Raw genomic sequence first — 49181 nt, 5'->3', positions numbered from 1 at the left:
CGGTACGCGTGACGTGGCCAAGGCGGTCTCGATGGGCTTCCAGTCCAGCGAGGACGTCGAGAGCAACTACGAGCGGATGAAGGTCAAGGTCAACGACGAGCTCAAGCAGCACTTCCGCCCGGAGTTCCTCAACCGCATCGACGACACGATCGTGTTCCACCAGCTCACCGAGCCGGAGATCCTCAGCATCGTGGATCTGATGATCTCCCGGATCGAGACCCAGCTCCGCAACAAGGACATGGGTCTGGAGCTGACCGACAACTCGAAGCGGTTCCTGGCCAAGAAGGGCTACGACCCGGTGCTGGGCGCCCGGCCGCTGCGCCGGACGATCCAGCGCGAGATCGAGGACAACCTGTCCGAGCGGATCCTGTTCAACGAGCTGCGCCCCGGCCAGATCGTCGTGGTCGACTGCGAAGGCGACCCGACCGACGTCGAGCACGCCCGGCTGGTGTTCCGCGGTGCGGACAAGCCGGCTCTGGTGCCCGACGCCGTCCCGGCCGACCTGGGTGGCGCCGCCAGCGGCGACGAGTAGGTCGTTAGGTCGTAACAGGCAAACAGCACGAAAGGAGCGGGCGGTCGCTACGGCGGCCGCCCGCTCCTTTGCGTCCGAGCCGCGGTGTTGGCGCCGCTGTCTGTCGGTGCGGTGCCGTGTCAGACCAGCGCGTTAGCCCCAAGATCTAGGCGGCGCCGCGCCGGGCCGGCGGTGCCGCGGCGGGCCGGGACGGCGGCGCAGCCCGGGCCGGGGCGCAGCCCGGGACGGAACCGCGCGGGCCGGAGACTAGGGGATGTAGTTCTCCAGCAGCGCCGGGGTCAGGCCGGCATCGTGGATGGCCTGGAGGGCGGCGAGGAAGTCGGCGGCGAACGCCGGCCGGAAGTGCATCAGGATGATGTCGCCGGGCTGCACCGTGTGCCCTTCCTGGAAGTGGACCACGCCCTTGTCGACCGTCTCCTTCCAGAAGAACGCCGCCTTCATGCCGCACTGGTGGGTCACCAGAAGCGTCGTCAGATCCTTGTCGCCGAAGGGTGGGCGGAACAGCACCGGGCGCCGGCCGTACAGAGCGCCCAACTGGTCGGCCGAGCCGCAGATCTCGTGTTGCTGGAAGGCGAGCGGCTTGCCCTTCAGTTCGGGATGCGTGAGCGTGTGGGCTTCGATCACCGCCCCACCCGCTTCGAGCCGCTTGAAGTACCCGGGATTGTTCCGGATCGCGTCGATCGTCAGGAACAACGTGACCGGGACGTGTGCCGCCTGGACGAGCTGGATCGCCTCCGGCTGCTTGACCCAACCGTCGTCGATCGTCAGGAAGGCGACCTTCTGGGAGGTGGGGATGTGAGTCAGCCAGGCCGCGGCCGGCCCCACAGGCAGCGTGATCTTCTCCGCTGGTGGAGCGGGTGGGAACGTGGGGATCCGCGAGAGAAGGTCGGCCCCGGCCGCCCCGGGAGACGACGGTGCGTCCGGTGGAGCGGACACCGACGACGAGCCGGGCGGGTGCGGTGGCAGCTGACCGGATGGGGGCAGACCGTCGTCAGTGACGGCCAGTGGGCCCCGCGGCGGCGACGATCGCGCGACCGGGCGGCCGTGGTCGCCCACCCACCGGTTGGATGCGTCGGCACCTCCAGCGCACGCGCTGAACGCGACCAATGTGGACACGAGGATCCCGACTGCCGCGCGTGCGGAGAGCCGGCCGCGGGGCAACGAGATATTGAGATGGGGCGCGAGGGGACGCACCATGCGAGAGTAGCCACCGGGGTCAAGACACAGGGTCCGCCTGTCGGCCCTAACCGGGCAGGCTGAATCGGTCGGATCCCACTTCGCGGACCAGTCCGTCGGCCACCAGCCCGGTCAGCGCCCGGTGGCGCTGGTCGGCGTCGGGCCACACCACGTCGATCGCGGTCCGGGGTACCGGGCCGGTCGACGTGCGCAGGACCGCCAGGATCAGACCGCGGACCTGCCGGTCGGTTCCGGCGTAACGCTGCGGTCGCCGTGTCGGACCCGCCGGTAGGGCGGCGCCGGACCGGCGGAACTCGCACACGGCGACGAGCGGGCAGTCCGTACAGCGCGGGCTGCGCGCCGTGCACACGAGAGCGCCCAGCTCCATGAACGCCACGGAGGTGCGCGCGGCGAGCTCCGGCTCGGTGGGCAGCAGGTCGGCGACGGCCACCAGATCGCGCGCGGTCGTGGTCGGCCCCGCGTCCGGTAGGCCGGCGACCGCGCGGGCCACCAGGCGGCGTACGTTCGTGTCGACCACGGGATGGCGCTGGCGGTACGCGAACGCGGCGACCGCGCGGGCGGTGTACGCGCCGATTCCGGGCAGGCGCAGCAGCTCGTCCACGTCCGCGGGTACCTCGCCGCCGTGGGAGGCGACGATGGCGACCGCGCACTCGTGCAGGCGCAGCGCCCGGCGCGGGTAGCCCAGCCGCCCCCAGGCCCGGATCGCCTCTCCCGGCGCGTCTGCCGCCAGGTCGGACGGGGTGGGCCAGCGCGCCATCCAGTCCAGCCACGCCGGCAGTACCCGGGACACCGGGGTCTGTTGAAGCATCACCTCGCTCACGAGGACGCCCCAGGGCGTCGCGTCCGGGGAGCGCCAGGGCAGGTCGCGGGCGTTCGCGTCGTACCAGGCGACGGCGGGGGTAGCCAGATCGTGGACGGCCATCGGCCCCATCCTGCCACGGCGGCCCGGATGCACGATGATGCGAGGGTGGACGAGCTCGCGATCACCGTTATCGGGCATGACCGGCCGGGAATCATCGCCGACGTGGCTGAGGTCCTGGCGGGGTTGGGGATGAACCTGACCGACTCCACGATGACCCGGCTGCGCGGGCACTTCGCGATGACGCTGATCTGCGGCGGCCCGGGCGCGGAGGCGGGTACGCCGGCGATCGAGGACGTGGAGGCCGCGCTCGCGCCACTCACCGCCGACGGAACGCTTGCGACCACGGTCCGCAAGGTGGGCCCGGAGGGTACGCCCGAGCCACCCGGCGGGCACTACGTGCTGTCAGTGCACGGCGCCGACCGGCTGGGGATCGTCGCCTCGGTGGCCCGTGGGCTGGCCGAGTTCGGTGGCAACATCACCGACCTGACCACCCGGCTGTCCGGCGACCTGTACGTGCTGGTGGCGGAGTTGGACCTGCCGGCCGGCGCCGATGTGGACGCCATCGGTGAGCGCCTGGAAGCCGTCTCGCGCGCCCTGGGTGTCGAGGTCGCGCTGCGTCCGGCCGAGACGGACGTGCTGTGACCGGCGTCGTGGACTGGTCAGTGGAGGATCTGGGCCGCCAGGGCGTCGTACGCCCGGTGGTCCGCGCCCCGGCGGCCGTCCTCTCCATGGCCGGCGAGGTGGTCGACCCGGACGATCCCGCCGTCCTTCAACTGGCGGCGGATCTCGTGGCCACCATGCGGGTGTCGCCCGGCTGCGTCGGCCTTGCCGCGCCCCAGGTAGGAGTGTCGGCGCAGGTCTTCGCCGTCGACGTGACCGGGCACCCGAAGGTCCGCACGGTCCACGGCACCTTCGTGCTGTGCAACGCCCGCCTGGTCGAGGCGAGCCAGTGGCAGAAGGGGCGGGAGGGCTGCATGTCGGTGCCCGACCTGACCGGCGATGTCAAGCGCGCCGGCCGCGTGGTCGTGGCGGGTGAGCTGCCGGGCGGAGGTGAGATCGAGATCACCACAAACGCCTTCGAGGCCCGCGCGTTACAACATGAGATCGACCACTGCGCTGGCCTGCTGTTCCTCGACCGGGTTGCGGGCGCGCACGCGATACACACAAGAAAGGTGTACCTGTAAGGCGGCGCGCCGACCCCTCGATATGGCGGGCCGGCGATAACGTGTGTCCATCATGAAGCTGACGGTTGGCCCGTTGCCCCCGGCCGTCTATTGGCGACGCCGGGCGGCGGTTGCGGGCACCCTGCTTCTGGCCATGTTCGCGCTGCTCTACTCGTGCACCGGCACGGCCAACGTGTCGCGGCGCACCGGTGCGCAGTCGCCGGCCGGGCGGGACTCGTCCAGTCCGACACCGACGCCGTCCGCTTCGGTGTCGCCGTCGGCGCCGGTGTTCACCTCGGGCGGCGGCATCGACATCCCGGCTGGCGACGGTGATTCACAGTCGGCGTCTGCCTCGCCGTCGCTCGTACCCGCGGCGCAGCCGTCACCGGCACCGTCCGGGCCGTGCACCGACGGTGAGATAGCCGTGACCGCCGCCGCGGCCTCGACCTCGGTCGCGCAGGGCAGCACGGTGCGCTTCTACCTGCGCGTCAAGAACATCGCCGGCCGGTCCTGCACCCGGGACGTGGGGGCCGACGCGCAGGAGCTGTATCTGCAGAACGCGGCGAAGGCGAAGGTCTGGTCGTCCGACAGCTGCGATGCGCAGCACGGCACGGACGTCCGGATGTTCGGTCCGAACATCGAGGCCGAGTTTTACCTGGACTGGCACGGCAACGCCACCGACAACGGCTGCCCCGGCGGCAAGGTGGCGCCCGGAAAGTACGAGCTGGTGGCCCGGCTCGCCACCAAGCTGAGCGATCCGGTCGTCGTCGAGGTGAAGTAGGGCGGCTACACGTACCGCTCGAGGATCGACGCCTCGGCCAGGCGGGACAGGCCCTCCCGGATGCTGCGGGCGCGGGCGTCACCGACGCCCTCGACGGCCTGCAGATCCTCCACGGTGGCGCCGAGCAGCCGCTGCAGGCTGCCGAAGTGGTCGACGAGCCGGTCGAGGACCGCACCGGGCAGGCGCGGCACCTTCGCCAGCAGGCGGAACCCGCGGGGCGACACCGCTGCCTCCAGCGCGTCGCTCGCGCCCGGGTACCCGAGGGCCTTGGCGACCGCGACGAGGTCGATCAGGTCGGTGGCCGACAGCCGGTCGAGCTCGTCGAGCGCGTCCTCGGCGTTGTCGAACCCGTGCCCGTCCGGCAGGTAGTCGCGGATCACCAGCGTGCGGTCGGCCTCCACGCCCGCCATCAACTCTTCGAGCTGCAACGCCAGGAGCCGGCCGTCGGTGCCGAGCTCCACCACGTATCCGGCGATCTCGTCGGCGATCCGGCGCACCATCTCCAGCCGCTGGACCACCGCGACGGCGTCGCGGACGGTGACGAGGTCCTCTATCTCCAGCGCCGACAGGGTGCCGCTGACCTCGTCGAGGCGCAGCTTGTAGCGTTCGAGGGTGGCGAGCGCCTGGTTGGCCCGGGACAGGATGGCGGCCGAGTCGTCGAGGACGTGGCGCTGCCCGTTGACGTACAGCCCGATGATGCGCATCGACTGGCTGACGGAGATGACCGGGAATCCGGTCTGCTTGGCGACCCGCTCGGCCGTGCGGTGACGGGTTCCCGACTCTTCGGACGGGATCGCGGGGTCGGGCATCAGGTGCACGGCCGCCCGTACGATCCGGGTGCCGTCGCTGGACAGCACGACCGCGCCGTCCATCTTGCACAGTTCGCGGAGTCGGGTGGCGGAGAACTCGACGTCGAGCGGGAAACCGCCCGTGCACAACGTCTCGACCGTCTGGTCGTAGCCCAGCACGATCAGCGCGCCGGTCCGGCCGCGCAGGATGCGCTCCAGGCCGTCGCGCAGCGCGGTGCCCGGCGCCATGAGCGCCAGTGTCGCGCGTAGCGGGTCATCGCGGTCGATCGGCACCCGCATAGTCTACGGACCGCCACGCCAGCAGTGCGGTTGCGGTACGTCGGAAACCCGTAAGACGGTGCCGGAAGTGGTATCCGGGCGCGGCGCGAGACGGCCATCTCCCGGGTCAGTCGCCTGATCCACCGGTTAACGCGCCTCGCTGCGCTCGCCGGCCTGCACCGCGAAGTGCAGGGCGGCGCGGACGTCGCCGACCTCGAGCACCCGCATGCCCGGCGGAGTCGAGCCGGTGGCCGCCGGTCCGCAGCCCGGCGGCACCAGCGCGAACCGGAAGCCCAGCCGGGCCGCCTCGGCGAGCCGCCGGGGGACCGCGCCGACGCGGCGCACCTCGCCGGTCAGGCCGACCTCGCCCAGCGCGACGAGGTCGGGGGCCATTGGAAGCTCGGTGGCGGCAGAGGCCACCGCGAGCGCGACGCCCAGGTCGGCGGCGGGCTCGATGACCCGGACGCCGCCCACGGTCGCCGCGAACACCTCCCGGTCGTGGAGCTGCAGCTTGGAGCGGCGCTGGAGCACGGCCAGCACCATCGCCAGCCGGGCGCTGTCCAGCCCGCTCACGGTCCGCCGGGGAGAACCGGGGACGGGCGCCCCGATCAGCGCCTGCACCTCGGTCACGAGTGCGCGGCGCCCCTCCATCGCGACGGTGACGCAGGTGCCGGGGACGGCGTCGGCGTAGCGCGTCAGGAACAGCCCGGACGGGTCGGGCAGGCTCGCGATGCCCCCCTCGTGCATCTCGAAGCAGCCCACCTCGTCGGCGGCGCCGAACCGGTTCTTCAGCCCGCGCACCATCCGCAACGAGGAGTGCTTGTCGCCCTCGAAGTTGAGCACGACGTCGACCAGGTGCTCCAGGACCCGGGGGCCCGCGACCTGGCCGTCCTTGGTGACGTGCCCCACGAGCACGGTCGCGATGCCGCGCTCCTTGGCCACCGCGACGATCGCCGCCGTCACCCCGCGCACCTGTGTGACACCGCCGGGGACCCCGTCCGCGCCGGGAGCCGAGATCGTCTGCACCGAGTCGAGCACGAGCAGGCCCGGCTGGACCGCGTCCAGGTGGCCGAGGACGGCGGCCAGGTCGGTCTCGGCGGCGAGGTAGAGGCGCTCGTGCAGCGCGCCGATCCGCTCGGCGCGCAGGCGGACCTGGCTCACCGACTCCTCACCGCTGATCACCAGGGCCGTCGTGTCGGCGGTGGCGGCCCACTGCTGCGCGACCTCGAGCAGCAGGGTCGACTTGCCGACCCCCGGCTCGCCGGCGAGGAGCACCACCCCGCCGGGGACCAGGCCACCGCCGAGGACCCGGTCGAACTCCGGCACGTTGGTGGGCCGGGCCTTCGCGGGCGCCGCGCTGATCGTGGCGATCGGCCGGGCGGGCTCCGACGGCCTGCGGGCGGTGACGGCGCGCAGCGCGGCCGGCGTACTGGACGCCGCCTCGACGATCGACCCCCACTCGCCGCACTCCGGGCAGCGGCCGACCCACTTGGGTGGCCGGTGCCCGCAGGCGTCGCACTCATAGGTGGCCCGGGAGCCCGAGGCCTTGGTCGACGAGCGGGATGGGGTGGCGCGTCCAGTCACGCCGAAAACCTACCGAACGGGTACGACGAAAACCGTTATTCCGCCGCGGCGTCCGACGGCGCACCCGTCCGCGGCGCGGGCGACAGCGGGACGGCGAACGACACCGGCACCTGGAGCGGGTCCTCGCCCTCGAACGTGAACGTCACGAGCACCGACGAGCCGGGCCGAAGCGACGTGGTGAGGTTCGTGATGGCCAGGTAGGCCCCGCTGTCGGGATCGAGTCGCGCGTACCCGCTCGCCGGGATCGTCACCGACGCCGCCGACGGGCTGGGCGACGGCGCCTCGGAGGGGCTCTCCGAGGCGCTCTCCGACGGGCTCTCCGAGGCGGAGGGGTTGGCGGAGGCCGCCGCCCGGCGGGACGGCGATGCCGACGCCCGGTGGGACGGGCCCGCCGACGGGCCGCCGGCGCCCTCGGTGGCGGCGGGCTCCCCGGTGGCGGAGGCCGACGGCGCGGCGCCGGTGCCCACGCTCGGGGTACCGCCGGTGAGCACCACGGTGCCGATCGGCGCGCCGCTTGCGTCGGTGGCCGTCACGCTGCGCAGGACCAGCGGCTTGCCGGCGTCGTTGTTCGCGATGTACAGCGACAGCGGCGCGGTCTCACCGGCCGAGTAGCCCTCCGGGCTGTTGTACTTGACCTCCACGGCCCGCAGCGACGCCTGGCCGTGCGGCTTGGAGTTGACGTCCGCGCCGGCGATCGGCGCGACCATCGACGTGGTCTGGTTGACCTGCCCGGCGCCACAGCCCGACAGCAGGCAGACGGCGGCCGCGGGTGCGGCGAGCAGCGCGGCGACGCGCGACATACGACGTCGCGACGGCGTACCGGTAATGGAGCGCGGCACTTCGGTCCTCCTCGGCGACAACCCGAAACAAGCCGGAGTACAGCGTAGTTGTCCGCTCTGAGACGCCCGCGCCGACCCGCCTCACGCGTGTCCCGGGCCGCCCTCGCAAGCGTGACGGCGTGTGCCGCGTCACACCCGCACGCCGGCGGTCAGCAGCAGGACCACGTCGAGCACCGCCACGACCAGCACCGACCGGAACGCGGCGCGCGAGGCCGGCCGGCGCCCCGCCACGTACCCGCCGACGGCGAGCGTCACGGCCGCGCCGCCGAACGCCCAGGCGCTGATCCACGACGGGGACCCGGGTGGGCCGAACGTGAGCGCGGTGGTCGCCCCGAACAGCAGCGCGCCGGCGAGGGCGACGCTGGCCCGGGCGCCGACCCGGTGCGGCAGGCCGCGGACGCCGGTACGGGCGTCGTCGCCCAGATCGGGAAGGACGTTGGCGAAGTGGGCGCCGGCGCCGAGCAGGGCGCCAGCGGTGATCAGCCACCACGGCGGCCGGGAGACGGCCATCACCACGAACGCCGGCAGCGCGGCGAACGACACCGCGTAGGGCAGCACCGAGACGGCCGTGGCCTTCAGCGGCCAGTTGTAGAGCAGGGCGGCGGCGAGGCCGACCGCGGCCACCGAGCCGGCACGGGGCCCCGACGCCCACGCCAGCGGAACGGTCGCGGTCGCGGCCACCACGGCCGCGACCGCGACGGTACGCCGGGAGACCGCCCCCGAGACGATCGGCTTGTCCCGGCGCCCCACGGCCGCGTCGCGCCCCGCGTCGACGGCGTCGTTGCACCAACCCACCGCGAGCTGGCTGGCCAGGACGGTGGCGGCGACGGCGAGCGCGCCGCCGGGCCCGCGCCCGGTCGCCAGGGCGAGCAGCGTCGCCACCACGGTGACCGCCGCCGTCGGTTCCGGGTGGCAGGCCCTGAGCAGGCCCAGCGCGGTACGCATGCGGTCCAGTGTGGCCTGGCAGATCGTTTCGTGTCAGGCTGGCGTTCATGCGGACGTCTACCCGCCCTCGCAACGACGTCGGTCAGTACGACGACCTGGTGGGCGAGTGGTGGCGACCGGAGGGCCGGTTCGCGATGCTGGCCTGGATCGCGGCGGCCCGGGGGCGGCTGGTGCCGCCGACGTCGCGTCCGGACGCCGTCCTGGTCGATCTCGGGTGCGGCGGCGGGCTGCTGGCCCCGCACGTCGCCGGCAAGGGGTACCGGCACGTCGGCGTCGATCTCGTCCGGTCGGCGCTCGAACTGGCGGCCGGCCACGGCGTCACCCCGGTGCGGGCGGACGTGACGCGGCTGCCGCTCGCCGACGGCTGCGCCGACGTGGTGAGCGCCGGTGAACTGCTCGAACACGTCACCGACCTGCCGGCGACGGTGGCCGAGGTGTGCCGGATCATGCGGCCGGGCGGACTGGTGGTCATCGACACCCTTGCCGACACCGCGGTGTGCCGCTTCCTGGCCATCTCGGTAGCTGAGCGGATGCCCGGCGGTGCGCCGCCCGGCATCCACGACCCGGCCCTGTTCGTCGATCCGGACGCGCTGGTCGCGGAGTTCGCCCGGCACGGGGTCCGGCTGCGTACGCGCGGCCTGCGTCCCCAGGTACGCGGGCTGTTGCGGTGGCTGGTGACCCGTCGTGGCGCGGCGCCCATGGTGCCGACCTGGTCGAAGGCCGCGCTCTACCAGGCGATCGGCACCAAGGAGGAGACAGCGTGACGCAAGCCCTCGCCGCGGCCCGCCGGCTGGTGCCACGGTTCGCCGCCCGCGCCGCCGGGTCCGACCGCGACGGTACGTTTCCCGTGGACGACTTCGCCGACCTGCGGGAGGCGGGCCTGCTCGGGCTGATGGCGCCCGCGCACCTGGGCGGGCTGGGCGCGGGCTTCTCCGAGTACGCCGAGGTCGCTTACGAACTGGCGCGCGGTAACGGCGCGACCGCCCTGGTGTTCAACATGCACACCTCGGTCACCGGCGCGCTCGCCGGCATCCCGCAGGCGCTGATCGAGGCGCTGGGCGTGCCCGAGAGCTTCCTGCGTGCCCGGGACCGCCTGCTCGCGGCGGCGGCCCAAGGTGCCTGGTACGCGGTGGCGATGAGCGAGCGGGGCGTCGGCTCCCGGCTGTCTCAGATGTCCACGATGTACAGTGCCGAGCGGGACGGTTTCCGCATCAAGGGTTCGAAGGCGTTCGTCTCCGGCGCGGGGCACGCCGACGCCTATCTGGTCGCCGCGCGCAGTGCGGCCGATCCGTCCCTGGTGTCGCAGTTCCTGGTGCCCGCCGGCAGTGCGGGCGTCACCGTCGAGCCGACCTGGGACGCGCTCGGCATGCGCGCCACGTCATCGCATGACCTGCACCTGGACGTGGCTGTCGGGGCCGACGCGCTGCTCGGTGGCGTCGAAGGGCTCGCGCTGCTGGTGGCGCAGCTGATGCCGCACTGGATGGTGGCCAGTTACGCGGCGGTGTACGTCGGCGTGGCGCAGGCCGCGATCGACGCGGCCGTCGGCCACCTCACCGAGCGCGGGCTGGGGCAGTTGCCCGCCGTGCGGAGCCGGATCGGGCGGGCGGACGCCGCGGTCGCGGCGGCCTGGCTGGCGGTGCGTGAAGCGGCTCGCCGGGTCGACGAGGCGCCGGGCGAGCCCGCGACGAACCGGTGGGTGTGGCGGGCGAAGCTGCTGGCCGGCTCCACTGCCGCGGAGGTGGCGGCGAGCATGCTGGAGGCGGCGGGCACGAGCGCGACGCGGCGGGGCCATGCCCTGGAACGGCTGTACCGCGACGCGCGCTGCGGGGCCCTGCAACCGCCGACGTCGGACGTCTGCGCCGACTGGCTCGGCGTGGCGGCGCTCGGTGGCGATCCCGAGGCGGATGGTACGGGGCCGCGGTGGTAATCGCGCGTGGACGGCATGCCTTCCGTTACCGACGGGTAGAACGACGGGATGACTGAGCCGCGGCCCGTCATCGCCGGGGTCGGCGTGACGCATCCCCCCGCGCTGCGCCAGGACGACCTGTGGCGTGACTTCTTCGCCGGTCACTACGCGGGGCCGCAGCGTGCGCTGGCGCGACGAATCTTCGCCAACGCCGGTGTGGCCACCCGCCACAGCGTCGTCAATCCGCTGCTCGAGGACGTGTCGCGCTGGTCGACCAAGGCCAGGATGGAGCGGTATCTGGTCGAGGCGCTGCCGCTGGGCAAAGAGGCGGTGACCGGCGCGCTCGACGCGGCCGGACTCGACCCGGCGCGGCTCGGGCTGTTCGCCGTCTGCTCGTGCACCGGCTACGCGACCCCCGGCCTGGACATCCTGCTCGCCCGTGACCTCGGCATGTCGCCGCGCACGCAGCGGCTGTTCATCGGCCACATGGGCTGCTACGCGGCGCTTCCGGGCCTCGGCACGGTCACCGACTTCGTGGCCAGCCGGGGTGAGCCGGCGCTGCTGCTGTGCCTGGAACTGACCACGCTGCACCTGCAGCCGCCGACCCGCGATCCGCAGCAGATAGTCGCCCACGCGCTCTTCTCCGACGCCGCGGCCGCCGTCGTGGTGGTGCCCGGCGACGTCCACTCCGGCGGGTACACGGTGCGCGAGGTCACCGCGGTCACCGACACGGCGACGGCGGACCACATGACGTGGGACGTGACCGATCAGGGCTTCCGGATGAGGCTGTCGCCGCAGGTTCCCGACGTGCTGGCCGAACACATCGGACCGCTGGTGAGCGACCTGTTGGGCCGGCACGGCCTGGAGGTATCCGACGTCGACGGCTGGGCCGTGCACCCGGGTGGCCCGAAGATCCTCGATGTCGTACGCGACGGCCTGGGCCTGTCCGAGGAGCGGATGGCGCCGTCGCGCCAGACGCTCACTACGCACGGTAACTGTTCGTCGCCGACGGTACTGCTGATCGTGGACGCGCTGCGGCGCTCACCGGCGCCGCCCCGGACGGTGGTGGCTACCGCGTTCGGGCCCGGGCTGACGCTGTACGCCGCGCTCCTGTCAGCGGTGCAGCCGGTGGCCGGATCGGAGGTCTAGCCACCGGGCGGCGAGCCGGCCGGGTCGGGCTGGGCCGGTGTGAGCGTGCGGGGTGTCCCGGTGGCCGTCGGCGCGGGTGCGGCGGGTGCGGCGGGCGCGCTGGCTTGTGGGGACGGCCCGCCGGGGTTGTTGCCGGTGGTGCCGGCCGACGGGCTGGCGACCGCGCTCGGTCGCAGCTCGGGCCGTGGCGGCGTCCTTGGCCAGGAAATGATGAAGAGACTGGTCAGGGTCGCGATCGTCGCGATGAGAACAACCAGCAACGGCACCCCGAGGGCCGCTGCGTCCTCGGTGCGGGACCGGGGCGCGGGCAGGTGCAGCCGGCGTCTCCAGCGTAGCCGGCGGGCCTCCCAGCGCAGCTCGCGGCGCACCTTGCTTGCCTCGCGTGCCAGCTCAGCCGGGTCGTCGGGTATGACGACCGGACCCCACTCGGGAGGCAGTTCGGGTAGTTCGTCCGGCGACCAGCCGCCGCCGTTTCCACCTCTCAGCGTCCCCATCGCCGACTCCTTGTACCTGGTCTCCCACTGTCCCCCTTAACCCCGGTGAATGCCAGGGGACAGTTCGCAGATCTTGCAATGACCGATGTGAGCGTCTGCTCCGGTCCCACGAAATGCCTGCTCACAGTGGTTGGCGCAGGTACCCGGCAGGTATGTCAATGGTTCAGCGGTGAATAATCAGAAGGTTCGCCCCTCTGGGTGGCGGTTACCAAACGGTCACTGAACGCAGTCATATGCAGGTTTTGGGTCTTCTGTCAAGCGGGAGAAAGGCGCTTCACACGTGCTCTGAGCAGCACTAATGGTGAAGCTCGGGCTGGGATTACGCGCTGTCGCCGTGTTACGCTAGACACAGCGAAAGGGGTTTCGAACCTATGGTTTTCAGTGTCGGCGAGACCGTTGTCTACCCCCACCACGGGGCCGCACTCATCGAGGCAATCGAGACCCGGATCGTCAAGGGCGAGGAAAAGCAGTACCTCGTCCTGAGGGTCGCTCAGGGTGACCTGACGGTGCGGGTGCCCGCCGAGAACGCAGAGAGCGTCGGCGTGCGTGAGGTGGTCGGCGAAGAAGGTCTTACGAAGGTCTTCGATGTCCTCCGTGCTCCGCACACCGAGGAGCCGACGAACTGGTCTCGGCGTTACAAGGCGAACTTGGAGAAGCTGGCTTCCGGCAACCCGCTGAAGGTTGCGGAGGTCGTGCGTGACCTGTGGCGTCGGGAGCGTGAGCGGGGCCTGTCCGCAGGCGAGAAGCGGATGCTCGCGAAGGCGCGTGACATTCTGGTCGGCGAGGTCGCACTCGCGGAGAAGAGCACCAAGGACGAGGCTGAGGTGCTCCTCGACAAGGTGCTCACCGGAGCCTGAACCGTCGAATCGGCTATTTCGTAGATCAAGGACCGCGACGTGACCGCGCAGCACAGTGTGCGTGGTGACGTCGCGGTCCTCGTTCCGGCGGCGGGTCAGGGGGTTCGACTCGGCCCCGGAGGGCCGAAAGCGCTGCGTTCGCTGCGCGGCGAACCCCTTCTCGTGCATGCGGTACGCAGGATGACCGCCGCCCCGTCGGTGGGCTGCGTGGTCGTGGCGGCGCCCCCCGAGTCCGTGCCCGCCGTGCGGGACCTGCTTTCGCACCTCTCCGAGCGGGTCGAGGTGCTGGTCGTCCCGGGAGGCGCGTCCCGGCAGCGATCGGTGGCCGCGGCGCTCGCGGCCACGCCCGACCGGTACGACACCGTGCTCGTACATGACGCGGCCCGCGCGCTCGCCCCACCCGAACTGGTCGAACGGGTCGCCGGGGCGGTCCGGCAGGGCCATGCCGCAGTCATACCCGTGCTGCCTGTCGTTGACACCATCAAGCACGTCCAGCCGAGCGGCGAGGTGATGGCCACGCTGGATCGCTCGGCGCTGCGCGCCGTGCAGACGCCCCAGGGTTTTCGCCGGTCAGCGCTTGTCGAAGCGCACGCCGCGGCGGTGGACGACCACACCGACGACGCCGGGATGGCCGAGAAGATCGGCGTGCCGGTCTGGACGGTCCCGGGCGAGGAGTCGGCGCTCAAAATCACGCGACCGCTCGATCTGGCGATCGCCGAACTGCTGCTCGACGGCGTGAGCTAGTCGGACCGGGTACCGGTGAGCGCTCTCGTGGTCGTCTCACCGTCCCGCTCCGTGGGCTTCTCCGGCCGGTTCCGCGGTCGGCGCCGCCAGACCAGGTAAGTGCCGATCGTGCCGCCGACCCCGAGCACACCCACGGCGATCCCGGCGTAGGTCGCGCCGCTGGGGTCGCCCTTCATCGTCGCCGCTCCCAGCGCCGCGTACGCCACGGTGGCCGGCGCCGCGCCCACCAGGGTGCCGCCCAGAAACCCGAGGAAACCGATCGAGGTCGTACCGAACGCGTAGTTGGAGATCCCGAACGGGACCAACGGGATAAGGCGGGCGATGATCACCGCCATGAGGCCGCGCCGGGCCACCGCCTGCTCGACCAGGGCGAACCGGCCCCGCAGCTGCGAGGCCACGAAGGCACGCCCCAGGAACCGGCCGACCGCAAACGACAGGCACGCCCCCGCGAGCACGCCGACGATCACGTACACGGTGCCGGTCACCGCTCCGAACAGTGCCCCGCCGACGAAGGCGAGCAGCGTACGGGGGGTGAGCGCCATGACGAGCACGGCGCTGCCCACGACCGCCAGCAGCGGCGCCACGAGATGGCTGGAGTGCACGGCGGCGAGCAGGCTGCGCCGGCTGGGATGAGTGAGCACCGTGGTCAGGCCCAGACCGGCGACCAGGGCGACCAGCAGGCCGAACCGTACGGCCGCGGCCACGTGCCGGCGGGGCGGGGGATCGGCCTGACCTGCGCGGGGGGTCGGGTTGGCCGGACCCGTCGGGGCGAGGGGTGCCATCAGATCAAGGGTAAGCGCGGGCGGGCGGCGCCGCAGTGCGCCAGCACACGTCCACCCGGCCGGGCGCGTACCCTCTGGGTCGTGATCGTTCCCCTGGTCGGTGTCGGCACCGACGTCCACGCGTACGAACCGGGCCGGCCGTGCTGGGTGGCCGGGCTGCGCTGGGACGGGGTGGACGGGCTGGCCGGCCACTCCGACGGGGACGTGGTCGCACACGCCGCCTGTGACGCGCTGCTGTCCGCGGCGGGCCTCGGTGACCTCGGCGCGAACTACGGCACCAGTCGGCCGGAGTGGGCTGGCGCGTCCGGGGTGTCCCTGCTCGCCGAGACCGCCCGCCGGGTGCGGGCGGCCGGCTTCGAGATCGGCAACGTGTCCGTGCAGGTCATCGGGGTCGCGCCGAAGGTGGGCAAGCGACGTGCCGAGGCGGAGACGCTGCTCGGCGAGGCGATCGGGGCCACGGTCCGCCTGTCGGGGACCACGACCGACGGGCTCGGCTTCACCGGCCGGGGCGAGGGCCTCGCGGCGATCGCGACCGCGCTGATCTTCCCCGCCGCCCCAGCGTCCTAGCTCGGATCTTGGACACTTGGCGGGCCTATGGCACCGCCAAGTGTCCAAGATCGCGGCTCAGGGGCGCTTCGCCCAGGTCCAGGCGTACCCGGTGTCCTCGCACGCCAGTGCCGGCTCGCACAGGTCGAGCGGCCGGAACGTGTCGACCATGACCGCCAGCTCGTCGAAGTAGTCCACTCCGATGGCCCGTTCGACCGCGCCCGGCTGGGGGCCGTGCGTGAAGCCGGACGGGTGCAGCGAGATCGAGCCCTGCTCGATGCCCGAGCCGCGGCGCGCCTCGTAGTTGCCGCCCGTGTAGAAGAGCACCTCGTCGGAGTCGACGTTGTGGTGGTTGTACGGCACCGGGATCGACAGTGGGTGGTAATCGACCTTGCGCGGCACGAACGAGCAGATGACGAAGTTGGGGCCCTCGAAGGTCTGGTGTACGGGTGGCGGCTGGTGTACCCGGCCGGTGATCGGCTCGAAGTCGTGGATCGAGAAGGCCCACGGGTAGAGGCAGCCGTCCCAGCCGACCACGTCGAACGGGTGGTTGGCGTACGTGAGCTTCGTCCACCCGCGCCGGTGCTGGACGTAGACGTCCACGTCGGTGCCTTCTTCCAGCAGGGGTGAGGACGGTCCGCGCAGGTCACGCTCGCAGTACGGGGCGTGCTCCAGGAACTGGCCGCGCACCGACAGGTACCGCTTGGGTGGACCGATGTGGCCGGTCGCCTCGATGACCAGCGTGCGCAGCGGTCCGTCGAGCGGCACGATCCGGTGGATCACCGAGGTCGGGATGATCACGTAGTCGCCAGCGCCCACCTCCAGCGCGCCGAACGTCGACTCGACGCGGGCCCGGCCGGACTCCACGTACACGCACTCGTCGCCGATGGCGTTGCGGTACAGCGGCGAGGGCCGGTCGGCGACCGCGTACGAGATGCGGCAGTCGTCGTTGGCGAGCAGGTGCTGCCGGCCCAGGATCGGGTCCGCGCCGTCGCCCGGGTCGAGCTTGTGCGTACGCAGATGGCGCGGTTTGAGGGGGAGGTTCGGTTTACGCGACCAGGCCGGTGGTGAGAACGTCTGCGCCGCGACGATCGCGGTGGGCAGGTGCCGGTGGTAGAGCAGGGACGAGTCGCTGGAGAAGCCCTCCTGACCCATCAGTTCCTCGGCGTACAGGCTGCCGTCGGGCTGCCGGAACTGGGTGTGGCGCTTGTGGGGCACGTCGCCGACGCTGCGGTAGTACGGCATTCCGTCCTCCTGCTCTGGTCGCTTGACGAACCAAGGCGTCCGATAATCGAACGCTATTGTCCGCCATTCGTAGCGTCCACTAGGTTCAATTCTCGTGTCAATGCGTCCGGTACCCACGTTCCTCGTCGGCCTGCTCGACGACGCGGCGGTGTTCCCGCCGGGCAACGCACCGCTCGCCGACGCGGTCGCCGCGCACCGCGATCACCGCTCGGCCCCGTACGCGGAAATGGTCGGCCCGCTCCTGGTCCGCCCCGACGACGTGGCCGCAGTGCCCGCCGATCTGGAGATCGGAGTGGTCGGCCCGTGCGACGCGGTCGCCAAGGCCGTCGGCAGCGGGCGGTCGATCCGCCAGGTGGAGGTGCCCGTCGCCAAGCGCGGCGAGGACCCCCAGCCCGGCCTGCGCGCGCTGCTCTCGCTGGTCGCCGCGACCGGAGTCCGGGCGTACGCGGAGACCCCGCTGACCTGGGGCCTGGCGGCGGCCCTGGACACGATCGCCGAGGCTCGGGCCACCGGGCTGCCGGTCGCCCCGAAGTTCCGTACCGGCGGCCTCGCCGCCGAGCTGTTCCCCACCCCGGTCGAGCTGGCCGCCGTCATCTGCGCCTGCCGCGACCGCGCGCTGCCGTTCAAGCTGACCGCCGGCCTGCACCACGCGCGCCGGCACGCCGACCCGGAAACCGGCTTCACCCACCACGGCTTCCTGAACGTCCTGGCGGCCACGATCGCCGCGGCCGACGGGGCCGAACCGGCGGCGGTCGCGGCACTGCTCGCCGCCGCCGACACCGCCGCGCTCGTCGCCCCCGTGCGCGGCCGGCTGGAGCAGGACCGGCCACTGTGGCTGGGCTTCGGTACGTGCAGCATCGCCGAGCCAGTGGCCGACCTGCGTCAACTCGGACTCCTACCGACGACGGGAGAGGCACTCACGTGACCTGGCTGGACATCGCCGCCGACGACCCGTTCGGTGTGCACAACCTGCCGTACGGCGCGTTCGACCCCGGCGACGGGTCGTCGCGGCTCGGCGTGCGGATCGGTGACCGCGTACTCGACCTCGCGGCGCTGGAGCGGACCGGCCTGGTCGAGGCCGACGGGACCCTGCAGGCGGCCACGCTCAACCCGTTCATGGCGCTCGGGCGTACCTGCTGGAGCGCCGTCCGGGAGCGGCTGACCGAACTGCTCACCGACACGGCGTTCCGCGCCCCGGTGGAGCGGCTGCTGCTGCCGCTGGCCGAGGTGACCCCGCGGCTGCCGTTCGACGTCGGCGACTACGTGGACTTCTACTCGTCTGAAGATCACGCGACGAACCTGGGCAAGCTGTTCCGCCCGGGTTCGCCGCCATTGCTGCCCAACTGGAAGCATCTGCCGATCGGGTACCACGGCCGGGCGGGCACCGTCGTGGTGTCCGGCACGGACGTCGTACGCCCGTGCGGGCAGCGCAAGCCGCCGCAGGCGGAGGTGCCGACCTTCGGTCCGTCCCAGCGCCTCGACATCGAGGCCGAGGTGGGCTTCGTGGTGGGTGCGGCATCGAGCCTCGGTACGCCGCTGACCACCAAGGACTTCCAGGACCACGTGTTCGGCGTGGTCCTGGTCAACGACTGGTCCGCCCGTGATCTCCAGGCGTGGGAGTACCAGCCGCTCGGGCCGTTCCTGGGCAAGTCCTTCGCCACGTCGGTGTCGGCGTGGGTCGTACCCCTCGACGCGCTCGCCGCGGCCCGGGTGCCGGCGCCCGCGCAGTCACCGCCGGTCCTGCCCTACCTGGCCGACGACCGGACCGGGTACGACATCCACATCGAGGTGGTGTGGAACGGCACCGTGGTGTCCCGGCCGCCGTTCGCCAGCCTGTACTGGACCCCGGCCCAGCAACTGGCCCACCTGACCGTCAATGGCGCCTCCGTACGCCCCGGTGACCTGTACGCCTCCGGGACGGTCTCCGGGCCCGAACGCGGCCAGGTCGGCTCGTTCATCGAGCTGACCTGGGGTGGCGCCGAGCCGGTGACGTTGGCGGACGGCCGTACCCGGACCTTTCTCGAGGACGGCGACACGGTGACCCTCACCGCGACCGCCCCCGGCCCGGCCGGCACGGTCGTCGGCTTCGGCGAGGTGGTGGGGCGGATCCTGCCGCCGTCCACCTGACCGGATCTTGGACACTCAGCGGGCCTATAGCACCGCCAAGTGTCCAAGATCCGCGCGTCTCAGGAGAGCGCGGCCTCCGCGGCGGCCAGGAACGTGTCGTTCTCCTCGGGCGTGCCGACCGTGACGCGTACCCCGTCGCCGGCGAACGGCCGCACGATCACGCCGGCCCGCTCGCACGCGCCCGCGAACGCGAGCGCGCGGTCGCCGAGGGGCAGCCACACGAAGTTGGACTGGCTTTCGGGTACGTCGGGCAGCAGCTTGCGCAGCGCCGGCAGCAACCGCTCGCGTTCGGCGACGACCAGGTCGGCGCGGCGCTGCATCTCCTCCGACTGGCCCAGCGCGGCCAGCGCGGCGGCCTGCGCGGCGCTGGAGGTGGAGAACGGCGTCGCTACCTTGCGGACCGCGGCCGCCACGGCCGGAGAGGCCACCAGGAACCCGATGCGCAGGCCAGCGAGCCCCCACGCCTTCGACAGGGTCCGCAGCACCACCACGTTGGGCCGGTCACCCGCGACGGCCAGGCCGTCGGGGACCTCCGGGTCGGTGACGAACTCGCGGTACGCCTCGTCGAGGACCACGAGCACGTCCTCCGGCACCGCGTCGAGGAAGCGCTCCAGCTCCGGCCGGCGGATCGCCGTACCCGTCGGGTTGTTGGGGTTGCAGACCAGCACCAGCCGGGTCTTGTCGGTGATCGCGGCGGCCATGGCCGGCAGGTCGTGGGCGTGCTCCGCCGTGTTCGGCACCCGCACGCTGGTCGTGGCGGCGGTCGCTGCGATGATCGGGTAGGCCTCGAAGGAGCGCCACGAGTACACGATCTCGTCGCCGGGCATGCAGGTGACGCGGGCCAGGTGCTCGGCGAGCGCGACGGAGCCGCAGCCCGTGGCGATCCGGTCGGGTTCGACGCCGCACCGCTCGGCGAGCGCCGCCCGCAGCGCGACGACGCCCATGTCCGGGTACCGGTGGACCCCGGCCGCGGCCTCGGTGATCGCCTCGACCACGCCGGGCAGGGGGCCGTACGGCACCTCGTTGCTGGCCAGCTTGATCGCGCCGGGCACGTTGCGGCCCGGCACGTAGTCAGGCAGGGCGTCGAGGTCTGGCCGGGTCAGGCGGCTCATTGCGGTCCTCCGCTCTTCTCATGTTTCACATCCACGACCACGGTGGCTGCCGACTTGTCGTGGAGAGCCTGGTGCAGTGGCTGGTTGATGGCGACGAACAGGCAGTCGATGAACTGGAACACGAACCCGATGCCGCAACAGGTCCACAGGAGCGTGGCGACCCCCATCGGGTTCCAGCGGCGCCACGAGCGGCCGAAGCCGAGCGGGCCGTCCGCCTCCAGCCGCAGCACCTTCAGGCCCAGCAGCCGCTTTCCGAGCGTCTGCCCGGAGTTGGCGACCGCCGGCACCTCGTACGCGAACCACAGCGCGGCGGCGATGGCGGTGATCGTGAAGGTCAACGACGAGATGTTCTGCGGCTGCGGCACGTCCTGGTAGGGCAGGTGCTCCTGCGCCCGCTGCAGGACCGCCCGGTAGTACGGCCAGAACTCCCGCCAGAACTGGTAGATGAACCAGCCGTTGACCACCGCGTTGATCAGGATCAGGACCGCGATGTCGACCAGCCGGGCGACCAGCCGCCGCCCGATGTCGGCGATCGGGTACCCGTGCGGGCGCGGCGCCGGCGCGAAGAGCCGCGCGTACGCGGGGTGGATCGGGTACCCGGGTGGCGGCTGGGCCCCGGGCGGCACCGGTACGCCAGGCGGTGGCCAGGGCGCACCGGCCGGCGGCCAGGGCGCACCGGCCGGCGGCCAGGGCGCACCGGTCCCGGGTGGGGGCGGTGGCGGACCGGCCGGCTGCGGCCCTCGCTGGGGAGCCGGCGTCTGCGGGGCCCGCACCTCCGGACCCGGTGCCTCCGGAGCCTGCGCACCTCCCGTGTTCGCGCCTCCCGCGGTGGTACCTCCCGTGGTATCTGCCGCGGTCGGGCCCTCGGGGGCGGCCGCGGGAGGCGCGCTCGGCGGTGGTGGTCCGGGGGGCGGCGTGGCCTCGATCGGCAGCGGATCGCCGACCCAGCCCTCGCCGTCCCAGTACCGCTGGGTCGTCGGCTCGGTCGGGTCCTTGTACCAGCCCGGCTTGATCTCGCTCACGGAGTCACCTGTACCACGGGAGCTCGGCTGGGCTGCTGTCCAGCGGGTTGCGTCACCCAGACAGTGTTACAGGTTGCCCCGACGCTCCTGCTCGCGCTCGATGGCTTCGAACAGCGCCTTGAAGTTCCCCTTGCCGAAGCCCAGCGAGCCGTGGCGCTCGATCAGCTCGAAGAACACGGTCGGACGGTCCTGCACCGGCGCGGTGAAGATCTGCAGCAGGTATCCGTCCTCGTCCCGGTCGACCAGGATCTTGCGCGCCTTCAGCTCCTCGATCGGTACGCGTACCTCGCCGATGCGGGCGCGCAGCTCCGGGTCGTCGTAGTACGAGTCGGGCGTGTCCAGGAACTCCACGCCGGCCGAGCGCATCGCGTCGACGCTGGCGATGATGTCGTTGGTGGCGACGGCGATGTGCTGGGCGCCGGGGCCGCCGTAGAACTCGAGGTACTCGTCGATCTGCGACTTGCGCTGCGAGATCGCCGGCTCGTTGAGCGGGAACTTGACCTTGCGGGTGCCGTTCGCGACGACCTTGCTCATCAGCGCCGAGTAGTCGGTGGCGATGTCGTCGCCGATGAACTCGGCCATGTTGGTGAAGCCCATGACCCGCTTGTAGAAGGCGACCCACTCGTCCATTCGGCCGAGCTCGACGTTGCCGACGATGTGGTCGACGGCCTGGAAGTAGCGCTTGGGGCCGACGGGGTCGCGCCGCACGATCGGGTCCCGGGCGACGAAGCCGGGCAGGAACGGGCCGGTGTACTTCGACCGGTCGATCAGGGTGTGCCGGGTCTCGCCGTACGTCGCGATCGCGGCGACCCGGACCGTGCCGTGCTCGTCGGTCAGGTCCTGCGGCTCCTGCAGTCCGGTCGCGCCCTGGGAGATCGCGTACTGGTACGCCTTGTCCACGTCGGGCACCTCGAGGGCGATGTCGACGATGCCGTCGCCGTGCCGGGCGTAGTGCTGGGTCGCCTCGGACCGGGCGTGTACCCCGCCCACGAGCACGAACCTGGCGGAGCCGGAGATCAGCACGTACTCGGCGTGGTCGCGGTAACCCTGCTCCGGGCCGCGGTACGCGACGCAGGTCATGCCGAAGGCGGTCGAGTAGTAGTGCGCCGACTGCTTGGCGTTGCCGACGTAGAAGCGGACGTGGTCGAGCCCCTTCACCGGGAACGGGTCGCCCGCGATGTCGTGGGCGACGGCGCCGATGAGCCGGTCGACGTCGTCGGCGTGGTCTTCGGTGATCTCGGGGCGATCGATCGCCTGGGTCATCGTTGACTCCCTCCGGTGTGTGTTGGGCAACAGCGTCAACCAGGCGTCCTCGCTGGGCAACTGCAACTATTCTCGGTGGTCAGCTTGTACAGATCGTCGACCGGATCCCGTGGAGGGGTGGTCAAGTTGTCCATCGACGCACTGGACGCGCGCCTGCTTGCGCTACTGGCCGACGAGCCGCGGATCGGGGTGCTCGAGTGTTCCCGGCGGCTGCGGGTGGCGCGGGGGACCGTGCAGGCCCGGCTCGACAAGCTGGTCGAGCGCGGCGTCGTCCGCGGCTTCGGCCCGGAGATCGACGCGGCCGCGCTGGGCTACGGCGTGACGGCGTTCGTCACGCTGGAGATCAGTCAGCGTTATGGGCACGACCCGGTCGCCGCCCACCTCGCCGAGATCCCCGAGGTGCTCGAGGCGTACACGATCACCGGCTCGGGCGACCTGCTCTGCCGGATCGTCGCGCGCTCCAACAGCGACCTGCAGCGGGTGATCGACCGGGTCGTCGGCTACGAGGGGATCGTGCGGGCCTCGACGATCATCGCGCTGGCCGAACAGATCCCGTACCGCACGCTTCCGTTGGTGCGCGAGGCCGCCGCACCACCCTCCTCATGATCTGCGAAGGATTTTCCGCCTCAGGACACGGAAAATCCTTCAGGATCATGAGAGGGGGTGCCGGCGAGCAGGTGGGCGTTCATCGCGCGCGCCTCGCCCGCCAGTTCGGGGAGCTGGACGACCTCCACCCCGGCGGTGCCGAGCTCTTCGACTCCCCGCCCGTTGACGAACAGCGCCGGTTCCCGCCACGCGTACACCACCCGGGGGATGCCGGCCGCGCGGATCAGGGTGGCGCAGGGCGCCGACCGGGATCTGCGGACGCTGCACGGCTCGAGCGAGCTGTAAATGGTGGCGCCCGCCAGCCGGGGGTCGGCCGGGTCGACCTTGGCCAGGGCCGCCTCCTCGGCGTGAACGACCTCGTCGCTTTCCCGGGAGTACCCGCGTGCGATCTCGCGGCCGGCGGCGTCCACGATGACCGCGCCGACCGAGTACGCGGTCTGCGACGGCGGGCAGCGCCACGCCTCGGCGATCGCGACCCGCAGCCAGTGCCGGTCGACCGCCGCCTGCGACAGCAGGTACCGCAGGACCGTGACGCCGCCCAGGTCGGTGACGCCGGCCAGCACCGGCTGGCGGCCACCGGGAGCGCCGGTGAACCGGGGCGCGCCCGGCTCGCCGACGAGGCGGGGCGCGACCGCCAGTCGCAGCTCGTCGGCCAGGTCGCCGGCGAGCAGTTGGCGCAGGATCTCCGCACCGCCCTCCACCAGCAGCCGCTGGACGCCCCGGGCGGCCAGGTCGGCGAGGACCGCGCGCAGGCCGTCGGCGGCGACGAGGGTGGCCACGCCGGCGAGCCGGGCCGGCGGCGTCGGGGCGTAGACCAGCTTCTCGGCGTCGCCGACAGTGAAGAAGTTGCTGGCCGCATCGAGGTCGCCGCTGGTGGTGACGGCCACTTTCAGCGGGTCCGGCGGCAGTGCCCGGGCCACCCGGGCGGCGCGGCGGGCCGGGTCCCGGACGACCAGCCGCGGATTGTCCCGGCGGATCGTGTTGGCGCCGACCAGGATCGCGTCGCAGTCGGCGCGTAGTTGATCCACGGCGTCGAAGTCGGCCTCGTTGGACAGCAGCAGTCGCTGGGCGCTCGTGTCGTCGAGGTAACCGTCGATGGAGACCGCGCAGCTGAGCAGCGTGTACGGCCGGCTCATCACGCGTACCAGTCTGCCATCGCGCCGGTCGCGGTGATGCGCGGACGCCGGGTGACGGTACCCGGATCGTGGCGTCCACCCGGGCTCGAGGGAAGTTGTGGCCTTCGACACGTCCCGAGGCCACAACTTCCCGCAAGTTGTGATAAGAGGCCGGACCGACGGCGCTACGCTCGCGCTCATGCCCGAGTTCGCCTATGCGCCCCTGCTTCCTCTCGGCCCCGACACGACCGAGTACCGACTGGTCACCACCGATGGCGTCAACCTCGTCGACGGGCCCGGTGGCCGTCGGTTCCTGGAGGTCGCGCCGGAGGCGCTGACGCGCCTGACCGACGAGGCGATGCACGACATCGCGCATTTCCTGCGGCCGGCCCACCTCGCCCAGCTGCGCTCGATCATCGACGACCCGGCGGCCTCGCCCAACGACCGGTTCGTCGCGCTCGACCTGCTCCGCAACGCCAACATCGCGGCCGGCGGGGTGCTGCCGATGTGCCAGGACACCGGCACCGCGATCGTGATGGGCAAGCGCGGCAGGTTCGTGCTCACCGACGGGCGCGACGAGGAGGCCATCGCGCGTGGTGTGTACGACGCGTACACCCGGCTGAACCTCCGCTACTCGCAGCTCGCCCCACTGACCATGTGGGACGAGAAGAACACCGGCTCCAACCTGCCGGCGCAGATCGAGATCTACGCCGAAGGCGACGACGCCTACAAGTTCCTGTTCATGGCCAAGGGCGGCGGCTCGGCGAACAAGAGCTACCTGTACCAGGAGACCAAGGCGCTGCTGAACCCGAAGCGGATGATGCAGTTCCTGGAGGAGAAGCTGCGCCTGATCGGGACGGCCGCCTGCCCGCCGTACCACCTCGCGATCGTGATCGGCGGCACCAGCGCCGAGTACGCCCTCAAGACGGCGAAGTACGCGTCGGCGAAGTACCTCGACGGTCTGCCGACGAGCGGCGACATGACCGCCCACGGCTTCCGCGACCTCGAGCTCGAAGCCGAGGTCCTGGAGCTGACCCGCAACTTCGGCATCGGCGCGCAGTTCGGCGGCCGGTACTTCTGCCACGACGTACGCGTCGTCCGGCTGCCCCGCCACGGCGCGTCGTGCCCGGTGGCGATCGCGGTGTCCTGCTCGGCCGACCGGCAGGCGGTAGCCAAGATCAACGCCGAGGGTGTGTGGCTGGAGCAGCTCGAGCGGGACCCGGCGCGGTTCCTGCCAGAGGTGACCGAGGCCGACACGTCCGACGAGGTCGTCCGTATCGACCTCAACCGCCCGATGGCCGAGATCCGGGCGGAGCTCGCGAAGTACCCGGTCAAGACGCGGCTGTCGCTGACCGGCCCGCTGGTCGTCGCCCGCGACATCGCCCACGCCAAGATCGCCGAGCGGCTCGACGCGGGCGAGCCGATGCCCGACTACCTGCGCGACCACGCCGTCTACTACGCCGGCCCGGCGAAGACCCCCGACGGGTACGCCTCCGGCTCGTTCGGACCGACGACCGCCGGGCGCATGGACGCGTACGTGGAGAAGTTCCAGGCCGCCGGCGGCTCGATGGTCATGCTCGCCAAGGGCAACCGCTCCAAGCAGGTCACCGACGCCTGCCAGCGGTACGGCGGCTTCTACCTCGGCTCCATCGGCGGCCCGGCCGCGCGCCTGGCCCAGGACTGCATCAAGCACGTGGAGGTCCTGGAGTACCCGGAGCTCGGCATGGAGGCGATCTGGAAGATCGAGGTCGTCGACTTCCCCGCCTTCATCGTGGTCGACGACAAGGGCAACGACTTCTTCGCCGAGACCAGCCAGCCGGTGCTGACGATCGGCAGGCGCTGACGCCGTGGGTGGTGCCGGCCACTGGAGGGTTCGGTCGGCACCACCCACCACCTCGTGATCCGAAGCCACCGTTTCGGACCACTGCCTCGGGCGAGCGCTGGCTTCCTCCCAGGTTCGCTCACGCGCGAATCCAGCGCTCAGCTCGTCACCAGCATGCTGCCGCAGACCTCTGTCGTATCGCTCTCATCGGTCTACCGAGTTGGACCGTCGTCAATCCGTCCGCAGTAGGAAATGTGATTGATCGTGGGCGACGGAACGTGGGTACTGTCGGCCCCTCGGGATAGTGTGCGGACGCACCATCCCACGCAGGAGGTGGCATGCGGTTCGGCATCCTGGGCGCACTCCGGATCCGGGTAGGTGACACGGAGACGACCCTGGTCGCGGGCCGGGAACGCACCGTGCTCGCCATGCTGTTGCTGTACGCGGGCAAGGTCGTGCCCGTCGAGCGCCTGGCCGAGGCGGTGTGGGGCGAGACACCACCGCCCACGATGCGGGCGCAGGTGCACAGCTGCGTCTCGCGGCTGCGCCGGGCGCTGCGCCGCAGCGGTATCCACGACGAGGTCATCGTCACCGATCCGGCCGGGTACGTCGCCCGCGTCGCGGCGAGCGACCTCGACTCCCTTGTCTTCGCGCAGCTGGTGGCCGACGGGCGGCGGTCCGCGGCGGCCGGTCGGCTCGAGGAGGCACGGGTCCACCTGCGCGCCGCGCTCGCGCTGTGGCGCGGGCCGGCGGCAGCCGGCATCGGCAGCCGTCAGATCGAGATCGCCGCCGCCGGTCTGGAGGAGCAGCGTTCGGCCGTGCTCGAGGACTGCGTCGACATCGAGCTCCGGCTGGATCTGGCGCATGAACTGGTGGGTGAGCTGACCGGCCTGGTCGAGCGCTTCCCGGTCCGGGAGCGGCTGCGGGGTCAGCTCATGCTCGCGTTGTACCGGGTCGGCCGGCAGGCCGACGCCCTCGCCGTCTACCGGCAGGGGCGCGACGCCCTCGCCGACGAGCTCGGCCTCGAGCCGGGCCCGCAACTGCAGGAGCTGCACCGGCGCATCCTCAACCGCGATCCGGCCCTGCTGGTGGGCGACGGCGCCGAGCCGCCCACCGCCGCACCCCGGCCGGCCGCGCGGCACGCCCTGCCACGCGACGTCGTCGACTTCACCGGCCGGGAGGAGCAGGTCGCCCGGCTGTTGGGCTTCGTGCCGGCCGATCCGCAGGAGGGTCCCGCCACCCCCGTCATCGAGGTCATCGACGGCATGGCCGGGACCGGTAAGACCAGCCTCGCGGTGCACGTGGCGCACCTGGTCGCCGACCGGTATCCGGACGCCCAGCTGTTCATCGATCTGCATGGGCACAGCGACCGGGCCCCGGTCGTTCCGGGGCGTGCGCTGGACACGCTGCTGCGGCAGCTCGGCATCGCCGCCGACCGGATCCCCGAACGGCTCGACGAACGCGTGACGCTGTGGCGCAGCGAGTTGGCGACCCGCCGCGCGCTGGTCGTGCTCGACAACGCGGCCGACTCCGCGCAGGTGCTGCCACTGCTGCCGGGCGGCTCACGGGGGCTGACCCTGGTCACCAGCCGGCGGCGGCTGACCGGCCTCGACGGCGTGCACCACCTGTCGCTCGACGTCCTCGACGCCGCTGAGTCCGTACGGCTGCTGGCCCGCGTGGCCGGTGACCGGGTGGACACCGAGCCGGCCGCGGCGGCCGAGGTCGCACGGCTGTGCGGCTACCTGCCGCTCGCGCTGCGCCTGGCGGCGGCCCGGCTGGTGCACCGGCCATCATGGACGGTCGGTGACCTGGCCGACCGGCTGCGGGGCGCCGGGGCGCCGCTGTCCGAACTGGCCGTCGAAGGGCGCACCGTCTCCGCCGCGTTCGCCCTGTCGTACCAGCACCTCGACGAGTCGGCGCAGCGGGTGTTCCGGCTGCTCGGCGTGCATCCACCCAACGGGTTCGACGCCTACGCCGCCGCGGCGCTGGCCGACCTCGACGTCGACCGGGCCGACGACATCCTCGAAGAGCTGGTCGACGCGCACCTGCTCGAATCGCCGTCGGCGCGGCGGTACCGGCTGCACGACCTGCTCCACGAGTACGCCTGGGAGCTGGCCGTCGAGGAGGAACCGGAGGTCGAGCGGGAGGCGGCAGCCGGGCGGATGATCGACCACTACCTGCACACGGGCTTCCGGGCGACCGGCTTTCTCGAGCTCACCTACACCCGGCAGGAGCTCGAGCTGCCCGACCCGCCCCGCGGGATTCCCGACATCGCCAGCGAGGGAGAGGCGTTCGCCTGGCTCGAGCGCGAACGGTCCAACGCGATGGCGGTCGCCCGGCTCGCCGCCCGGCTGGGCCTGCACCGCCAGGTCTGTGGGCTGGCCCGCGCGTTGTGGATCTACCTCTGGCTCAACGGCTACGCCAACGAGCTGATCGAGATTCAGCAGCTGGCGCTCTCCTCGGCCGGCGCGCTCGGCGACGAGGCGGCCGTCGCCACGGCGCACAACTATCTGGCCGCCGGCCTGGTGCGGCGGGGGCACTGGACCGACGGGCTGGAACACCTGCACCGCGCGCTCGCCATCCGGCGGCGGCTGGGCGACGTGCCCGGGCAGGCGGCGACCCTCAGCAACCTCGGCATGACCTACCGCATCACCGGGCGGTATCCGGAGGCGGTCGACCACTTCCAGCAGCAGCTCGTACTCGCCCGCAGCCTGCCCTCCGACGTGCTCAGCCGGGGGCTCGCCGACCTCGGCCACGTCTATCAGTTGCTCGGGCGCTACGACGAGGCGCTCCGCCAGCACCGCAAGCATCTGGCCATGAGCCGGCAGACCGGCAACCGGTACCAGCAGGGGCTCGCGCTCAGCGAGATTGCCGCGGCCCATGTACGGATGGGGCATTACCGGGTGGCGGTGCTGCTGCTGAAGCGGGTCATGCAGTTGAAGGTCGAGGTCGGTAACCGGTACGGCATGGCCGAGTCGCTGTCCGACCTCGGCTCGGCGTACCGGGGTCTGGGCCGGTACACCGAGGCCGTCGACTGCCAGCGGCAGGCGCTCCGGCTGATGTGTGAGGTCGGCGACCCGGCCGGTGAGTGCCAGATCCTCAACGACCTCGGGATCACCCTCCGCGTCGTGGGTGAGCCCGGCGAGGCGAGTGAGATGCACAGACAGGCGCTCACCCTGGCCGAGAGGCTCGGTCTGCGGCACCACCAGGCGCGGGCGCACCGCGGGCTGGCCGAGATCTGGGAGGACACCGACCCGGCGCTGGCCCGCGAGCAATGGACGGCCGCGCTCCAGCTGTTCACCGACCTGGGGGTCCCGGAACGCCACGAGGCGGAGCGCCGCCTGGCCGACCTCGATCACGGGCCGCGCCGGCTGCGTGTGCCGCGGCAGCGCGTCGTCCGCGAGGTGCCGGCCCGCATCCTCCGGCCTCCGCACAGCGTAGGCGCCTGAGCAGGCGATTCAGGATTGGCTGACCGCCTGGTTGGGCACGAAGGAGGGCATGGTGGAGTACCGCATCGAGCGCGACACGATGGGTGAGGTCCAGGTCCCGGCCGACGCCCTGTACCGGGCCCAGACCCAGCGGGCCGTGGAGAACTTCCCGATCTCCGGCGTCCGGCTGGAGCGCCGGCACATCAAGGCGCTGGCCCACATCAAGGCCGCGGCGGCCGCGGTCAACGCGGAGCTGGGCGTGCTCGACCGGAAGGTGGCCGACGCGATCATCGCCGCCGCCGAGGAGGTGTGCGCCGGGCAGCACGACGACCAGTTCCCGGTGGACGTGTTCCAGACCGGCTCCGGCACCTCGTCGAACATGAACATGAACGAGGTGATCGCGTCGATCGCGGCCAACCGGCTGGCCATCGCGGTCCACCCCAACGACGACGTCAACGCCTCGCAGTCGTCCAACGACGTCTTCCCGTCCTCGGTGCACCTCGCCGCGACCGAGGCGATCGCGTGCGACCTGGTGCCCGCGCTCGAGCATCTGGCGACCGCGCTCGAGCGCAAGGCCGAGGAGTTCACCGGCGTCGTCAAGGCCGGCCGTACCCACCTGATGGACGCCACGCCGGTCACCCTGGGGCAGGAGTTCTCCGGGTACGCCACGCAGGTGCGCTACGGCATCGAGCGGTTGCAGACGACCCTGCCGCGGGTCGCGGAGCTCCCGCTGGGCGGCACCGCGGTCGGAACCGGCATCAACACCCCGCCCGGCTTCGCGCGCATGGTCATCGAGCTGCTCGTCTACGAGACCGGCCTGCCGCTCAGCGAAGCGCGTAACCACTTCGAGGCCCAGGGTGCCCGTGACGCGCTCGTGGAGGCCTCCGGTCAGCTGCGGACGATCGCCACCGGCCTGTACAAGATCGCGAACGACATCCGGTGGATGGGCTCAGGGCCCCGCGCCGGCCTGCGCGAGCTGGCCCTGCCCGACCTGCAGCCGGGATCGTCGATCATGCCCGGCAAGGTCAACCCGGTCGTCGCCGAGGCGGTCCGCCAGGTCTGCGCCCAGGTGTACGGCAACGACACCGCCGTCGCGTTCGCCGGTTCGCAGGGCGACTTCGAGCTCAACGTCATGGTGCCGGTGATCGCGCGCAACCTGCTGGAGTCGATCCGGCTGCTCACCAACGTCAGCAGGCTGCTCGCCGATCGGATGGTCGCCGGCCTGAGGGCGAACGAGGAGATCTGCCGGCGGTACGCGGAGAGCTCGCCGTCGATCGTCACGCCGCTCAACCGGTACGTGGGCTACGACGAGGCGGCCGCCATCGCCAAACAGGCGCTCAAGGAAGGCAAGACGATCCGCGAGGTCGTGATCGAGCGGGGTCACGTGAGGAGCGGGAAGATCAGCGAAGCGGATCTCGATCGGGTGCTGGACGTCCTCGCCATGACCCGGCCGGTGGCCGAGGAGTCCTAGGAGAGCGCCTTCGCCACCGCCGTCGCGGCCGACACCACGTGGGGGCCGACCACGTCGACGTCGAGGGCGGCGAGCGCCACCACGCCCACGCTCGCCTCCATCCCCTCGACCCCGGGTACGGCGGCGGCCACCCCGTACGCGCCGGGCTGCAGCTGGCCGGCGCTCGTCACGTACCCGTAGTCGCCGGCGCGTCCGGCGAGGATCGCCCGCCCGGCGGCGCCGAGTTCGAGCGTATGGCGGGAGCCCGACCGGTAGGCGACATGGAACTGCGTCCAGCTCGGCTCGACGACGACCAGCGCCAGCCCCTCGCCCCCCTCCGCGACCGTCAGATGGGCGGTCGCGCCGACCTGCTCCGCGAGGCGCCGCAGCGCCGGCAGCGCGGCGTCGGCGATCAGCGGCTGTGCCCGTCGCGCGAGCTGGAGAACTCCGGCGCCCAGCCGGAGCCGGCCGCCGCTGTCCCGGCGGATCATGCCGTGCTCGCCCAGCGTGGTCGCGAGCCGGTAGACGACGGCTCGGCTGACTCCGAGACGGGCCGCCGCCTCGGTCACCGTCAGCCCGGCGGACGCCTCCGCGACCAGTTGCAGTAGGCGCAGACCCCGGTCGAGAGTCTGGGCCGTCTCCATTGCCACTCGCAGAATCTACGCGCCGAGGCCGCGCTACGGGGTACCGATTTCAGTCCATATCCCGATAGGGATGCCGGGTGACCGGGCGTTGCCTACAGCGGCGGCTCCGGCGGCTACCCTGACAGTGTGACGTTGAGGCTGTACGACACCGCGACCCGCACGGTGCGGGACTTCGTCCCGCGTGTCCCCGGACAGGTGGGGCTCTACCTGTGTGGCCTCACGCTGCAGGGCGGGCCGCACATCGGTCACCTTCGCGGCGGCGTCAACTACGACGTGCTCCGGCGCTGGCTGACCCGGTCCGGATACCAGGTGCGGCTCATCCGCAACGTCACCGACATCGACGACAAGATCCTCGTGAAGTCGGTCGAAGCCGGTCAGCCGTTCTGGGCCATCGCGTACGCCAACGAGCGGCGGCTCGCCCGTGACTACGCGACCCTGGGCGTGCTGCCGCCGACCTACGAGCCGCGGGCCACCGGCCACATCCCCGAGATGATCGAGCTGATCAAGCTGCTGATCGAGAAGGGGCACGCGTACCCGGCCGAGGACGGCAGCGGCGACGTGTACTTCGACGTCCGCTCGTACCCGGCCTACGGGGCGCTGTCCGGTCAGCGCCTCGACGCGATGGAGCCGGCGGACGACGCGCCTGCGCGGGGCAAGCGCGACCCGCGCGACTTCGCTCTCTGGAAGGGCGCCAAGGCCGACGAGCCGGCCGAGGCCAACTGGCCGTCGCCCTGGGGTCCGGGCCGGCCGGGCTGGCACATCGAGTGCTCGGCCATGTCCTGGCGTTACCTCGGCGAGGAGTTCGACATCCACGGCGGCGGCCTGGACCTGACCTTCCCGCACCACGAGAACGAGATCGCGCAGTCGCGCGCGGCCGGGTTCGAGTTCGCGCGGTACTGGGTGCACGTCGCCCTGCTCAACCTCGGCGGCACCAAGATGGCCAAGTCGCTGGGGAACGTGCTCAACGTCGAGGCGCTGGTCGCCAAGGGCGTCCGGCCGGTCGAGCTGCGCTACTACATCACCGCGCCGCACTACCGCTCCGCCATCGACTACTCGGACGAGGCGCTGCAGGAGGCCGCCGCGGCCTACCGCCGGCTGGAGGGCTTCGTCCGGCGCGCTTCCGAACGGGTCGGCGCCGGCGAGGCCGGAGACCTGCCGGCCGAGTTCGTCGAGGCGATGAACGACGACCTGAACACGTCGAGGGCGCTCGCCGTGGCGCACGACACCGTCCGCGAGGGCAACGCCGCCCTGTCGGCCGGCGACGACGCGGCGGTGGCGGCGGCGCTCTCCTCGGTACGGGCGATGCTCGGCGTGCTCGGGCTCGACCCGCTCGACCCGCAGTGGACGAGCACGGCGACGTCGGGGCTGACCGGCGTGGTCGACTCGCTGGTCGCGCTGGCGCTCGAACAGCGGGCCGCGGCCCGCGCGCGTAAGGATTGGGTCGCGGCGGACGCCGTACGCGACCAGCTCAAGCAGGCCGGAATCGTCGTGGAGGACACGCCGACCGGTCCCCGTTGGACTCTTTCGGATGGTGCCTGATGGCCGGTAACTCCCAGCGTCGTGGTCGGCGCACGACGTCCCGCAAGGGGCCGACCGCCGGCTCCGGCGGCAAGAACCGGCAGGGGCTGGCCGGTCGCGGGCGCACCCTGCCCGCGTCCGAGCGGCCGTGGCACAAGGGGTACTCCGGCGACGAGCCGCTGCCCGAGCGCACCGCCTGGAAGCAGGAGAAGGAGCGGCGCAAGGCGGCGGCCGAGGGGCGTGCCCCGAAGGTCGGCACGCCCGGCCGGAAGGGCGCGCCCGCCAAGGGCGGCGGCTCGAAGGCGGGTCCCCGGGTCTCGCCGGGACGCAAGTCGACCCCGCCGAAGGACGCGCCGGAGCTACTGGTCGGCCGTAACCCCGTCCTGGAGGCGTTGCGCACGCACGTGCCGGCGACGGCGCTGTACATCGCGCAGGGCATCGACATCGACGACCGGGTCAACGAGATCGTCCGTACCGCCGCCGACCGGGGCATCCCGCTCATGGAGGTCAGCCGCGGCGAGCTCGACCGGATGACCGGTGGCGTGCTCCACCAGGGCATCGGGCTGCAGGTGCCGCCGTTCGCGTACGAGTCGTTCGACGACCTCGTCGCCGCCGCGTCCGAGAAGGTCGCGCCGCTGCTGGTGGCCCTCGACGGGGTCACCGATCCGCGGAACCTGGGCGCGATCGTCCGCTCCGCCGTCGCGTTCGGAGCGCACGGCGTGTTCTTCCCCGAACGGCGAGCCGCCGGTATGACGGCGACCGCGTGGCGCACCAGCGCCGGCGCGGCGGCCCGGATCCCGGTGTCGCAGGTGACCAATCTGACCCGGGCGCTCAAGGTGTGCCAGGACCAGGGCTACACGGTCGTCGGCCTCGACGCCGACGGCGAGGTCGAACTGTACGACCTCGAGGTGGCCGTCGAGCCGATCGTCCTCGTCGTCGGCTCCGAGGGGCGTGGACTGTCCCGGCTGGTCGGGGAGACCTGTGACCTGCGGGTGAGCATCCCGATGGCCTCCGAGATCGAGTCGCTCAACGCGTCGGTGGCCGCCGCGGTGACCCTGGCCGAGGTCGCCCGGCGCCGCGCGATCGAACCGACCGCCGTCTAGGTCCCCAGCACCGTTCCCTCTTGCGGGTGTGTCGCATCCGACGGTAATTGACCCGTTTCGCTGGTGATGAATCACGGGTACGTGAGTGCGGATGTAGACGAGATCACGCACGCGGGCTGGCCGTCGGCGAACGCTGAGGGGCCGGCCCGCGTATATCGCCGATGAGAGCCGCCCGTCGTTCTTTCGTGGGCGGCCGGGACATGGCGCGCCTGCGCCCATACGTCGGTCTTTAGGGGGTTTGAATCTGTGCGGGACATCATCTGGACCGTCGTCGCCACGGTCGCCGGAGCGGTGATCGCGTTGAGCCTGGTCGAGGTGACGCATCGGATCGTCTGCCGCCTCGGTCGGCGGTCCCGCCTGCTCGCCGCGCTGTCACGGCACTCACATCGACCGCTGCAGCTCGTGGCGACCCTCGCCGCCATCCGGATCGCGGTCCAGATAACGACCGGCCACGGGGCGGACCCGTACTGGCGGCGCGTCACCCTGCACGTCATCGCGTTGGCTCTCATCGCCGCCACCGCCTGGCTGGTCGCGTCCCTGCTGCTCGTCGTGCAGGACCGGGCGCTGACCCGGTTCCGGATGGACGTACCGAACAACCGGCAGGCGCGACGCATCCACACCCAGGTAGTCATGCTGCGCCGGGTCACCGTCGCGGTGATCTTCGTGCTGACCGTCGGAATCATGCTCATGACGTTCCCGAGCGTGCGTGGGATCGGCGCGAGCGTCCTCGCCTCGGCGGGTGTGATCGGTGCCGTCGCCGCCCTGGCCGCGCAGAGCATCCTGGGCAACGTGCTCGCCGGCCTTCAGCTGGCGTTCGGCGGTGCGGTCCGGCTCGACGACGTGGTCGTGGTCGAGGGGCAGTGGGGACGCATCGAAGAGCTCACTCTCAGCTACGTCGTCGTGCACCTCTGGGACGACCGCCGGTTGATCCTGCCCACCTCGTACTTCACGACCAAGCCGTTCGAGAACTGGACCCGGACCGGGTCGGCCGTGCTGGGCACGGTCGAGCTCGACGTCGACTGGTCGGTGCCGGTGCAGGCCGTACGCGAGGAGACGCGCCGGTTCATCGAAGGCAACGACCTGTGGGACGAGCGGGCGTGCGCCCTCCAGGTCACCGACGCGACCGGCGGCATGGTGCGGCTACGGGCCCTGGTCAGCGCGGTCAACGCGGGCAACCTGTGGGATCTGCGCTGCCAGGTCCGCGAGCACCTCGTCGCCTGGGTACGGGAACGGCAGCCGGCCGCCCTGCCACGGATGCGTGCCGAGGTGGGCGACGGCGTGTTCGCCTCCCGACGGTTCAAGCGGAACGGCCAGGAGCATGTCGACGACAGCGCGACCGGCCCGGACGACTCCCGGGTCTTCGGCGGGAGTGACGACGGCAGGGCGCGCGGGGAGACGTTCGGCAGCAGGACGGAGCCGGTCGAGGCGGCTTCGACCCGCTGACGGACACGATGAAGGCCGCCGGGGTCGGAAACCGACCCCGGCGGCCTTCGATGTCGTCGGGGGTTTACAGGCGCTGGCCGGTCGTGGCGTGGAACGCGTGGTGGTGCCCGGCGCGCGGCTTCACGTACACGGTCTCGCCCAGACGCGGCGTCTGGCGCGGGTCGGCCCGGACGACGAAACGCTCGTCCTGGCCCTCCAGGGCGACCGTGCCGTAGACGTACGCGTCGGAGCCGAGCTCCTCGACGAGGTCCACGTGGATCGGCATGCCGCCGTCGTTGGGGCCGACCAGGTCGGTGTCCTCGGGCCGGAAGCCCACCTGAACGAGGCGGTCACCGCCGTTCGCGGCCGTCTCGATCTGCTGCCGTTCCAGCGGAAGCAGCATGTCGGCGAACTTGGCGCCGCCCTCGGTCAGCGGAACCGTCTTGATGTTCATCGCCGGAGAGCCGATGAAGCCGGCGACGAAGACGTTGGCCGGCCGGTCGTAGAGCGCGCGCGGCGTGTCGACCTGCTGAAGCACGCCGTCGAGCATCACGGCCACCCGGTGGCCCATGGTCATGGCCTCGATCTGGTCGTGCGTGACGTAGACCGTCGTGATGCCCAGATCGGCCTGCAGGGTGGCGATCTGCGAACGGGTCTGCACACGGAGCTTGGCGTCCAGGTTGGACAGTGGCTCGTCCATGAGGAAGACCTGCGGTTCGCGTACGATCGCCCGGCCCATCGCCACCCGCTGCCGCTGACCACCCGACAGCGCCTTCGGCTTGCGGCTCAGGTACTCCTCGAGCTGGAGCAGGCTCGCCGCCTTCTTGACCCGCTGGTCGATCTCGGACTTCGGCGTCTTGCGCAACTTCAGGGCGAACGCCATGTTCTCGTACACCGTCATGTGCGGGTAGAGGGCGTAGTTCTGGAACACCATCGCGATGTCGCGCGCCTTGGGCGGGAGGTTGGTGACATCGCGGTCGCCGATGTAGATGGCGCCCTGGTCGACATCCTCCAGACCGGCGAGCATCCGCAGGCTCGTGGACTTGCCGCATCCGGATGGACCGACGAGAACGAGGAATTCCCCGTCGCCGATTTCGAGATCGAGACCGTCCACCGCGGGACGGTTGGTGCCCGGATAGATCCGGGTCGCCTTTTCGTACCTGACCGTAGCCATGACGTACTGCTTCCTTTCACCGGCAGGAACGTGCCGGACGATCCGAGTGAAAGAGCCTGGCGGCGCGGTGCCGACCAGGTGAACACAACGTAGATGTCTTCTGATCTCTTGCCAAGACATGACGGGTGTTCTGAGCGTTATGTCTGGATTTGGTCGGCGGTTCGCGGTGGGTAGCCCGGTCGCGCGGTGCGTCGGAGCGGGGTCGGGCCGTGCGGCCGAGATGGCCGCGTACCATCTCAGGGGTACCTCACGGGTACCTCGCCGACGTGGCGCAATTGGTAGCGCACCCGACTTGTAATCGGAAGGTTGCGGGTTCGAGTCCCGCCGTCGGCTCCACCGTACGCGGCTATGACCAGCAGCAATGCCGGTCAGCCCCGGGCCCGTTTCCGTCTCGGACGGCCCCAGTTGCAAGATCAGTTGCAGTCGGGCCAGACGCCGGCCGCCAGTCGCTCGCGCTTCTGCGCAACCTGGTGCGCGCGCAGCTCGGCCACCAGCTGCGCCGGCAGGGCGATCCGGCGGGCCGTCTTCGTCTTCGTCTTCAGCCTGGGCCGTGACCGCCGGCCCGACTTGCTCTCCGGCTCGTCGCGCATTACGCCGCCGCCTAGGTGGTCACTGATGTCGCCGAGTCGTTGGCGCAGGGTATCGAGCGCCTGGTGCTCATCAGCGGCCACGGTGGCAACTACGTGCTCGCCAACATCGCCCAGGAGGCCGCGCATGGCGGTGTTCCCAGCGGGACAGGACTGGGAAGAAGCTCGTCGGGACGCCGGCATGGAGACCAACGGCCACGAGGACATGCACGCCGGCGAACTGGAGACTTCCATCCTGCTCGCCACGTACCCAGAAGTGATCCGTCCGGGCAACGAGACAGCCGATTACCAACCTGACGACCGCCCACACCTGCTCACCCTCGGCGTGACCGGCTACACCAGGTCCGGAGTCATCGGACGCCCGTCGCTCGGTTTGGCGAGCAAGGGAAGTCAGGCACTCGGACGCCTCGTTCGATCCTTCGCGGTGCTGACCACCCGACGTTAGAGGACCACGGCACACTTGTTTCTAAGTCCGATGCGGTCGACTCTCGCAGGTTACTGCCGTTCGGCGTTTTCAAGACGTTTGCGCATGTTACGCAGCCCAGTGAGGATGCCGGTTAGGGTCACGGGATTCTCATGCGCCAGTTTCTCGGGGAACGCGAGTTTCCGCAGGTCGATCGGGACGCTGCCGTACACAAGGCGTCCGTCAGATAGTAGGTGGACTGTGTGTTCGACTTGGGACCCGTCGCCTTTGTCCACGCTGCGGGCGAGCACGAGCCACCCACCCTTCTTCACATACTTGTATCCCCGAAAGAACGAGTGTTCGCTCACTTCGACCTGCTGAACTTCGCGCTCACCATCGCGGTAGCCGTTACCTGCTAGAAGCTTCATCACGGCCGGGATTTCCGCCTGAATAGCGGCGATTTTGGCGTTCTGTTCTTCGGCGTGGCGTCGCTCATTGGCGCGGCGCTCGGAAAGTTCCTGCTGGCGTGCTTTCTCTGCGTTCGCACGGGCGATGCGATCGGCTTCGTTCACATTTGACCCCGAACTGCGTAGACCAGACCATTCGATACGGAACATTGCCGTGCCAGAGAGGGCGTGCATCGCCGACCCTCGCAGCTACCGTCACCTGGTGTCAATAAGGGCCAGTAAGTACAGCATCTCCACCCTGGGAACGAGTGGCTCGCCTCGACGTGTACCTGCGCGCCCACAAGCCCTAATGGACGTGGAGTTACACGAGGGTGGAGCGCAAGGTCCGTCGTGGCGGTAAACCTCGACAACGAAGCGGAGGCGACCGCGGTCGTCGAACGCGCTGGTGACTAGGGCGATCAGACGTTGAAGTTCACGCGAGACGCTGATCCCCGGGGCTTGGCCTGCCCCGGGGATCGCTTCCGTTAGCGAGTTTAAGCAGGACTGTCGGTTGGCGCCGGTCGCGGCTCGTGCTCATCCGCCGGCGTCGGTCGCTGATTCCGTTCGTCGTCATCCGGCTTGACTGCTTCAGCCAGATCCGGCCACTGGGGTGTGAGAACCTTCAGTACACGGTACGCAGTTCGGTGACGACGCGGGTTCGTGGTGTACATCGCCACCAGCACCAATCCGACGACCGGCAATGCGTACAGTCCCATGAAACCGACGAGCACGAACCACGGAACGCCAAGTTCCTTCGAAGCACCTGCTAGGCCGCCAGCTACGACGCTAAGCCAGCCCATCGCCTTCAGTGGCGGACCAAAGTCGGATGGTTTGTTCGACACGTTGGGGCTTCCTTCCACGTTCCCTTGATCCAGTCGAGGTGCTCGACAGCACCGGCCTCCGAGGCAGCCACCTCGGAGGCCGACCAACCGCTGCAGACCTTGACTGCTGTGGATCTTGATCCGGCCGGGGGTACCTACAGCAGCGGCCTTCGAGGCAGCCACCTCGGAGGCCGTTCAACCGCTGCGGATCTTGCAGCTCCAATCCATCCCGTCCGCAACGAGCGGGCATCGCCCGTCATCGCTTCCCGGTTTTCCAGCCCCTAAACCTCGTTGCACCTACCCATTCGACGACGTACGAAGACGACGCACGAAACAGACCCAGCGACGCCCTGGAACCCGCACGTCGTCCGGGGGTCAGCTTTCGACGACTGTTGACACCTGTCATTACGGCGTCCCTACTCTCGACCTTGGTCCGATCCGCGGAGGTGTGACCGCAGTTCGCGGTGGCGCAGTCACGGTCGAACGGCTGACGCCGGGCGCAGCCACCATTGGGACTCGGGCAGGTTTCAGCGCTAGGGCACCGGGGTACACCGAGGCCGCCGGTTCTACCCTCGTTCCCTTGATCCGGTCGGGGTATCTGGCAACAGCGGCTCCCGAGGCAGCCACCTCGGGAGCCGCTAATCGCAGCCGATCTTGTAATCTTCGATCCTTCAGGAATGGTCGCACCTACATCCAGGCGACCAAACCGGCTGCTAATCATCGTCGATGCCCGGGCACATGATCTTTGACCTGTTCCACACCCTGATACACGGCGCGGACGATGAGCGTAATCGCGTCGTGGCGCAAATGGCCGTCATCGTCGGCGTTGAGCTGGCAGCCCTCGTCCGGCCATACCACGACACGTGGCGCCAGCGCTTCATCCGATGGACAGCAGCGCAGACCGTACAGATCCTGGCAGAGCGGCTCGGCGGCTTTCCGTCACAGGCGCAGGTGGCACAGGCCGCTGCGCTCCGCAACGCACTGGTGCGGCGGCTCCTGTCCTGATGTCGTAGTCCTTGTCCTTGGTACCCGTCAACTGTCCGGTCTCGCGATTGCTGGTCATCGCTTCCTCCCGGGGGCCGCGTCTCTATCGAGCCGGAGGCCGCGTCTATATCGAGCACCGCTACCCGCATCGCGCCGGGTCATGCCGCCGACGCCAGCCAGCTGGCGGCCGTGCCGACCTCTCGGGGTCGGTCGGAGTACGCAGGGTTACGTAGCCGATCCCGGCCTGCTGCGCTCACCGGCGTACGCGAGGATCCGAGCATTGGCGATACCGGCGGCGGGTCGTTCGGAGCATGATCGGGTAGTGGCGCGGGTGGGGTGGTTGGAGCGGAGGAAGCTGGTCGGCGACGGCGTGCTGGCGCTTGTGCTCGCCGGTCTCGGACTGGCCACGTCGGTCGGGCCGTGGACGTGGCAGGGCACGGCGCACCACATCGACGCGCTTGGCGTTGCGCTTATCGTGGGCGCCGCGCTACCGCTGGCGGTGCGCCGGTCCTGGCCGCTGGCCACCCTGCTGATCGCCGCCACCGCCACCTCGGCGTACCTGATCCTCGGATACCCCTACGGCCTGATCCTGCTGTCCCTGGTGGTGGCCGTGTACACGGCTGCGGCCCACCTGACGGCCGGACGTGCGACATTCGGGGGCGTCGTGGCCCTGGTCGCGTTGCTGGCCCACGTCCTGGCACTGGCGTTCGGTCCCGCTGGCACCCGCGCGCTGACCGGATTGCTGCCGGGCTCGGCCTGGGTGGTCCTACCCTTTGCCGTGGGGCGGGTGATCCGGGTCGGCCGGGAGTCCTCGACACGGGCCCGCACCGAGGAGATCCGGCGACACTCCTATGAGGAGCGCTTGCGCGTCGCGCAGGAGGTACACGACGTGGTTGGTCATGGTCTCGCGGCGATCCACATGCAGGCCGAAATTGCGCTGCACGTGTTGCCCAAACGGCCGGAGCAGGCGGAGACGGCGCTGGCCGCGATCAGCCGGACCAGCAAAGTGGCTCTCGACGAGCTGCGCGCGACCCTCGCCGTGGTACGCCGCGAGGACCACACCACCGCGCCACGCTCACCCGAGTCCGGGCTGGCCCGCCTGGAGGACCTGGTCGCGCGGATGTCCGGTACCGGTGTCGCGGTGACGGTCACGATCACGGGGACCCGGCGGGATCTGCCGGCCGCGGTCGATCTGGCGGCCTACCGGATCGTGCAGGAGGCGCTGACGAATGTGCTGCGACATGCGAACACCGCGGCGGCCGTGGTCCTGATCGCCTACGAGCTGCGGGAGCTGATCGTGGAGGTGACCGACAACGGCCGCGGCAGAAGTTCCGGCGGCGCGGACGGTGGGCTCGGGATACCGGGAATGGCAGCGCGGGTCACCGCGCTGGGCGGCGTCTTCGAAGCCGGCCCCCGCCCCGGCAACGGATTCCGGGTCTGGGCCCGGCTGCCGGTACCGGAGGCGCAAGGATGATCCGGGTACTGCTCGCCGACGACCAGGACCTGGTCCGCCTCGGGCTGCGCGTGCTGCTGGACAGCGAGGACGACCTGGAGGTCGTCGGTGACGCGGCGGACGGGCTGCGCGCCGTGGAGCTTGCCCGGCTGCGGCGCCCGCACGTGGTGCTCATGGACGTTCGCATGCCCGGCATCGACGGGATCGAGGCGACCCGCCGGATCGTGGCCGACCCGGACCTCACCGCGACCAGGGTGATCGTGCTGACGACCTTCGAGATCGACGAGTACGTCTTCGACGCGCTGCGGGTCGGTGCCAGCGGCTTCCTCATCAAAGACACCAAACCGGCGGAACTGCTGCGCGCGGTACGGCTCGTCGCCGACGGCGAGGCCCTGTTGTCCCCGTCGGTTACCCGCCGGGTGGTCCGCGAGTTCGCCAGCCGTCCCAGCCGGGCCATGAAGCCGCATCCCCAGCTGGACACGCTCACCGACCGCGAGCGCGAGATCGTGGCGTTGGTCGCCGAAGGGTTGAGCAACGAGGAGATCGCCGCGCGTCTGACGATCAGCCCGGCGACCGCGCGTACCCACGTCAGCCGGGCCATGGTCAAACTCAGCGCACGTGATCGCGCCCAACTCGTGGTCTTCGCTTACCAGTCAGGTCTGGTCCAGTAGGCCGTACCCGCCGCTATCCCGGCGGGTACGCGCGCCGACGTATGGCCATACGTTCCCGCGCGCAGGCCAACGGCCGCGCTGCGTGGGATGGCCGGCCGTCTCCCGATGGGCAGCATGGCTCGTGGATCGATTCGAGCCCGGTTGCTTCGAAGGGAATGGTCAACGTGGTGGTTCGTACCGGCCGGCGGTGGGGATGGTGGGGCGTCCTGTTCGTGGTCGCCTTTGTCGCGAGCATTCCCGTCGGTAGCGCCCTCGTGGCGGGTAACACTCTGTACCTGCCCGGCGCGTCGGCGGCCGAGTTACGCGACTTCTACACGGTCAGCGGCACCGCGGTGTTCGTCCAGTCCGCGTTGCAGGCACTGGCGGCTTTCGCCCTGTACGAGTTCGGCTGCGGGGCCCGAGCCACAGTCGGTCGGGGCAGGTCCGTTCCGGTAATGACCGCGGGGATGGTGGCGGCGGCCGGCTTTCTGCTCGTGTCGGACATCTGCTCGATCCTGCTGGCGGTGACCGCGCAGACGACCAGTGACGGACTTGTCTCCGGACTGGGCAAGGCCACGCTGCTGTCCGGCGGCACGCTGCACCTGCTGGGGCTCGCCGTCCTCGTCACGGCGGCGTCGGGCGTGGCCCTGCGCTCCGATACGCGTACCCGGTGGGTCTTCCACTACGGCCGGGTCGTCGGTCCGCTGCTCGCGCTGTCCGTGGTCTCGACCGTCTGGCCGCCGTTTGTCAAAGCGGAAGTCTTGTGGCGGCTGCTCGCCATCGTCTGGATCGTGGGTGTGGCCGTTGCGGCCCTGCGCGGCCGGATCGGCAGCAGCCAGGCAGACCGACCGGTTCGGACAGCGGGAGTCGAGGCATGACCGAACCGGTTCGCACTCGGGGTCTGGTGAAGCGCAATGTCGACCAGACCCCGATCAAGTTCTTGAAGCTTCTATCAGCGTGGCCGCGGACGTGAGGCTGCAGGATGCAAGATCACGTTGCGTCAAATCGTTGGTCAGGACCCGGACGGCGTTGGGGGATTGTCGCTGGGGCGGGTCGCCTGAAAAGGCGCGACTATGAGTTCGCCGTGCGCGCACACCGTACCGACCTGGGCGTTAATAGTCAGTTGGCTGGTTTCATCCGGTGGGATGACTTTGATCTGGTTCACCGGCCCGCCGCAGAGCGGGTTGGTGTCTGCCTCGTCGGGCGACGGCGTGAATACCGAGACGACCAGTGCCCAGGCCGTGGCACCTGGTGCGAGGGTCACCGACCGCGAAGGCTGACTCTTGGACCGCACCACGGTCGTGGTCCGTGGCTGTCCGTCGGCGCCGATCAACTGGATGCCCGGGTAGCCGTAGATGACGCAGGTGCGGCCGCTGATGTTTGTCAGACCGAGTTCGGCATCGGATTCGGATCCGGCGTGCCCGGGCCATTCGAACTGGTGGAAGTCGCCGCGCAGGTCGCCAGTGTGGCAGCGGTCCGGAGTCGCACTCGTGGCGGTCCCCGCGTCGGCTTGGCCGCTGCCGGTCGAGGAGGGCCCAGAAGTGGGTGTCGCGCTGGGGGCAGCCGTGGCCGTGGTGTCTGGCGTAGCGGTTGGGCCGGCGGTGACGCTGGGGAGAATGGCGGGCAGGTTGTTGGCGGTGCGGTGCATCCCGAGGACGGAGCCCGTGGCTATGGTGGCGCCCACCGCGACGGCGGCCAGCGCGCCTACGGCGGCGCGCTGACGGTTACGGCGCTGATCCCCGCGCCGGCGGATCACCGACGATGCCCGCATCGGGCTGACCTCCTCGGCTGCTTTCGCGATCCCGGTGAGCATGGTTGCGAACTGGTCAGGCATTGCTGCGCGCCCCCAACCCTGAGGTACTGGTCGAGTCATCGGCGAACTCCGAGACCTTGGTGGCCAGGGCCTTGCGGGCGCGGGCCAGCCGGGTCTTGACGGTGTTGACCGGGCAGTTGGTTTCTCGGCTGATCTCGTCGAGGGACATGCCGACGTAGTAGTGCAGGACGATCACGCGGCGTTGTTCGGCGGCGATGTCCCTGAGCGCATCCACCAGGGCGACGTGATCCGGGGTGAGTCCGGGGACGTCGTCAGTCTGGCCGTGGCGGCGGTGGGCCAGTAGCCGGTTGGTCGCCTTACGCCACGTGCTGACGCTGATCCGGTACGCGGTGGTGCGTACCCACGCCTCCGGGGCGGCGTGAGTGCTGACCTTGTCCCATTGCTGCCAGGCCCGCGCGTACGCCTCGGCGACCGCGTCCTCGGCCTCGGCCCGGCCGCCCGTCATCATGAACACCTGGCCGAGTACGCGTCTCGAGGTCGATGCGTAGAACGCATCGAAGTCTGCGGTCTCCCGCATCGCTTCTCCCTCGAACACCGACGGCCCCATGCCGCCACCGTTCATACGCCTGAGAACGGCAGCGGGTTCCCCCGCGGATAGATCCGGCCCCGGCAGGCGTCTGTAAAGGTGGACAGGTTACGGGGGTGATGTGGACGACGAGGCCAGGGCGCGGTTCGGCGAATTCGTGGCAGCACGCACGCAAGCGCTGATCCGGGTTGCCTACATGCTGACAGGCGACCAGCACGCAGCGGAGGACCTCCTGCAGAGCGCGTTGACCAAGACCGCGGCGCGCTGGCGCACGTTGCGGCACGAGGACCCCGAAGGCTATGTGCGCACGGTCATGTACCGCGAACAGGTGAGCTGGTGGCGCCGGCTCGGCCGGTACCGGGAGGTGGCGGTCGACCCGCCCCCGGATCGGGTGGCCGCCGACACCAGCGGAAACACCGATCTCCGGCTCTCGGTACGGAGTGCCCTGCTGGGGCTGCCACCCGCGCAGCGGGCGGTCCTGGTGCTGCGGTATTTCGAGGATCTCACCGAGTCCCAAGCGGCCGAGGTGCTCGGCTGCTCGGTGGGCACTGTCCGCAGCCGTACCTACCGGGCGCTCACCCGGTTGCGGGGACTACTCCCGGCCGACACCGACGCGCAACTGACGGAGGTGCTCCGTTGACCGACCTCCCCGACCTGATCCGTACCGCACTCACCGACATCGCAAAGGAGGCGCAACCGGTGGATCTCACCAACCAGGCATTGCGTGGGGCACGACGACGCTCAGTGAAGATGACGGTAACCGCGGCGGCGGCCGTGCTGGCGATGGGCATCGCCACGCCGTTCGCTCTCGCCAGCAGTCGCAACCCCGTACCGCCGGCGAACTCGAATCCGGCCGGGACGTCGAGCGTTCCCGCCACGCCGAGCCCGGCCGCCACGCCGGGCGTTCCGGCCACGCCGAGCCCGGCCGTGTCGCCCCCCGCGCCCGGGGGCGATCCCGTCACGCCGAGCCCGGCTGTGTCACCCCCCGCGCGCGCGGGCGTTCCCGCCACGCCGTGCCCGACCCAGACGAACCCCGCATACCACGGGATTGCTGTCACGCCGTGCCCGGTCGCATCGCCCCCCGCGCCCGGGGGCATTCCCGCCACCCCGAGCCCGGCCCAGTCGCATTAGGACGGTGTCGAAGTCGGTTTAAGTGGAGCAGTGGCGCCAGACGGGCCTGGTCGCCAGCGGACGGCCGCGCCGAGGCTTGTAGCCGGACGGTTGATGGGTTCGAGTCTCGGCCGGCTGGACGCGCCAGGGGATGGTGGTGTGTGCCGCCACCGGCGCGCGCGCATAGGCAGAGATCTACTGGGGAAGGTCCGTCGGGCCGGAGGCGGAGGGCCGGCTGGATGGCTGGGGGGAATACGATGCTCCGCCGTGGTCGAACCTAGCTTTCTGAGCGCCACCCGGGACGCGTACGACGCGGACGCCGCCCGCTATGCCGAGTTCGTCAGTGGGCAGCTGGAGGAGCACCCGCTGGACCGGGCGATGCTCGTCGCGTTCGCCGAACTCGTCCGGGCCACCGGCGCCGGGCCGGTCGCCGATCTCGGCTGCGGACCGGGTTATGTGACCGCGTACCTGTGTTCACTGGGGCTGACCGCGTTCGGCGTCGACCTCTCTCCGGAGATGATCGCGTTGGCTCGTCAGGCTTATCCGGCCCTGCGGTTCGACGTGGGATCGATGACCGCGCTCGAGCTGGAAGATGGCGCGCTCGGCGGCGTCCTCGCCCGATACTCGATCATCCACACCCCGCCGGAGTAGCTTCCGGGGACGTTCGCCGAGCTCCACCGGGTCCTCGCGGCGGGCGGGCACCTGCTGCTCTCCTTCCAGGCCGGCGACGAGCTTCCACAGTTGGCCGAAGCGTTCGACCACACGGTGGCGCCCGCCTACCGGTGGTCACCCGACCGGGTCGCTGACCTGCTGCGCGGGACCGGGCTCGTCGAGGTGGCCCGCCTGGTGATCGCCGCGAGCGAAGACAGCAGGCGAGGTTTCCAGCAGGCCCACCTGCTGGTCCGCAAACCCGTCGGCGGTGCCACAGATCCACAAGGTGCTACAGACCAACAAGCTGTCGTCACAGATCAACGAGTTTGCGATCGCATCGGCCAGCCGTAGGACCGCGGCGAGCGGAAGTGGTAGCCGCTCGGTGGGACCAGCGCGATGCTCCTACGCTTCTCTGCTTGGGTCCAGGGCGGACCGCCGCGCCTCACCGTTCGGGGCACGGCGGTGCTCCTGCTTCTCCTCGTACAAGCGCCTGTCGGCAGCTTGTACGAGGGTATGGAGCGCGACGCCGTCCCGGGGAGCGCACGCCCAGCCGATGCTGACGTCCGTCCGCTTCCGGAGCGCTTCGCCGATCCGGTGCGCGATCGTTTCGGTAATGATCTCGTCGGTGCCGTCGAGGAGGACGACGAATTCGTCACCGCCGGTACGCGCGATCACGTCCCCCGGACGCAGCACGCGCCTGGTGGTTGTGACGGTCCATTGCAGCAGCTCGTCTCCGGCGGCATGCCCCGAACAGTCGTTGACGACCTTGAAGTTGTCGAGATCGAGGCAGACCACGGACGGGCCGATGCTGTGGTCCGTGGCGAACAGTTGCTTGGCGTACTCGGTCAATCCTCGCCTGTTCAAGGCGCCGGTGAGCGGGTCCAGTTCGGCGAGTGCGCGTAGCTGGGAGCGTTGTCGGGCCACCATTCGCGACTGGGTACCGGATACGACGGTGACGACCACCATGCTCGCCACGTGGATGTAGATGTAGCCCGGGCGCGCGGGTTGTCCGGCGGCGGCCACGACGAGGTACGTGGCGATGATGCTCGTTTCGAGCCCGATCATGAGCCCTATTCGGGCCGTGGTGCTGGCGACGAACAGTACGGGCACCATGAACCCCAGGGCGACCGGGGAGGCGGCTCCGCCGTCCCAGTACGCGCCAAGGGCCACCATGACGAGGGAGGTGACGAGCATTCCGAACGACATGCGGGTCCCCAACGACTTCGCGGGTTCGCGCTTCGCCGCCCACAGGCCGACAACTCCGACCGCCATGCCCGCGCAGTACCCGGCGAGCATCACGGGTCGATTCGCTTGGGACCAGGTCAGCAGGCAGTAGCTGGCCGCGACGCCGTGGCTGCCGATGTTCAGCAGAGCGCCGACGACCAGTTTTCGTCGTCGCGCCTTTGCTCGCTCCTCCAGCGCAGCCACATCACACCGTATCGGCGGATTCCGGCTCGGAAGAAGGGGTTCCTGTCGTCCTACCGACAACGTTTCCGTCCTGCGAACGGGTAGCCCTGAACGCCACGCAACCCGGTGAGCATTGTGGGCGCGGCGACGCGACGATGCGGCGGCAGGTCATGCCGCGGTGGTCGCCTGAACCGGCGACCCGCCACCCCGAACGGCCACCGTCACCTTGTGTACGGCCAGTATTGGTTGTGCTGAACGCTTTGATCATTCCTCAACTCGATGGATGACCAGGCCAGCGGCGGGAAGCGGGCCGTCGACGGGCTAAGAGGACGGTTGACCTGTGGAAATGCGCCAGAGGGTCCGTACCTGACGCCGTCCGGCGCGGACATTGTCGGCGGCCGAAATTGTCAGAAACGGGCAAACGGGCAGGTCGCGGCGGGTCATTGGTGACGCTAACTTGCACTCGGTAAATCGGGGGCCAGCTCAATGGTGCCCTTTCTCGTCATTGCGGAGCACCGAGGGTGGTCGCGTGCAATCTTTGTTAGGCATGTCCCGACGCGGGTTCAACGCGTTGGTCAGGTTCGTTGTCGTCTGCGTCGTCACGGCGACCGCCGCGATCACCGCGACGGTGGTGTCGTCGGCTCCCGCGTGGGCGTCCCACTTCCGGGCCGCCCAGCTGTCGTGGAGCCGGTCGGACGCCACCTCGCGGATCGTCACCATCGAGATGACCCAGACCTTCCGGCGCAGCTACTACACGCCGCTGCCGAACGTCGGGAGCGTCCTCCAAACCGGCATGACCCTGGCCTTTGGCGACGGTGCGTCGGCAAATCCGTACATGCTGGTGACGACGGTGGACGTGGCGAACGACGTGTTCACCGCCGAGGCGATCAACAACTCGTCGCCGACCTCGGGTCACCTTCTGCACACGTACCCGAGTGCGACGGGCAGCTACACCGCCATGCTGAGCGGCTGCTGCCGGCTGAGCGCGACCAGTGGCCACATCAACAACCCGGACGGGAACACACAGATCAAGAGCCTGGTGAACCTGGGTTCGGGCGCCTTGTCGAGCGTGTCGAGCAGTCTGCCGCCGATCGTGGACTGCCCGCGCAACTCCCCGTGCAACTTCACCGTCCCGACCAGCCTGCCGGCGGACGAGACCGCGTCGTACCGGCTGTCCAACTCGACGGACGCGGGTGCCTTCACGCAGCCGTCCGGGGCGGCCGTCAGCGCGAGCGGGCTGTTCACCTGGAACACAACCGGCCAGAGACTGGCCTCGGCGCCGCTGGACACGTACTACTCCGCGCAGGTGACGATCACCGCATCGGTGAACGGGCGTGCGGCGTCGTCGGTCGCCGTCGACTTCTTCCTGCGCATCACCAACCAGGCCAACAACCCGCCCGCCTGGGTGGCCCCGACCGTGGCGGACGGCACGATCATCGACGCCACGCCCGGTAAGCCCATCACCGTCAGTGTGGCGGCGTCGGACCCCGACAGTGGCAACACGGTGACGCTGGGCGTGCTCAACAAGCCGGCGGACGCGACGTTCGCCACGTCCGGCACCAATCCGGCGAGCGGGACGTTCACCTGGACACCGGCCACGGCCGCGTCCACGACGCTCAACTTCACCGCCGCGGACCAGTACGGCCTGCAGGCCATCCAGCGGTCGATCACGATCAACGCGAACAAGAAGGCCCCCACGCTGGTGTGGCCGGCGCCGGCGAGCGTCGTGTACGGCACCGCGCTGGACGACACGCAGCTGAACGCGGGCCTGTCGACGGCCGACGGCACGCTCACCCCGCCACACGCGGGG

At 70.7% G+C, this 49181-nt stretch carries 48 protein-coding genes, 1 tRNA gene and 2 pseudogenes; 29 read left to right on the top strand and 22 right to left on the bottom strand.

What is annotated here, in order from left to right; translation table 11 throughout:
• A pseudogene (locus tag HC031_RS29815) lies at window positions 1-532 on the top strand (AAA family ATPase); the annotation flags it as partial.
• 246 nt (window positions 533-778) lie between these two features.
• On the opposite strand, the gene HC031_RS29810 reads toward HC031_RS29815, so the two are convergent.
• Complete coding sequence (locus HC031_RS29810; RefSeq protein ID WP_338090899.1) at window positions 779-1468, bottom strand: polysaccharide deacetylase family protein; 690 nt, start codon at window positions 1466-1468, stop codon at window positions 779-781.
• Between the two features lie 307 nt (window positions 1469-1775).
• Window positions 1776-2651: an HhH-GPD family protein gene (locus tag HC031_RS29805; RefSeq protein WP_167928780.1), complete on the bottom strand. Its 876-nt coding sequence runs from the start codon at window positions 2649-2651 to the stop codon at window positions 1776-1778.
• Between the two features lie 45 nt (window positions 2652-2696).
• Here HC031_RS29805 and HC031_RS29800 point away from each other — a divergent pair, with 45 nt between their 5' ends.
• From HC031_RS29800 to HC031_RS29790, 3 genes are read left to right on the top strand one after another with little or no spacing between them, the layout of a single operon-like run.
• On the top strand, window positions 2697-3233 hold the full coding sequence (locus tag HC031_RS29800; protein ID WP_167928779.1) for an ACT domain-containing protein: 537 nt from the start codon (window positions 2697-2699) through the stop codon (window positions 3231-3233).
• Entirely contained in the window at window positions 3230-3775 is a 546-nt protein-coding gene (locus HC031_RS29795; RefSeq protein WP_167928778.1) for a peptide deformylase, read from the top strand. Before HC031_RS29800 ends, HC031_RS29795 begins: the two co-directional genes overlap by 4 nt.
• 52 nt (window positions 3776-3827) lie before the next feature.
• Window positions 3828-4535: an RAD23 family protein gene (locus tag HC031_RS29790; protein ID WP_167928777.1), complete on the top strand. Its 708-nt coding sequence runs from the start codon at window positions 3828-3830 to the stop codon at window positions 4533-4535.
• A gap of 5 nt (window positions 4536-4540) precedes the next feature.
• On the opposite strand, the gene disA is transcribed toward HC031_RS29790, so the two are convergent.
• From disA to HC031_RS29770, 4 genes are all read right to left on the bottom strand, one after another.
• Window positions 4541-5617 (bottom strand): DNA integrity scanning diadenylate cyclase DisA, encoded by a 1077-nt coding sequence (disA, locus tag HC031_RS29785; RefSeq protein WP_338090898.1) that lies wholly within the window; start codon window positions 5615-5617, stop codon window positions 4541-4543.
• A 132-nt stretch (window positions 5618-5749) separates the two neighbouring features.
• The gene (gene radA / locus HC031_RS29780; protein ID WP_167928775.1) at window positions 5750-7186 is read right to left on the bottom strand and encodes a DNA repair protein RadA; all 1437 of its coding nucleotides are present in this window, start codon (window positions 7184-7186) and stop codon (window positions 5750-5752) included.
• 35 nt (window positions 7187-7221) lie between these two features.
• Complete coding sequence (locus HC031_RS29775; RefSeq protein WP_167928774.1) at window positions 7222-8025, bottom strand: hypothetical protein; 804 nt, start codon at window positions 8023-8025, stop codon at window positions 7222-7224.
• Window positions 8026-8154: 129 nt separating this feature from the next.
• Window positions 8155-8970 (bottom strand): UbiA family prenyltransferase, encoded by an 816-nt coding sequence (locus HC031_RS29770; protein WP_167928773.1) that lies wholly within the window; start codon window positions 8968-8970, stop codon window positions 8155-8157.
• 47 nt (window positions 8971-9017) lie between these two features.
• Between HC031_RS29770 and HC031_RS29765 the strand changes: the two genes are divergently transcribed.
• Genes HC031_RS29765 through HC031_RS29755 form a run of 3 tightly spaced genes read left to right on the top strand, consistent with a single transcriptional unit; the run spans window position 9018 to window position 12025 of the window.
• Window positions 9018-9734 carry a methyltransferase domain-containing protein gene (locus HC031_RS29765; RefSeq protein WP_167928772.1) on the top strand — a complete coding sequence of 239 codons (717 nt, stop codon included), beginning with the start codon at window positions 9018-9020 and terminating at the stop codon, window positions 9732-9734.
• The gene (locus HC031_RS29760) at window positions 9731-10897 is read left to right on the top strand and encodes an acyl-CoA dehydrogenase family protein (protein ID WP_167928771.1); all 1167 of its coding nucleotides are present in this window, start codon (window positions 9731-9733) and stop codon (window positions 10895-10897) included. The genes HC031_RS29765 and HC031_RS29760 overlap by 4 nt, the downstream gene beginning before the upstream one ends.
• Window positions 10898-10945: 48 nt before the next feature.
• The gene (locus tag HC031_RS29755; protein WP_167928770.1) at window positions 10946-12025 is read left to right on the top strand and encodes a type III polyketide synthase; all 1080 of its coding nucleotides are present in this window, start codon (window positions 10946-10948) and stop codon (window positions 12023-12025) included.
• On the opposite strand, the gene HC031_RS29750 is transcribed toward HC031_RS29755, so the two are convergent.
• Entirely contained in the window at window positions 12022-12519 is a 498-nt protein-coding gene (locus HC031_RS29750) for a hypothetical protein (RefSeq protein ID WP_167928769.1), read from the bottom strand. The genes HC031_RS29755 and HC031_RS29750 overlap by 4 nt on opposite strands.
• A 371-nt stretch (window positions 12520-12890) precedes the next feature.
• Here HC031_RS29750 and HC031_RS29745 point away from each other — a divergent pair, with 371 nt between their 5' ends.
• Both HC031_RS29745 and ispD read left to right on the top strand, forming a co-directional pair.
• Complete coding sequence (locus HC031_RS29745; RefSeq protein WP_167928768.1) at window positions 12891-13376, top strand: CarD family transcriptional regulator; 486 nt, start codon at window positions 12891-12893, stop codon at window positions 13374-13376.
• A gap of 39 nt (window positions 13377-13415) precedes the next feature.
• Window positions 13416-14120 carry a 2-C-methyl-D-erythritol 4-phosphate cytidylyltransferase gene (gene ispD / locus HC031_RS29740; RefSeq protein WP_167928767.1) on the top strand — a complete coding sequence of 235 codons (705 nt, stop codon included), beginning with the start codon at window positions 13416-13418 and terminating at the stop codon, window positions 14118-14120.
• Here ispD and HC031_RS29735 read toward each other — a convergent pair.
• Window positions 14117-14902: a TVP38/TMEM64 family protein gene (locus HC031_RS29735; protein ID WP_240943199.1), complete on the bottom strand. Its 786-nt coding sequence runs from the start codon at window positions 14900-14902 to the stop codon at window positions 14117-14119. The genes ispD and HC031_RS29735 overlap by 4 nt on opposite strands.
• A gap of 81 nt (window positions 14903-14983) precedes the next feature.
• Here HC031_RS29735 and ispF point away from each other — a divergent pair, with 81 nt between their 5' ends.
• Window positions 14984-15469 (top strand): 2-C-methyl-D-erythritol 2,4-cyclodiphosphate synthase, encoded by a 486-nt coding sequence (gene ispF, locus HC031_RS29730; protein ID WP_338090897.1) that lies wholly within the window; start codon window positions 14984-14986, stop codon window positions 15467-15469.
• Window positions 15470-15526: 57 nt separating this feature from the next.
• On the opposite strand, the gene HC031_RS29725 is transcribed toward ispF, so the two are convergent.
• Entirely contained in the window at window positions 15527-16693 is a 1167-nt protein-coding gene (locus tag HC031_RS29725) for a homogentisate 1,2-dioxygenase (RefSeq protein ID WP_167928764.1), read from the bottom strand.
• 100 nt (window positions 16694-16793) lie between these two features.
• On the opposite strand from HC031_RS29725, the gene HC031_RS29720 reads away from it, so the two are divergent.
• Entirely contained in the window at window positions 16794-17618 is an 825-nt protein-coding gene (locus HC031_RS29720; protein ID WP_167928786.1) for a hypothetical protein, read from the top strand.
• The gene (fahA, locus tag HC031_RS29715) at window positions 17615-18820 is read left to right on the top strand and encodes a fumarylacetoacetase (RefSeq protein ID WP_167928763.1); all 1206 of its coding nucleotides are present in this window, start codon (window positions 17615-17617) and stop codon (window positions 18818-18820) included. The genes HC031_RS29720 and fahA overlap by 4 nt, the downstream gene beginning before the upstream one ends.
• Before the next feature lie 59 nt (window positions 18821-18879).
• Here the strand turns inward: fahA and hisC are convergent, their stop codons facing one another.
• The 3 genes from hisC to hppD form a co-directional block, all read right to left on the bottom strand.
• Window positions 18880-19932, bottom strand: coding sequence for a histidinol-phosphate transaminase (gene hisC / locus HC031_RS29710; RefSeq protein ID WP_167928762.1), 1053 nt, complete (start codon window positions 19930-19932; stop codon window positions 18880-18882).
• Window positions 19929-20954: an RDD family protein gene (locus HC031_RS29705; protein WP_338090896.1), complete on the bottom strand. Its 1026-nt coding sequence runs from the start codon at window positions 20952-20954 to the stop codon at window positions 19929-19931. Before HC031_RS29705 ends, hisC begins: the two co-directional genes overlap by 4 nt.
• 66 nt (window positions 20955-21020) lie before the next feature.
• Complete coding sequence (hppD, locus tag HC031_RS29700) at window positions 21021-22217, bottom strand: 4-hydroxyphenylpyruvate dioxygenase (RefSeq protein WP_167928761.1); 1197 nt, start codon at window positions 22215-22217, stop codon at window positions 21021-21023.
• A 117-nt stretch (window positions 22218-22334) separates the two neighbouring features.
• Here hppD and HC031_RS29695 point away from each other — a divergent pair, with 117 nt between their 5' ends.
• Window positions 22335-22823: an Lrp/AsnC ligand binding domain-containing protein gene (locus tag HC031_RS29695; protein WP_167928760.1), complete on the top strand. Its 489-nt coding sequence runs from the start codon at window positions 22335-22337 to the stop codon at window positions 22821-22823.
• Between the two features lie 20 nt (window positions 22824-22843).
• Here the strand turns inward: HC031_RS29695 and HC031_RS33650 are convergent, their stop codons facing one another.
• Complete coding sequence (locus tag HC031_RS33650) at window positions 22844-23338, bottom strand: cytidine/deoxycytidylate deaminase family protein (RefSeq protein WP_420813703.1); 495 nt, start codon at window positions 23336-23338, stop codon at window positions 22844-22846.
• A pseudogene (locus HC031_RS33645) lies at window positions 23315-23962 on the bottom strand (RibD family protein); the annotation flags it as partial. The pseudogene HC031_RS33645 and the gene HC031_RS33650, both read right to left, overlap by 24 nt.
• 175 nt (window positions 23963-24137) lie before the next feature.
• On the opposite strand from HC031_RS33645, the gene HC031_RS29685 reads away from it, so the two are divergent.
• The 3 genes from HC031_RS29685 (at window position 24138) to HC031_RS29675 (ending at window position 30659) form a co-directional block, all read left to right on the top strand.
• Window positions 24138-25781 (top strand): fumarate hydratase, encoded by a 1644-nt coding sequence (locus HC031_RS29685; protein WP_167928759.1) that lies wholly within the window; start codon window positions 24138-24140, stop codon window positions 25779-25781.
• A gap of 317 nt (window positions 25782-26098) precedes the next feature.
• On the top strand, window positions 26099-29209 hold the full coding sequence (locus HC031_RS29680; protein ID WP_167928758.1) for an AfsR/SARP family transcriptional regulator: 3111 nt from the start codon (window positions 26099-26101) through the stop codon (window positions 29207-29209).
• Between the two features lie 79 nt (window positions 29210-29288).
• Window positions 29289-30659, top strand: coding sequence for a class II fumarate hydratase (locus HC031_RS29675; protein WP_240943203.1), 1371 nt, complete (start codon window positions 29289-29291; stop codon window positions 30657-30659).
• Here HC031_RS29675 and HC031_RS29670 read toward each other — a convergent pair.
• A complete protein-coding gene (locus HC031_RS29670) occupies window positions 30656-31282 on the bottom strand; it encodes an IclR family transcriptional regulator (protein ID WP_167928783.1) in 627 nt (208 codons plus the stop codon). The genes HC031_RS29675 and HC031_RS29670 overlap by 4 nt on opposite strands.
• Before the next feature lie 126 nt (window positions 31283-31408).
• On the opposite strand from HC031_RS29670, the gene cysS reads away from it, so the two are divergent.
• The 3 genes from cysS (at window position 31409) to HC031_RS29655 (ending at window position 35346) form a co-directional block, all read left to right on the top strand.
• The gene (cysS, locus tag HC031_RS29665; protein WP_167928756.1) at window positions 31409-32821 is read left to right on the top strand and encodes a cysteine--tRNA ligase; all 1413 of its coding nucleotides are present in this window, start codon (window positions 31409-31411) and stop codon (window positions 32819-32821) included.
• Complete coding sequence (gene rlmB, locus HC031_RS29660) at window positions 32821-33903, top strand: 23S rRNA (guanosine(2251)-2'-O)-methyltransferase RlmB (protein WP_167928755.1); 1083 nt, start codon at window positions 32821-32823, stop codon at window positions 33901-33903. Before cysS ends, rlmB begins: the two co-directional genes overlap by 1 nt.
• 246 nt (window positions 33904-34149) lie before the next feature.
• Window positions 34150-35346 (top strand): mechanosensitive ion channel domain-containing protein, encoded by a 1197-nt coding sequence (locus tag HC031_RS29655; protein WP_167928754.1) that lies wholly within the window; start codon window positions 34150-34152, stop codon window positions 35344-35346.
• Window positions 35347-35410: 64 nt separating this feature from the next.
• Here HC031_RS29655 and HC031_RS29650 read toward each other — a convergent pair whose 3' ends face one another.
• Window positions 35411-36499, bottom strand: coding sequence for an ABC transporter ATP-binding protein (locus HC031_RS29650; RefSeq protein WP_167928753.1), 1089 nt, complete (start codon window positions 36497-36499; stop codon window positions 35411-35413).
• A gap of 260 nt (window positions 36500-36759) precedes the next feature.
• Here HC031_RS29650 and HC031_RS29645 point away from each other — a divergent pair.
• A tRNA-Thr gene (locus HC031_RS29645) sits at window positions 36760-36835 on the top strand.
• Between the two features lie 77 nt (window positions 36836-36912).
• Here the strand turns inward: HC031_RS29645 and HC031_RS29640 are convergent.
• Window positions 36913-37170 carry a hypothetical protein gene (locus tag HC031_RS29640; RefSeq protein ID WP_167928741.1) on the bottom strand — a complete coding sequence of 86 codons (258 nt, stop codon included), beginning with the start codon at window positions 37168-37170 and terminating at the stop codon, window positions 36913-36915.
• Window positions 37171-37213: 43 nt separating this feature from the next.
• Here HC031_RS29640 and HC031_RS29635 point away from each other — a divergent pair, with 43 nt between their 5' ends.
• Window positions 37214-37531 (top strand): creatininase family protein, encoded by a 318-nt coding sequence (locus HC031_RS29635; RefSeq protein WP_240943198.1) that lies wholly within the window; start codon window positions 37214-37216, stop codon window positions 37529-37531.
• Between the two features lie 50 nt (window positions 37532-37581).
• Here the strand turns inward: HC031_RS29635 and HC031_RS29630 are convergent, their stop codons facing one another.
• Window positions 37582-38061 (bottom strand): hypothetical protein, encoded by a 480-nt coding sequence (locus tag HC031_RS29630; RefSeq protein ID WP_167928752.1) that lies wholly within the window; start codon window positions 38059-38061, stop codon window positions 37582-37584.
• Window positions 38062-38429: 368 nt separating this feature from the next.
• The gene (locus HC031_RS29625) at window positions 38430-38777 is read right to left on the bottom strand and encodes a hypothetical protein (protein WP_167928751.1); all 348 of its coding nucleotides are present in this window, start codon (window positions 38775-38777) and stop codon (window positions 38430-38432) included.
• A gap of 717 nt (window positions 38778-39494) precedes the next feature.
• Here HC031_RS29625 and HC031_RS29620 point away from each other — a divergent pair.
• The 4 genes from HC031_RS29620 (at window position 39495) to HC031_RS29605 (ending at window position 42721) form a co-directional block, all read left to right on the top strand.
• Window positions 39495-39761 carry a hypothetical protein gene (locus HC031_RS29620; protein ID WP_167928750.1) on the top strand — a complete coding sequence of 89 codons (267 nt, stop codon included), beginning with the start codon at window positions 39495-39497 and terminating at the stop codon, window positions 39759-39761.
• 319 nt (window positions 39762-40080) lie between these two features.
• Entirely contained in the window at window positions 40081-41214 is a 1134-nt protein-coding gene (locus tag HC031_RS29615; RefSeq protein WP_240943197.1) for a sensor histidine kinase, read from the top strand.
• Window positions 41211-41864, top strand: a complete 654-nt coding sequence (locus tag HC031_RS29610) for a response regulator (protein WP_167928748.1) — start codon at window positions 41211-41213, stop codon at window positions 41862-41864. Before HC031_RS29615 ends, HC031_RS29610 begins: the two co-directional genes overlap by 4 nt.
• A gap of 164 nt (window positions 41865-42028) precedes the next feature.
• On the top strand, window positions 42029-42721 hold the full coding sequence (locus HC031_RS29605; RefSeq protein ID WP_167928747.1) for a hypothetical protein: 693 nt from the start codon (window positions 42029-42031) through the stop codon (window positions 42719-42721).
• Window positions 42722-42855: 134 nt separating this feature from the next.
• Here HC031_RS29605 and HC031_RS29600 read toward each other — a convergent pair whose 3' ends face one another.
• Both HC031_RS29600 and HC031_RS29595 read right to left on the bottom strand, forming a co-directional pair.
• The gene (locus HC031_RS29600; protein WP_167928746.1) at window positions 42856-43677 is read right to left on the bottom strand and encodes a DUF4232 domain-containing protein; all 822 of its coding nucleotides are present in this window, start codon (window positions 43675-43677) and stop codon (window positions 42856-42858) included.
• Window positions 43670-44194 (bottom strand): sigma-70 family RNA polymerase sigma factor, encoded by a 525-nt coding sequence (locus HC031_RS29595; protein ID WP_167928745.1) that lies wholly within the window; start codon window positions 44192-44194, stop codon window positions 43670-43672. Before HC031_RS29595 ends, HC031_RS29600 begins: the two co-directional genes overlap by 8 nt.
• A 130-nt stretch (window positions 44195-44324) precedes the next feature.
• On the opposite strand from HC031_RS29595, the gene HC031_RS29590 reads away from it, so the two are divergent.
• From HC031_RS29590 to HC031_RS33635, 3 genes are all read left to right on the top strand, one after another.
• Window positions 44325-44843 (top strand): SigE family RNA polymerase sigma factor, encoded by a 519-nt coding sequence (locus tag HC031_RS29590; protein WP_167928744.1) that lies wholly within the window; start codon window positions 44325-44327, stop codon window positions 44841-44843.
• Window positions 44844-45580: 737 nt separating this feature from the next.
• Window positions 45581-45964, top strand: coding sequence for a class I SAM-dependent methyltransferase (locus tag HC031_RS33640; protein WP_338090894.1), 384 nt, complete (start codon window positions 45581-45583; stop codon window positions 45962-45964).
• A 90-nt stretch (window positions 45965-46054) separates the two neighbouring features.
• Complete coding sequence (locus tag HC031_RS33635; RefSeq protein WP_240943196.1) at window positions 46055-46315, top strand: hypothetical protein; 261 nt, start codon at window positions 46055-46057, stop codon at window positions 46313-46315.
• Window positions 46316-46366: 51 nt separating this feature from the next.
• Here the strand turns inward: HC031_RS33635 and HC031_RS29580 are convergent, their stop codons facing one another.
• The gene (locus HC031_RS29580) at window positions 46367-47392 is read right to left on the bottom strand and encodes a diguanylate cyclase domain-containing protein (RefSeq protein ID WP_167928743.1); all 1026 of its coding nucleotides are present in this window, start codon (window positions 47390-47392) and stop codon (window positions 46367-46369) included.
• Window positions 47393-47900: 508 nt separating this feature from the next.
• On the opposite strand from HC031_RS29580, the gene HC031_RS29575 reads away from it, so the two are divergent.
• On the top strand, window positions 47901-49181 hold a 1281-nt coding region (locus HC031_RS29575; protein ID WP_167928742.1), incomplete at its 3' end, for an Ig-like domain-containing protein.

The sequence above is a fragment of the Planosporangium thailandense genome, assembly GCF_011947195.1.
GTDB lineage: Bacteria > Actinomycetota > Actinomycetes > Mycobacteriales > Micromonosporaceae > Planosporangium > Planosporangium thailandense.
This window is presented reverse-complemented; position numbering and strand designations above follow the sequence as displayed.

Bases quoted from the DNA above. Each gene is read 5' to 3' on its own strand.
- HC031_RS29805 (WP_167928780.1), bottom strand. From the start codon at position 2,651: ATGGCCGTCCACGATCTGGCTACCCCCGCCGTCGCCTGGTACGACGCG.
- HC031_RS29790 (WP_167928777.1), top strand. From the start codon at position 3,828: ATGAAGCTGACGGTTGGCCCGTTGCCCCCGGCCGTCTATTGGCGACGC.
- HC031_RS29770 (WP_167928773.1), bottom strand. From the start codon at position 8,970: ATGCGTACCGCGCTGGGCCTGCTCAGGGCCTGCCACCCGGAACCGACG.
- HC031_RS29765 (WP_167928772.1), top strand. From the start codon at position 9,018: ATGCGGACGTCTACCCGCCCTCGCAACGACGTCGGTCAGTACGACGAC.
- HC031_RS29755 (WP_167928770.1), top strand. From the start codon at position 10,946: ATGACTGAGCCGCGGCCCGTCATCGCCGGGGTCGGCGTGACGCATCCC.
- HC031_RS29750 (WP_167928769.1), bottom strand. From the start codon at position 12,519: ATGGGGACGCTGAGAGGTGGAAACGGCGGCGGCTGGTCGCCGGACGAA.
- HC031_RS29745 (WP_167928768.1), top strand. From the start codon at position 12,891: ATGGTTTTCAGTGTCGGCGAGACCGTTGTCTACCCCCACCACGGGGCC.
- HC031_RS29735 (WP_240943199.1), bottom strand. From the start codon at position 14,902: ATGGCACCCCTCGCCCCGACGGGTCCGGCCAACCCGACCCCCCGCGCA.
- HC031_RS29725 (WP_167928764.1), bottom strand. From the start codon at position 16,693: ATGCCGTACTACCGCAGCGTCGGCGACGTGCCCCACAAGCGCCACACC.
- HC031_RS29720 (WP_167928786.1), top strand. From the start codon at position 16,794: ATGCGTCCGGTACCCACGTTCCTCGTCGGCCTGCTCGACGACGCGGCG.
- hisC (WP_167928762.1), bottom strand. From the start codon at position 19,932: ATGAGCCGCCTGACCCGGCCAGACCTCGACGCCCTGCCTGACTACGTG.
- hppD (WP_167928761.1), bottom strand. From the start codon at position 22,217: ATGACCCAGGCGATCGATCGCCCCGAGATCACCGAAGACCACGCCGAC.
- HC031_RS29685 (WP_167928759.1), top strand. From the start codon at position 24,138: ATGCCCGAGTTCGCCTATGCGCCCCTGCTTCCTCTCGGCCCCGACACG.
- HC031_RS29680 (WP_167928758.1), top strand. From the start codon at position 26,099: ATGCGGTTCGGCATCCTGGGCGCACTCCGGATCCGGGTAGGTGACACG.
- HC031_RS29675 (WP_240943203.1), top strand. From the start codon at position 29,289: ATGGGTGAGGTCCAGGTCCCGGCCGACGCCCTGTACCGGGCCCAGACC.
- HC031_RS29670 (WP_167928783.1), bottom strand. From the start codon at position 31,282: ATGGAGACGGCCCAGACTCTCGACCGGGGTCTGCGCCTACTGCAACTG.
- rlmB (WP_167928755.1), top strand. From the start codon at position 32,821: ATGGCCGGTAACTCCCAGCGTCGTGGTCGGCGCACGACGTCCCGCAAG.
- HC031_RS29650 (WP_167928753.1), bottom strand. From the start codon at position 36,499: ATGGCTACGGTCAGGTACGAAAAGGCGACCCGGATCTATCCGGGCACC.
- HC031_RS29635 (WP_240943198.1), top strand. From the start codon at position 37,214: ATGGCGGTGTTCCCAGCGGGACAGGACTGGGAAGAAGCTCGTCGGGAC.
- HC031_RS29620 (WP_167928750.1), top strand. From the start codon at position 39,495: ATGATCTTTGACCTGTTCCACACCCTGATACACGGCGCGGACGATGAG.
- HC031_RS29610 (WP_167928748.1), top strand. From the start codon at position 41,211: ATGATCCGGGTACTGCTCGCCGACGACCAGGACCTGGTCCGCCTCGGG.
- HC031_RS29600 (WP_167928746.1), bottom strand. From the start codon at position 43,677: ATGCCTGACCAGTTCGCAACCATGCTCACCGGGATCGCGAAAGCAGCC.
- HC031_RS29595 (WP_167928745.1), bottom strand. From the start codon at position 44,194: ATGCGGGAGACCGCAGACTTCGATGCGTTCTACGCATCGACCTCGAGA.